This is a genomic window from Bartonella sp. AP19HLJMH, assembly GCF_042196245.1.
Classification (GTDB): Bacteria; Pseudomonadota; Alphaproteobacteria; order Rhizobiales; family Rhizobiaceae; genus Bartonella.
Genome location: NZ_JBHIPX010000001.1, coordinates 115,343 through 173,013, shown reverse-complemented (window position 1 = coordinate 173,013; position 57,671 = coordinate 115,343). Strand labels below are relative to the sequence as shown.

The window sequence follows — 57,671 nt, the reverse complement described above, 5'->3', positions numbered from 1 at the left end:
TCTTTGAGTTGGTTTATAATAAATGCCCATAGATTAAAATAAAAGCGATTTATTTTGTCTGTTTTTAAAAAATATTTTTGGTATTTGCTGTGGTAATCAATAAATTGGTCGTAAAATTCATTTGTTACTTCATAGTGATAGGGGCCAATACAAGGTCCAAGGACTGCTGTTATTGATTGTCTTTTGGCTCCTTGTTTTTCCATAACAGCAATTGTTTTCTCGATAATTCCATTTAAGCTTCCGCGCCAGCCGGCATGAGTTGCAGCGATGACTCTAGCTTGTGGATCAGCAAACAGAATGGGTCCGCAATCTGCTGTAAGAACCCCAATAACGAGTTCTGGGGTGGTTGTAACCAGAGCATCAGCTTGAGGAGGTGCACCGATAGCTGCTTGATGAGCTACGACAACGTTACAGGAGTGTATTTGATTAACTGTGACTAAATTTTGCGCTTCAATAGAAAAATAATTGGCAATCAAAAGACGATTCTGTACAACATATTCAAGTTGATCATTTGAACCTTTCCCAACATTAAGACTATGATAAAGATTTTTTGAAACACCACCTTGACGTGTAAAAAATCCATGTTTTATTCCATGGGGGTGTAAAGTAGAAAGATTTTTTGCAAGAATGGGATGAGGGATAGATTTCATAAAAGTTCCTTATGGAGATTATTTAAAGTGAGGATGGAGATGTTCATATTTGTCAATGAATATTTCAGATAATGATGTGCTTATTGACAAAAGCGCCGATCATTAAAATTGGGGAGGTATGGAGATATTTTTATCACTGAAATGTAAAACTTTAAATAATTTTCCCATCTGATCTGGACTAGCGAGCCGTTCGATGTCTTGGCGGATTTTGTCTTGCAAAGGAGCACTTTTGCCAACTCCAAGCTGGTTTGCGCGCTCCAGTAGCCCCATTTTAAAAAGAAATTCTCCTTGCTCTAAGATTTCAGCAAAACAGCCCTGTTCAAGAGCTATGTTTTTTAAAAAAGAAAAATCAACATGGGATGTTAAATCATGTTCACCAGGGGCATCAAAAACATCACGAAATCTATGTTTTGAGAGTGCTTGCAGGGTATCGCCAAAGGCAAGCTCACAAGCACCATAGTCGATAAGTAAAGCAGAACCTGTCACTTGCACTAAATGGTGGCTGATTTGTTGCATGAATTGATGCCGTAAGGGGGCATGTTCAAAAATTGTTCCGTCAGGCACTTTAGAACAATAGGTTTGTAGACAAGAAGAGGGAAGTTTATGCGGGGCAGCAATAAAGATGAAATCTCCATTTTGATTGACTGTAATGCGGCGCTCTTTCCATTCTCCATTGACTTTAATATATTGGTTGATAGGGAGTGTATCGAGAAATTCATTAGCAATGAGGAAGAGAGGTTTTGAAGGAATTTGATTAAAATTTTCAATGCTATGGATTTGTTTTTGATAAGAGAAAAGGCGTTTTTTTTGTTCTTTTGCAAGTTTTTTGCTTATTTCGATCAGAAAAATTTCAGCAGCATTAAATGCCGTTTGAGAGAGCTTTTGGATAGTTCGCAAAATGTCATCCATCAAAGTTCCTCGTCCTGGACCTATTTCAGCGAGAATAAAAGGGTGAGGGCACCCTTGAGCTTTCCAGCTTGCAAGAGTCCAAATGCCAATCATCTCTCCAAATAATTGGCTTATTTCAGGTGCTGTAATGAAATCACCAGCATGTCCAAAAGGGGTTTGTGTGTGATAATAACCAAATTGGGGATCGGTGAGTGCCAACGTCATATATTGGCTAACAGTGATTGGTCCATTAAGGACAATAATTTCTTTAATTTTTTCTTTGAGATTGGCCATTTTCTGTCGATTTATATTTAAAGGCGTGGAGAAGAAGATAAAACCCTACAAGAAGCATGGGAAGAGATAAAGCCATGCCATAGGTAAAACCAGTAGAATGGAAAAGAGTCGAAAACCATTCTGGATCTTCTTGAGGCGCACGGTAAATTTCAGAAATGCTGCGTGTTACTGCGTAGCCTATAATAAATGTTCCTGATACAGTACCGGGACGTTTTAATGCTTTGAACCCAAAAATAAGAAGACACAGGATGATGAAGAGAAGAAATCCTTCCATAAATGCTTCGTAAAGCTGGCTTGGATGGCGCGGTAAATAGTAAGGATCGAGAGGAAAACAAACAGCCCAAGGACGTGTAGTAATATTACCCCATAATTCTTGGTTAATGAAGTTGCAGATTCGTACAATGCCGATACCAATAGGAGCACCTGCAGCAATGATATCAAACATGGCTCGTATGTTAATATGATTTTTACGGGCAAACCAGATCATAGCAATGATAATACCAATAAGTCCGCCATGAAAGGACATTCCCCCATCCCATACGGCAATAATAGCACTTGGATGATTAAAATAGTAAATGGGATCCCATACAAGAACTTGTCCTAAACGCCCTCCGACAACAACACTTATGGCAGACCAGACAACAAAATCTCCGATCTTTTCTTTATCCATAGGAGGGTGGCCTCTATACCATAGAGATGTTTTTTTTAATAATTTTTGCGCATACCACCAAGCAAAAAGAATACCCAGCACGTAACCAAGTCCATACCAATGAAGTGTTACGGGACCTAGCTGGATAATAACAGGATCAAGAAAAGACGGAAAAGCAATGGCTGGACAGGCGAGATTGTTCATGAATTAAGCATTTTACATTATACGAGATGAATATGAAGTGACTCTAATGATCAGAAATGACAGATGAATACACAATGGTCAAGTCAGTAGGGAGGCTAGTCAGAAAGGGGGGGAGATTTCCACTGATTTATCGTGGTAAAAATATGGTGATAAAAGGAATATTAAAAAATCTTAAACAAAATCATTACGAAAAATCTGCACAATATGTAAAATATAGAGTAAAAGGAACAAATTACAGTATCTAAATGTTATGAGAATACGCTATAATGCGTGCGTCAATAATTAAAATTTAAGGAAAAAGGTTATGCGTAATGGATCAAATCGTATTCTTGATGAATTAGCAAAATTAGCAACGGATGCTGCTGACGTTGCGCAAGGCATACGACGTGAAGCTGGAACAGCTTTTCGTGTGCAGGCTGAAAAGATAGCAAACAAACTTGATCTTGTTTCTCGCGAAGAGTTTGAGACTTTTAAGGAGATGGTGCTGAAAATCCATGCTGATAACGCTGATTTGAAAAGACGCCTTGATGATTTAAAAAAAGATGATTAAAAAAAACGCAGACATAAAAAAGTAAAATAGTTTTAAAAAAAGAATCTTCAAAAAAATATCCCCAATTTTTCAATATGATGCGTGAAACTAAAAAATGCTTAATCTTGAGTCTGTTAGAGCGGAGCATTTGTTTATTTTTGATTTTTTTTGGGGGTAAAGTACATTTTTTTGAATCAGGGGGGCTGGCGCTATGAAATTGTATCAATACACTGAAAAGACTTGATGATTCGTTTTATGACTATCAGGTTGCCCTAAACAGCGCGATTGTGTTCTGGGTGTTTGTGTACTGTCGATGTTTTTATGTGTATTTGTTTGGTGTAAAGGTTCTGATTGTAGCAAAATATTGTTACAGTTTAGACGGTTTATATTCTGTTGACAATGTTTTAAGATGATTGAGGATTGTGATGAGGCTTGCATTTTGCGCCACAGAAAGAAAAGAGCACCCTGTTGACTTTATCGAACAGATTGCCTGTGAATATGATTGGTCGTTTGAGCGGGATGCACAAGATGAAATTAGCGTTTGTGTGGAAGGAAAACGCGCAAACTATCGTCTTGCTTTTTCATGGATGGAAGAGCATGAAGCACTTCATTTAGCTTGTTCGTTTGATCTCTCTATTAAAAATGCTCGAACAGCTGAAATACAGCGCTTATTGCTAGCAATTAATGAAAAGTTGTTGTTGGGACATTTTGATTACTGGCAAAGGAATAATTCAGTCATTTATCGACAAGGTCTTCTTTTGGCTGGTGGGATGCATCCATCTCATATACAGGTTGAAACATTGTTGATACATGCACTTAAAGCTTGTGAAAGCCATTATGTTGCATTTCAGATGGTTGCTTTGTCGGGAGAAAGTGCTTACAAGGCACTGCAATACACTTTGTTTGAAACTGTAGGGAATGCCTAAAATATGCAGTCTGTTATTTTTACAGATGGTTTGCGGAAATATTGCTCATAGGGGGACATCAAGAATAGCGCGCACTCCCCCGAGTGGGCTCTCATCTAATTGTATATTGCCACCATGGCTGCGTGCTATGTCTTGAGCAATAGAAAGACCAAGTCCTGTTCCACTTGCATCTTGATTTCGCGCTTTATCAAGTCGAAAGAATGGCTTAAAAACTTCTGTGCGCATATTTTTATGAATTCCAGGTCCATTATCATCGATTATTAATATAAAAGATTCTTGTTGAGAGTTAGCGGTTAGTTTAACAGTCGTGCCGTAACAAAATGCATTTGATACAAGATTGCTGACCAAGCGTGTAAAAGCACGGGGACGTACTTGTATTTCTGTAGGACCTTCAATAGTGTAAGAAAATTGACGTTTGTGAAGATGAGCATCGGCGGAGAATTTTTGCATAAGAGCATTTAAATCAAAAGTCTTGACACTTTCACTTCCTTCACCACGAGCAAAAGCAAGATAATCTTCTAACATATTTTGCATGTCACTTACATCTTGCTCAAGCGGTTTAATATCAAAGTCAGTATTTACTAATGCCAGCTGAAGTTTAAAGCGTGTAAGAATGGTTCTTAAATCATGACTTACTCCTGAGAGCATCATGGTACGTTGTTCAATTTGGCGTTCAATACGTTCACGCATGCGTAAAAAAGCGATGCCTGCACGACGGACTTCATCAGCTCCTTGTGGTTGAAATCCTTTTGGTAAAGGACGACCGCGTCCAAAGCTTTCTGCTGCTTCAGCCAATTGTTGAATCGGTTTGATTTGATTGCGTAAAAAGTAAATTGCTATCAGCAATAAAACAAGAGCTGTTCCTACCATCCAGCTTAAAAAAATAGCAGTATTGGAAGCATAGGCTTGGCTGCGTGGAGCAAAGACGCGTAAAATGTTGTGACCAAGGTGGATACGGATTTCAACAAGATCAGAATCTCCTACGGTATCGATCCAGAAGGGACGGTTAATTTGGCGGGTGATTTCTTCACTTAAAAAATAGTCAAGAATTGCAAAAAATGGCTTAGGTCCTGGAGGGGGTAAGGAGGTAGGAGATAGAATAGAAATATTTAATCCCATACGTTGTTGTGCAATACGCTTGATATCTTCATAGTTATCTTGTTGGGGATATGTTTCAAGAATATCAATAATGGCTGAAATATCATGCACGACAGCCGTTGAAAGACGCTCCGTTACCATTTGCCAATGGCGTTCCATAAAGACATAAGCAATGACCGTTTGCAGAAGCACCATGGGAGCAATGATAATGATCAAAGAGCGAGCATAAAGCCGTTTAGGCATTTTTTTCGTTAACCATCGAAGAAAAAATCTTAAAGGTTTGATCATTCTTGTGCCTATTCAATAGAGAGTTTATACCCTATTCCTCGCACGGTTTGGAGCCATATAGGCAGTGCTGGGTTTTTTTCGATCTTACGACGAAGGCGGTTGATCTGCACATCAATGGCACGTTCACTTATATTGCTGTCATCGGTCGCGAATTTATGGCGCGGAATTGTATCGCCTGCATTTTCGGCAAACATGACCATCATTTCTTGTTCTTTATCTGTTAATTTAATAATTTCTCCTCCTTTTTTGAGTTCGCGTCGTGAAATTGAAAATATATAAGGACCAAAAACTATTTGCTCAATTTTGGGTTGGTGAGGGGGAAAACCACGTCGTAAAATGGCGTTGATGCGAAGGAGAAGTTCACGAGGGTCAAACGGCTTAGCCAGATAATCATCTGCCCCTGCTTCTAATCCACGGATACGATTGTCTATTTCTGATAAAGCTGTTAACATAAAGATAGGGACATCTTTTGTTTGGCGGAGTGAATGAGTGAGATCAATACCGTTTTCGCCAGGCATCATGACATCAACAATAAGAAGATCAAAATCTAAACTTGCTAACAGTCGTCTTGCTTCATTCGCATTAGCTGAAACTGAAACACGAAATCCATTTTTAATGAGAAACTGAAATAAAAGATTGCGAATGCGTGTATCGTCATCAATCACAAGAAGGTGAGGGGCATCGTCACACAAAACTTGAACGTGATTGCTCATTCTTAAAAAACCTTGATAAAAATTTAGTTTACACAAAATGCAAGTTTACATAAGTTGTATAAAGCTGTCGAGCAGCACCTTTACCTTAAAGGAAAGAAAGTTTTATTTATAAATTTAAAAAAGTTATTTTTGAAAAGGATATTATGGGTAGTCTTAATATACATATTATTCCAGTTACGACATTCCAACAAAATTGCACTTTGCTTTTTGATAGTGAATGTAAAACGGGGGTTCTCGTTGATCCTGGTGGTGATTGGCCGCGGATTCAAGACGTAATCGAAAAGAATGGTGTTATCGTTGAGGCTATTTGGATAACACATGGTCATTTTGATCATGTAGGAGCAGCAATGCAAGTGAAAGAAGCGCTTAATGTAAAAATTATCGGTTCACATCGCGATGATAAGCCTGTGATGGATGCCGTGAGCGAAAGCGCAAAAAATTATGGCATCACTGATGCTTGCATTTGTATTCCTGACCAATGGTTAGAAGATGGTGAGTGCGTTCATTTTGCTGGACATGTGTTTAAGGTTTTTCACACCCCAGGACATTCCCCTGGTCATGTTATTTATTTCAATGAAAAACAGCGCTTAGCGCTCTTGGGTGATGTTCTCTTTCGTGGTTCTATTGGACGTACGGACTTCCCCTTCTGTTCTTATGAAAAATTGATGCAATCCCTTCGAGAAAAAGTTTTACCTTTAGGCGATGATGTTTGTTTTATCTGTGGGCATGGTCCCAAAAGTAGCATAGGCTATGAGCGACAAAATAATCCTTTTCTTCAAGATTTTAATATATGAGCAAATAAAAAAAACGCTTTGAAGCGTTTTTTTTGCCATTTAAGACTTTTTAGTAGAGCAGAACAGAAGTTAATTTATTGGGGCATAACAAACGTGTTCCAAACCATTACGGTCTCGGAAAGTTCCTGTTTTAGGGTTGAAAGAACGGTATTTTTTCTTGCAATATTGAAGCCAATCAGATTCTAATGATTGTTGTACTGGCTCATATTCCACCGTTTGCGGAGTTTCATAAATTATCTGTTCTTGTGGAACCTGTTGATATACAATTTGATGCTGTGGTGCGGTTTGATAAACAACTTGTGGCTGTTCTGATTTTTTAAAAATTTTGCCGAGAAGTGCACCTGCTGCAAGAGCAAGAATGCCCATTGCTAAAGCTTCTCCTGAGTTATTTATATTAATACTACTGTGTTTTGTCTTTTTGCGCTCGACATAATGATATGTCTTATGTTCAACATGATGGTGTTGTTGTGCTCCCCATTTATGGCTAACATAATGACGCGTGTGGGGGTTATCAAAAGAGTGATGTTCACTATGAGAAAAATGGGAGCTAAAATTGTGAGACGGTAAACCAGCCTCCCTTCTCATGTCATAGTTATGATACCATGCCATATCCGCAAGCGTTGGATCTAATGGCATCAAAACGGTTACAGTAGACATTGCTGATAATACCGCTAATCTGATCACTTTTTTCATAATGATGCTCCTTGTGTAAATTCGTATTTTTCACATCCTACACGTGTCAAACTGAATAGAGCCTGAACAATTTTGGATTTTATTGTGACAAAAAAATAAAAATTCATTTAGTTAAAACTATTATCAATACAGTAAAATAAAATCATGACAGAATTTTGATTTCAATTAATGTACTCTTCTTAAGGTTAATTAAGCAGCTTGTATTTAGAGCACCAGATTTTTTACTATTGGTTATAAATTATTCATTGATGAGTACTTTTTTATTGCTTGATACAATATGAATTGAACAATAGGTGTATGAACAAAAGTTATCGTTTTTTATTATAGGCTTATGGTGCTAAGATAGAACCTTATTTGTGTGATTGAATACAGTCCTGTTTGACTACTCTCTTGTGAGGCTAAATATTGAGTTCGATATCATATTATAACTGTATAAATATAATATATTGCGGGAACTTTTTTTGATATATGGGAAACATTCTTGTTGGGATATGGCTGTTAGTTTGACAGTATTGGCATGACAAAATGCATTTGACACAAGATTGCTGATGAGACGCGTGAAGGCACGTGGGCGTGCTTGTATTGGTGTAGGGCTTTCAATGGTGTAGGAAAATTGACGTTTGTGAAGATGCGCATCGGTAGAGAATTTTTGCATAAGAGCATTTAAATCAAAAGTTTTAACACACTCACTTTCTTCACTACGGGCAAAAGCAAGGTAATCTTCTAACATATTTTGCGTGTCGCTCACATCTTGTTCAAGCGGCTTGATATCAAAGTCAGTATTTGCTAACGCTTGCTGAAGTTTAAAACGGGTGAGAATGATTCTTAAATCATGGCTTACACCCGAAAGCATCGTGGTGCGTTGTTCGATATAGTTAGAAGATGGTGAGTGTGTGTATTTTGCTGGACATGAGTTTAGGGTTTTACATACACTGGGGCATTCCCCTGGTCATGTTATTTATTTCAATGAAAAAGAGCGCTTAGCCCTCTTGGGTGATGTTCTCTTTCGTGGTTCTATTGGACGTACGGACTTCCCCTTCTGTTCTTATGAAAAATTGATGCAATCCCTTCGAGAAAAAGTTTTACCCTTAGGCGATGATGTTTGTTTTATCTGTGGGCATGGTCCCAAAAGTAGCATAGGCTATGAGCGCCAAAATAATCCTTTTCTTCAAGATTTTAATATATGAGCAAATAAAAAACGCTTTGAAGCGTTTTTTTTTTGCCATTTAAGACTTTTTAGTAGGACGGAACAGAAGTTAATTTATTGGGGCATAACAAATGTGTTCCAAACCATTACGGTCTCGAAAGGTCCCTGTTTTAGGGTTAAAGGAACGGTATTTTTTCTTGCAATAGTTAAGCCAATCAGATTCTAATGATTGCTGGAGTGGCTCATATGCCACCGTTTGCTGCACTTGATAAACTCTTTGATTTTGCGGAACTTTTTGATAAATTACCTGATTTTGTGGTACTATTTGATAAACCACTTGTGGCTGTTCTGGTTTTTTTAAAATTGTACCAAGAATCGTACCTGTTGCAAGACCAAGAATACCCACCGCTAAAGCATCTCCTGAGTTATCTATATGAATATTACTGTGTTTTGTCTTTTTGCGCTCGACGTAATGATATGTTTTGTTTTCAACATGATGATAATGGTGGTGGTGGTGATGATGGTGTTGTTGTTGTTCCGTCTTACTATGTTTGGCTACAGACCTTTCATGTTTGGCTTTAAATCTTCTCTTGTCGTCATCAGAACTCTTGTGGAAATCATCAACAAACTTTTGGAAATCATCAGATAAAAAGCTACGTTTTTTATCAGAACAATGGGAGCGAGAAAAACCGCAAGGCAGAATATCAGCTTTCTTCCTCATTTCCTTTATCGCATCATCTGTTTCTTTACGCATCTTCCTCATCATATCATCTATTTCTCTCGAGATAGAGTCACTACGATTCCATGCCATATCCGCAAGCGTTGCATTTAGCGGCATCAAAACGGTCACAGTTGACATTGCTGATAATACCGCTAACCTGATCACTTTTTTCATAATGATGCTCCTTGTGTAAATTCGTATTTTTCACATCCTACACGTTTCAAACTGAATAGAGCCTGAACAATTTTGGACTTTATTGTGACAAAAAAATAAAAATTTATTTAGTTAAATCTATCGCGGAGACAGTAAAATGAAATCATAACAGAATTTTGATTTCAATTAATGTACTCTGCTTGAGGTTAATTAATAAGTTTGTATTGAGAGTCCACGATTTTTTACTATGGAATATAAACTCTTTATTTAGGGATAATTTTTTATTGTTTGGTACAATATGAATTGAACAATAGGGATATGAATAAAAGTTATCATTTTTTATCATAGGCTTATGGTGCTATGATAAAGTCTTATTTTACTTTATTTGTGTTATAGGACAGTGTCCTATTTGAATATTTTCTTGTAAGGATAAATAATATTGAGTTAGATATCAGAGTATAACTGTATAAAGATAATATATTTTAGAAATTTTTTATAAAATGTTCTCTCTCATGTTGTTTTAGACAAATTGAAGCACCGTTGATGTTGGAGGTTGTCTATTTTTCGGATAACGCTGTTTGCTTTTGAGCTTTCGTCTTTTTTTAGAAGAGCTGAAGATTATTTTATGCGGTTTGAAATTTTTTGCTCCTTCATTGATTGCGTTTTTTTCGTTTTATTGTTGCTTGATTAGGGGTGTTTTTACGAGATTTTCCTTTTTGATTTTCCAAAATACCAGTGTCCATGGTTGGTCCCATGTGTGCAAGGTCTGGTTTGGAGAAAAGACTTGGTTGTAATACGCGCTCATGGGTGGATTGTTCGCTATGATGTGTTAAGGGATTCTCCGCGAGTTCTAGTTCTATCTTTTGTAATTGTTTGATTTCATCGCGAAGACGTGCTGCTTCTTCAAAATTAAGATCAGCAGCTGCTTCATGCATTAATTTTTCGAGGTGTTTAATATGAGATGCTAAATTGTTGCCAACCATATTTTTTTTCTCGATGACATCAGGGATATTTGTACGAATATGGTTGTTTTCATAGCCTGAATTGAGAATATCTCCGATATTTTTTTTGATACTTTTCGGTGTGATATGGTGTTCTTCATTATAGGCTATTTGTTTTTGTCGACGTCTTTGTGTCTCCTGTAAGGCTCGTTTTATGGAACCAGTGATCGTATCTGCATAGAGGATAACACGGCCATCTACGTTACGTGCAGCACGTCCGATTGTTTGTATGAGGGAAGTTTCAGAGCGCAAAAAGCCCTCTTTATCGGCATCTAGAATGGCAACAAAACCACATTCTGGAATATCTAAGCCTTCTCGGAGCAAGTTAATACCGATGAGGACATCAAAGGTGCCAAGCCGAAGATCGCGTAGAATTTCAATGCGCTCTAATGTATCAATGTCAGAATGCATATAGCGTACACGAATACCTTGTTCGTGGAGATATTCAGTTAAGTCTTCGGCCATACGCTTTGTGAGAACTGTCACTAATGTACGGTAGCCTTTTTGAATTGTTTTACGAATTTCATTCACAACATCATCGACTTGATTTTTGGCTGGACGAACCTCTGTTGGTGGGTCAACAAGCCCTGTGGGGCGAATAACTTGTTCTGCAAAAGTGCCGTGAGATTGTTCTATTTCCCACCGTCCAGGTGTTGCGGAGACAGCAATCGTTTGTGGGCGCATAGCATCCCATTCTTCAAAGCGCAAAGGACGGTTATCCATACAAGAAGGGAGGCGAAAACCATATTCTGCTAAGGTTGCTTTTCTACGAAAGTCACCTCGGTACATGCCACCAATTTGGGGAATGGTTACGTGGCTTTCATCGATAAAAACAAGAGCATTATTTGGAATGTATTCGAACAAGGTTGGTGGTGGTTCTCCGGGTTTTCGTCCCGTTAAATAGCGTGAATAATTTTCAATTCCCGGACATGAACCGGTGGTTTCCAACATTTCCAAATCAAAAACTGTACGTTGTTCTAAACGTTGTGCTTCTAAAAGACGTCCAGCTTCGTTCAACTCATCGAGGCGTTGAACGAGTTCCATTTTGATAGATTTCATCGCTTGGTTAAGTGTTGGGCGTGGTATTACGTAGTGTGAGTTGGCATAAATTTTAATTGATTGAAGATCGCCTGTTTTTTGTCCGGTGAGAGGATCAAATTCCGTAATTGTTTCCACTTCATCGCCAAAGAGCGAAATACGCCAAGCACGATCTTCGAGGTGGGCAGGGAAAATTTCGATTGTATCCCCTCGAACACGAAAGGAACCACGAATGAAATTGATATCTTGTCGATAATACTGTTGAGAGACTAAATCAGCCAAGAGTTTTCGTTGATTGAGTTTGTCCCCTTTTGCTATTTGGAAGGTCATAGCAGTATAAGTTTCTACTGAACCAATTCCGTAGATACAGGATACAGATGCGACAATAATGACGTCATCACGCTCTAAGACAGCACGTGTTGCAGCATGGCGCATACGGTCGATTTGTTCATTAATTGAGGATTCCTTTTCAATATAAGTGTCTGAGCGTGCAACATAGGCTTCTGGTTGATAATAGTCATAATAGGAAACAAAATATTCGACGGCATTATGGGGAAAAAAACTTTTAAATTCCCCATAAAGCTGCGCTGCTAGAGTTTTATTGGGAGCTAATATTAAAGCTGGACGCTGTGTTTTTTCAATGATATTGGCCATTGTATAGGTTTTCCCTGAGCCGGTAACACCCAAAAGCACTTGTGTACGTTCATTTTTTTGAATTCCCTCGACCAGAGTTTTAATGGCTTGAGGTTGATCTCCCGCTGGTTTAAAAGATGTTTCGAGTTGAAATGGAATACCACCTTCAGATTTTTCAGGACGAATGGGGCGGTGAGGTGTCCATAATGCACCATTCTTAAAAAGAGGATTACCTGAAGCAATAAGAGCAGAAAGAGCTTCTACTGTTGCAGTAACACCATTTTTCATTGTTGTATCCTTTGATAGAAAAGTGCTGGTGATTTTAAAGAAAATACTAATTTTTACAAATTTATTACGACAACAGCAAAACGTTATTGAACAGATTTATTTTGGTTTATTAGAGCTTTCATTAGGATATTGATCAAGTTTTTATGAGACAAATTCTTCGAAGTATTTCTTTGGAAGGAGCATATTTGTGGTTGTTCGTGAACACTATTGCATTTTTGCCATGATGATATTCAAGAGGGCATAAGTTATTATGGCTGTTATGGAGAATAATCGGTACGTTTGGGCATTAAAGACATTGTATATGTGTGATAAAGATCATTTCCATCTTTAAATGAAAGATAACGAGATGACACCCAACCTATTTGAGTGTTATATCGGATATGGCACCAATTTCCTTCACAGTTTTTAACAAAAACTAATTCTCCAGCAGAGATTAAGCCGCAAAGTGCATATTGAGTGCTGGGACCTGTTCTAAAATTAAGATTTCTCGTAACAAAAGCATCTGCTGCCTCTGATATTGTTGTGGCTAAAAAGAAAGAGCCAAACATAAAAAAAATGACGATTTTTTTCATTTTTCTGTAAAGAATTTCTTTAGAGATTTTCTATCCTTCTCTCTTCATATTCTATATAATTTCTTTTACTAGATTATGATAAAACAGAAAAAAATACAATTCTTTCTTCTTTAGGACACTTTAAAGAGAAGAGTGAAGTTTAACGTTTTAAACACCAAAATGAGATGTTTTAATCACTATTTGTGCATGTTTTGTTTCCTTTATTTATTTTTATATGGAAAACAGCGATACTGTACTATATAATAAAAAAGATCGTAGTTTTCGGATTCCAAAAGTAATTTTGGAAGCCGTTTTTTGTATTTTTATTAAACCTTCCGTGTAATAGAAAGGGACGGATTATGGAAAAAGTTCCGATGACTACAGCTGGTTTTGAGAGTCTTAAAGAAGAGTTGCGTTGGCGTCAACAACAGGAGCGTCCGCGAATTATTGAAGCAATTTCTGAGGCGCGTGCGCATGGTGATTTATCTGAAAATGCTGAGTATCATGCAGCTAAAGAAGCGCAAAGTCATAATGAGGGGCGTATAAATGAGCTTGAAGATTATATCGCACGAGCAGAAGTTATAGATGTCTCGCGTCTTTCAGGTGACAAAATAAAATTTGGCGCAACCATTAAACTCTTGGATGAGGACACTGAAGAAAAAAAAGTGTATCAGATCGTAGGAGATCAAGAAGCTGATGTAAAGGTTGGTAAAATCTCTATTTCTTCGCCTATCGCACGTGCACTTATTGGCAAGCAAGAAGGTGATGTGATTGAGGTGAATGCACCAGGTGGTGCGCATAATTACGAGATCATTAAGGTTCAGTACATTTAAATAACATATGGATTATTATGCGTGTATCTTTGGACGAAACTGAAATTATTGCGCCTCACTTTAAAAGGCGTTTGTCGGGAGTAACATCTACGATTATTCAGCTTATTCCACTGCAACGCGAACAGGGTGTGCGTATATCCACTTTGGGGTTTGGTTTACCACGAACTTTACCGACACTTGCCTTTAAGGACCTTTTCGGACTTTGGAAAAGTCCGAAAGGGAAGCCATTTCGTATTTGGCATGCACGACGCAATATTGAGATGCTTTGCGGGGTGTTTTTACGCGATGTTTTGCGAATGAAGCTTAAACTCATCTTTACTTCGGCATCTCGACGCGAACACAAGCCTTTTACCAAATGGTTGCTTCGTCGTATGGATAAAGTTATCGCTACTAGTGTATGTACGGGAACCTATCTAGAAGTGCCTCATAAGGTTATTATGCATGGAGTGGATATTAGGCGTTTTTCACCCCCCAAAATTCCTGATGATTACTTTCCAGCAACTGGGGTGCCAGGAAAATATGCGGTAGGATGTTTTGGGCGCGTGCGCTATTTAAAGGGTACTGATTTGTTTGTGGACGCGATGATAGCATTATTGCCTGACTATCCCGAATGGACAGCACTTATCGCTGGTCGGACTACAGAACAGCATTATGGTTTTGAAAAGAAATTACGACAGAAGATTGCTGAAGCTGGTTTAAACGACCGCATTATTTTTCTTGGTGAAAGGCTTGATATACCTGTGTGGTATCGCCGTTTATCACTTTATGTAACTCCGTCTCGTTTGGAAGGTTTTGGTCTGACACCATTGGAGGCAATGGCATCACAGACGGCTGTAGTGGCGAGTGATGTAGGAATTTTTAAAGAATTGGTGGTCGAGGGAACAGGAACGGTTGTTCAAGCAGGAGATGGAGCGGCTTTAACAGCAGCAATTGAACCTTATTTTGCTGATGTAGAAAAAACATTGGCAGCCGGAAAGAAAGCTTTAACCCATGTTCGTACTCACTTTCCTTTGGAAAAAGAGGCAAGCAAGATTGGAAGTGTTTACAAAGAACTGTTTGCAGAAAAAACACTTTGATTATTATATCAAAAATCTTTTTGAGGAATGATAAAAAGTATTTTTCTTAAAGGTTTTTCATAGTCATTAAGAAAACAGCTCAATGATATAAATGTTATTTTACAAAATTTATATTGTCTTTAGTAGCACGCTATAAAAAGTTCTCAAAATTTTGGATAAAATATTAAAAATGTATACGCTTGAGAGCGATATGTAGTTTATGATAAAGCATACTAGGAGAGAAGAAAGCTACTTTTATTCATTGATATTTTAGAATAAGAAAATAATGCTTTAACTCAAGTCTGGGGATTTATGCACTATCTTATACGGTGTCGTGCTGATATTGTTCGTTTTGTAAGACTTAAATAGATAGCAAAAAAAACGTTTTCTTGTCTTAAAAAGATAATGATGGTATCTTCATGGATAAAATAGTCGTACATATTTTCAATAAATTCATAATAAGATGGATTTAAGATCAATATATATGATTTTTATAAATAAATTACCTTTTCAATTTAAATAAGAGCTTTGAGTACCGTAAGATTTTCTCATGTAAAATCTGTTGATATTAACAATGAGAGCTATCTTCTTGTACATCACAATTGGAAGAAGGCATGTGGTGGATAAAAACTATTGAAGACAGGGTGTAAAGAGATTTCTTATAAATTGTCTGAAATGCAGGCTGTTACGACATTAATAGAAAGAAAATAATATGGTGGTACTAATTTATATCTTATTTTTTTGTACCGACTTGCACCTTATTGTTATTTAAGTAAAAATGATGGTGCCCATTTTATATCTTTCATGAGGGCTGTCGTGAAATGGGGGTGATGAGTATTGTGAGATGTTTTTTATAAGCTTGTGAGTTCGTAATATAATAGCATTTTTTTTCTATAAGGAGGTAACTCTATTAAAGAGAAAAAACACTTTTATCAGCAAATATTCATATTTTTTGCATGAGAGATTATTCGTAAAAAAGAATGTTCTATGCGTCCACTTTATTTGATAAAGAAGATCAATAAAGTGAAGTTTTATATGTTATGGCTTTGAAAATATTGGTATTTGATTGTTTTTGTTGAATTATTTTTATATCATTGATATGATGATTTGTATGGAAATTTTAGAAAATCTTCAGTGGATTGAGTAAGGGGTGAATATTATGACGCATACTGTTCTCGCCTTTTTATCTTGTCAATTTTTTATCATGGTAGCATAAAATACTCTCTGCATTAGAATTGTTCACGCCAGAAAGCGGGAATAAAAAGGACGAATATTGTTATGATTTCAAGGCGTCCAGCTAACATTAGAAAACTTAAAATCCATAAAGCATGGTCGTTGATTGTAGAGAAATTACCAGTGGGGCCAATAATATCTCCAAAGCCTGGACCAACATTTGAAAGTGCGGTTAAGACCCCCGTAAAGGCAGAGGTAAAGTCAAGACCGGTTGTAAGCAAAAGTGCAGTGCCGATAACAAGGCAAAACATATAAAGACAGACAAAAAACAAAACGGCTTGAGCAACATCATTTGATATATTTGAGTGATCGTAGCGCGCTTTTACAACGACATTAGGAGAAAGAAGTTTTTCTATATTTGTTTGTGTAATACGCCAAAGAATAATGAGGCGATTGATTTTCATGCCACCAGAAGTAGAACCAGCACATCCGCCTGTAAAAGAAACAATGAAGAAAATTCCAAGCGCAAACGGTCCCCAAAGTTGATAATCTTCAGCGCTATAACCTGTGGTGCTAATAATGGATGAAAGGTGAAAAATGACATCAAGAAAAATTAAGTGGAACGCGCGATGATCATAAAACCGTAGCCATGCCGCTAAAGCAAAGCTGAAAAGGAGAACGATATGGAGAAAAACAATCACTTGTGGGTCAAGGAAGCGTTTGGAGTGTCCAGGAAGGACTAATTTAACATAAAGTACGAAAGGTAAAGCAGAAAGCAACATGAAGATTGTTGAAATAATTAAGATGGCTGGTGTATCAGAAAAATAGCCAAAAGAAGCATCATGCGTTGAAAAACCAGCTGTTGCTACTGTACTCATTGCATGGTTAATGGCATCAAATAAATTCATGCCTGCAGCAAAATAAGAAAGCATACAAGCCAATGTTAACCCAACATAAGCGATGATAATTCCGTTAGCAATTTGGTTGATGCGAGGCAATATTTTTTCAGATTTATCAGATGATTCCATATGAAAAAGTCGCACGCCACCCACACGCAGTGAAGGCAAAATTAAGAGGGCTAAACCGATAAAACCAATGCCCCCAATCCAGCATATAAGAGAACGCCATAATAAAATACTTCGCGATAAATTATCAAGATCAGAAAGGACTGTGGAGCCTGTTGTTGTAATTCCAGAAACAGATTCAAAAATGGCTCCTGCTAGAGAAATGGGAAGAGGAGAAAGATAAAGAGGTAAGGCACCTACGATGCTTCCTGTAAGCCAAAGACAAACAGTGAGCATAAAGCCAAGCCGTGCTGAAAAGCGACAAGTAGCTCCCTTAGTTGCTAAAAGAATCAGCGTTGCTAACATGGTGGTTATGGCACAAGAATAGAGAAAGCTTATCCAATTACGATTGTTGTCGTGCAAATCCACAAAAATTGGCAAAAGCATTGCTCCTCCCATGATTAAGGCAAAACGTGCACAGACATTGATAATAAATTGAAAAATGATCGTTCCCTATCTTTGTATCTCTTTTTATTATGGTTTTGTGCTCATAAGAAGTTACATTGTTCTCTTTATAGGATAAGGATTAATTCTTAACATTAGCGTGCCTTGATGAATTAGTAATCAGACCTTTTCATAAAACTTGAAAAGAAGTATACATAACATAATTAGGGCTCTTGAAAAATATTTTTTTAAAAGGCTGCATTCCGTTATCATTTATAGAATAATTAATTTATAATAAAGTGAAGGGGATTTAATGGTACAATCGCATATTCGTCTGCTGATTATTGGCTCAGGTCCGGCTGGTTATACAGCGGCGATCTATGCAGCAAGAGCAATGCTTAAGCCGGTTTTGGTGACGGGCTTGCAGCAGGGTGGACAATTAACAATTACAACTGATGTTGAGAATTATCCAGGTTTTGCAGATCCCATTCAAGGACCATGGTTGATGGAACAAATGGCAAAACAAGCTGAGAATATGGGGACAAAAATTGTCTATGATACAATTATAAAGGCTGATTTGTTGAAGTATCCTTTTGTCTTATATGGGGATTCAGGAACACAATATTCTTGTGATGCACTGATTATTGCAACAGGAGCTCAAGCGCGCTGGCTTGGTTTAGAAAGTGAACAGACCTTTATGGGCGGAGGTGTTTCCGCTTGTGCTACATGTGATGGCTTTTTTTATCGTGATAAGGACGTTATTGTCGTGGGAGGAGGAAATACGGCTGTTGAAGAAGCACTTTATTTATCGCATTTGGCTAAAAGTGTAAGCGTGGTTCACAGGCGGGGGCAGTTTCGGGCAGAAAAAATTTTACAAGATAGGTTGCTGGCTTGTAATAATGTGCGTGTTCTTTGGGATCATGTGGTTGAAGAAATTGTGGGGCTGCCAGCTCAAGATTCAAAGGGCGCTGTTGTAACAGGGGCACGTCTGAAAAATGTTAAGACAGGTCACGAGATGAAAGTGAATGCAGAGGGCATATTTATTGCCATTGGGCATGATCCTGCTGTTTCTCTGTTTGAAGGACAGCTGAAACAAAAACGAGGCGGCTATTTATGGACAGCACCCGACTCAACAGCAACAAGCATTGCTGGTGTTTTTGCTGCTGGGGATGTGACAGATGAAACATTCCGCCAAGCTGTAACAGCTGCGGGAAGAGGATGTATGGCAGCGTTGGAAGCAGAACGGTTTTTGGATATACCCAGGCGTTAGTCACTCATTGAGAACATAGAGAATATAGAGGTAGAATTAATTGTGGCGCCACCGTTGGATTGGGATAAGTTAAGGGTTTTTCACGCTGCAGCAGAAGCGGGATCTTTTACGCATGCTGCTCAAAAACTTCATTTATCTCAATCAGCCGTTTCACGACAGGTTTCGGCTTTAGAACAAGAGGTTGGGGTATCCTTATTTCAACGTCATGCGCGTGGTTTGATTCTTACAGAACAGGGAGAAACTCTTTATCGTACAGCTCATGATGTTTTGATGAAGCTTGAAAGTGTGCGTTTGCAATTAAGTGAAAGCTATGCAAAACCAACGGGGCACTTGCGTGTGACCTCGACCTTTGGAATGGGGGCAGGGTGGATTGCAGAGCGTATGCCAGAATTTCTTAGTCTTTATCCTGATATGCAGGTTCAGCTTTTGCTTTCCGATGAAGAGCTTGATTTGACAATGTGTCATGCGGATTGTGCTGTTCGCTTACATCAACCCAAACAACCTGATCTTATACAAAGAAAACTCTTTACAATTCATATGCATGTCTATGCTTCGGAAAAGTATATTGCAAATTATGGAAAGCCGGAAAAATTGTCTGATCTCGATGAGCATCGTATTATTTCGTTCGGTGAACCTGTTCCACCTTATTTGTCTGGTTTAAATTGGTTGGAAAAGGCTGGTAGAAGTGATGGATCATTGCGCGTTTCAGTTTTACAAATCAACAATATCATCTCAATAAAGAATGCGCTTATGCGTGATCTTGGGATTGCTGTGCTTCCTGATTATATCGTCAATAATGATGAGCATTTAGTGCGCCTTTTTCCTGATATGGTTGATATTCCTTCTTTTGATACTTTTTTTTGTTATCCTTATAATTTAAAGAATTTGGCAAGGTTAAATGCTTTTCGAGATTATATTTTTTTAAAAGCTCGCCAGTGGTCTTTTTAATATTAATATCTTAATTTATAAGGAATAATTAGCTGTTTTGCAACTTGAGACTCCCGTAATATTCTTTCGTTTCAAATTTGCCTATATTGAATCAATTAAAATTATTTGTTGCACATTAAAAGTGGAGGGAGTTCGTACGGGTAAATATTTTTGAAAAGAGGGATAAATGTTTTTTATGAATGCTAGCAACCGTGAGGGTTATTATATATTGAAAAATGGACAATCGTGTGATGGTGTAGTTAACATTTTTACTATTTAATTAAAGAGAGTGGTACATGATGGAGACAAATTTAAAGCTATGTGTTTATTGCATAGCAGATACGCTTAAGTCTTTATTGTGCTTTTCCTTATAAAATGACATAGAATACTATCTCTTGATTATGTTGCCTCCCAGTTTCGTTTTCTTGAGTGTTCCCTTACGAAGATCTATCAGATTGATTTTATCTCTGAGGATTTTCCAAATTTGCCGGACATATGTCCGGCTTTTTTTTTAATTTTTGAAAGAGTCCCTAGAAATTGCAATATATGGGAAGATGATAAAGAAAAAATTTCGAAACTGGTGGATATCCAACAATTTTTTTAAGAATACTAAAATTCAATGAGGAGTTTGAGAGGGGATATTCTATTGTACTGTAAAAGTCTGTCTTTTAGGGGTGTGATATAAAATATTTAAAACCTTATACATGAAGTGCTTTTTATTAGAATGTGAGGTGAATATTTAAGGCAGGTCTTGTTCATAAAGCCTATGAAGTAAATCAAGTAGTTATTAAATAGAACTTAAAGGAAACTGGATTGCTTACACAACGATGGGAGGTGGCTTCTTCTTCGTTTTAGGACGAAGAAGAAGCTGAGAAATAGAAGAGATTTTATTGTAAGGGCCTTTGATTATAAGGGCAATTGTGTTTAAAAGTGCTCGGTCTTTTTTAGAGTTATAAATTGAATGGAGAAAGTAGAATAGGCTTGTCATCTCTTATGATAATAGACCGATTCATTTATTTGATAGCTAAATTTTTTTGATCTTTATCTACAGCATCTATTTTTGTGTTTATTCATAGATATTTTTGCTGAATCGATAGATTTAGACCATGACACAGTTTCAGATATTTTCTCGGATATACTAACATTCGGCAAAAAACAATCACAAGAGATGATATTAAAAATTTTAAATTAAACTGTTGCAAAAACGCTGTATACGTATACAAGCTTTTTCAAGTAATTCTTCTGATGTTGCATAAGAAATACGAAAAGTTGATCCAAGTCCAAAAGCAGATCCTTGGACGACAGCAACAGCTTCTGTTTCTAGAAGCGCTATGGCAAAGTCTTCATCATTCGTAATACGTTGACCATTGGGTGTTTTCTTTCCAATAAGTCCGGTGCAAGAAGGATAAACATAAAAAGCACCCTCAGGCGTTGGACAGTGAATGCCAGGAGCTTGATTTAGCATGGAGACAACGAGATCACGGCGTGCTTGAAAAATACTTTTATTTTTAGCAATAAAGTCTTGTGGCCCGTTGAGTGCTTCAACCGCAGCCCATTGTGAAATGACACTTGTTCCAGATGTTTGCTGTCCTTGAATGGTATCCATGGCTTTAATTAATTCTTGTGGTCCGCCTGCATAACCGATTCTCCATCCCGTCATCGCATAGGCTTTAGAAACACCATTCATTGTGAGTGTACGCTCATAAAGCGCTGGTTCTACTTGAGCTGGAGTCACAAAGGTAAAACCCTCATACGTGAGATGTTCATATATATCATCGGAAAGGATATAAACATGAGGATATTTTACTAAAACATCTGTAAGTTTTTTCAATTCATTATGTGTATAAGCGGCACCTGATGGATTTGAAGGAGAGTTAAAGATGAACCATTTGGTTTTGGGGGTAATGGCAGCTTCTAGCTCTTGTGGTTGGAGTTTATAAGAAAATTCGGCTTTTGTTTCTAAAAAGACAGGCGTACCATCGTTGAGTGCGACCATTTCTGGATAACTAACCCAATAAGGGGATGGAATGATGACCTCATCTCCTTTATTCAAAGTTGCCATGAACGCATTAAAGAGAATTTGTTTTCCACCGGTACCAACAATAATTTGTTCTGGTTGGTAAAGAAGGTTATTTTCTCTTTTAAACTTTGCAGAAATTGCTTGGCGCAATTCTGGAATTCCTGATATGGGAGGGTATTTTGTTTCTCCCCTTCGAATAGCTTCAATAGCCGCGTTTTTGATGTTGTCTGGGGTATCAAAGTCTGGCTCTCCAGCACTTAAAGCAATAACATTGCGCCCTAATGCTTTTAAATGGCGGGCCTTTTGAGAAGCAGCAATTGTTGCAGAAGGTTTGATACGAGACAGTTTGTCGGCAATAAAAGCCATAATTTTAAATCCTTATATTATATCAACAAATGGTTATTGCTTTAAGGATATTCTATAAGAGATTATATTGTATGCAATAAAAAACTTCCAAAATACTCTTACACGGGCTCTATATTCTTCTTTTTTGAGATATTTTACAAGATAATCTCTTCGTAGATTTTATGAAAGTTTTTGAGGAAGTATAAGAGAGGTTTGATAAATTGTGCAAAGGAGATAAGCAGTCTTTTATTTTAACAAGGTAAAATAATGCTTTATACAAAATAAAAAAATCTTCGTCTTTACAGACGAAGATTTCTAAATAAAATATTGCAGAATTTAAACTTTAAAGTGCTGCAAGGTTACCAGCGGCAAATTTTCCTGAACGACGATCTTGAAGAACATCATAAGAGATTTTTTGCCCTTCATTAAGACTGTTTAGACCTGAACGCTCGACGGCAGAAATGTGTACAAATACATCTGCACTACCATCGCTAGGCTGAATGAATCCGAAACCTTTTGTTGTATTAAACCACTTAACTGTTCCTGTAGACATAGGAAACTCCTTAGAATATATAATTATATTGAGCATTGAAGCTTTCATTTCTTCAATACGGTTGTAGATCGAAATTAGGTGGGAGAAGTTTCGTCGAAAGTGCAGATTGCACAGGAAAGAAAGTCACGTAACCGAAAATTCGATGAAACCTCTATAAAAGTTTTTAGAACAAAAAGCAAGTCTTAATCAATTTTTATATAAAGAAAAAATAAGAAAACAGTGTATATTTTGCTAAGTAGAAAAAAATTCAACTAAAATAACTTTGTAGTGAACGTACCTCAAGGTGCCTTTTTTTGAGTGCTTTGATCGCTTCTACGACGGCTTCGGCTCCAGCTATTGTTGTATAATAGGGAACATTTTGCATGAGTGCTGCATAACGTAATGATTTTGAGTCTGAGATGGCACTGGCAGTGCTAGTTGTATTAAAAATCAATTGAATTTGGCGATTACGAATAGCGTCTTCAATATGGGGGTGTCCCTCTAGAACTTTGTTAATTTTTTTTGCTTCAACGTGGTGTTCGGTGAGAAATTTTTGTGTTCCACTTGTGGCGACAACAGAAAAGCCAAGCTCAGTTAAACGTTTTACAGGATTTAAGATGCGTTTTTTATCTTCATCCCTTACAGAAACGAACAAAGTTCCCTCTTTAGGGAGTTTTACACCAGCTCCAAGTTGGGCTTTAGCAAAAGCAAGCGAAAATTCATAGTCAAGTCCCATAACTTCACCGGTTGAGCGCATTTCTGGACCAAGAAGTGTATCAACACCTGAAAAACGAGCAAAAGGAAATACTGCTTCCTTGACGGCAATATGTTGTTTTTTTTGCAAAGAAGGTGATCCACCATAAGCTTGAAGAGCATCATGAAGCGTTTCTCCTGCCATAATACGTGCAGCCATTTTAGCAATAGGGCGACCAATCGTTTTTGCAACAAATGGGACAGTACGTGAAGCACGGGGATTGACTTCTAAGACATAAATGGTGTCATCTTTTATAGCATATTGTACATTCATTAAACCGCGAACATGAAGTGCTTGTGCTAATGCTTTGGTTTGGCGCTCTAATTCAGTAACTATTTTATTTGAGAGCGTATGGACTGGTAGAGAACATGCTGAATCACCAGAGTGGATACCAGCTTCTTCAATATGTTCCATAATACCAACGATTAGTGTTTCTTTGCCATCACATAGACAATCAACATCTACTTCAATTGCTTCTGTTAAATAGGTATCAAAGAGAAGCGGATTTTTACCAAGCAATATATTGATTTGTCCTGTTGTGTCGTTAGGATAACGGACTTTGATATCTTCTGAAATTAATTCAGGGACACTCTCAAGTAAATAATTTTGTAAGCTACGTTCATCACGGATAATTTGCATAGCACGTCCTCCTAAAACATAAGAGGGACGTACAACCAAGGGGAAGCCTAGTTCGTGGGCAATGAGGCGTGCTTGTTCAATGGAGTGGGCAATACCATTTTGAGGTTGTGTTAAATTAAGTTTAAATAACAGTTTTTGAAAGCGATCTCTATCTTCTGCTAAGTCGATAGCGTCAGGTGAAGTACCTAGAATGGGGATGTTGTGTTTTTCTAGAGCGCTTGCCAATTTCAAGGGTGTTTGTCCGCCAAATTGGACGATGACTCCAACCAAATCTCCTTTTTCCTGTTCTGCTTCTAAAATAGCGATAACGTCTTCTGTTGTTAAAGATTCAAAGTAAAGGCGATCAGAGGTATCATAGTCGGTTGAAACTGTTTCAGGATTACAGTTAATCATAATCGCTTCAAATCCTGCATCACGCAGTGCAAAAGCAGCGTGGCAGCAACAGTAATCAAATTCAATACCTTGCCCAATGCGGTTTGGTCCACCGCCTAAAATAGCAATTTTTTTGCGTTCAGAAACGTGTGCTTCCGAGTGCTCTACACCTGCAAAAGGAACTTCATATGTTGAATACATATAGGCTGTAGGAGAAGAAAATTCAGCGGCACAAGTATCAATCCGTTTGAAGACGTGTTTAACATTCAGTGATTTGCGTAAAGCTGCGATATAATCGGGTTCTTTCCCTGTAAGGGAGGCTAATCGCGCATCTGAAAAGCCCATAGCTTTTAACATACGTAAGTTATCTGCGTCTTGGGGTAATCCATGAATGCGGATACGCTGCTCCATTTCAATGATGGAGGCTATTTGTTTTAAAAACCACGGATCAATTTTGCTAATTTGGTGAATCTCATTTAAGGGTAAGCCTGTGCGCATGGCTTGAGCAATATAGCGTAGACGATCAGGGCTTGGTATGGCAATGGCGGAGCGTATAGAACTTTTTTCATCACCTTCAGCATGCTCTGGAATCACAATTTCATCAAGACCCGTAAGCCCTGTTTCAAGTCCACGGAGTGCTTTTTGTAACGATTCTTGAAAAGTGCGTCCAATTGCCATGACTTCTCCTACAGATTTCATCGCAGTTGTGAGGACAGGTGATGAACCGGGAAATTTTTCAAACGCAAAACGAGGAATTTTTGTCACAATATAGTCAATAGAAGGCTCAAATGATGCTGGTGTTGCACCACCCGTGATATCATTTTTTAATTCATCAAGTGTATAACCAACAGCCAGTTTAGCCGCTACTTTAGCAATGGGAAACCCCGTTGCTTTTGAGGCAAGCGCTGAAGAGCGAGAAACACGCGGATTCATTTCAATAACAATGAGGCGCCCATTTTCAGGATTGACAGCAAACTGTACATTGGATCCCCCCGTTTCAACACCAATTTCACGCAAAACAGCAATCGAGGCATTGCGCATACATTGATATTCTTTATCGGTTAAGGTGAGAGCAGGTGCTACAGTGATCGAATCACCGGTATGAATCCCCATCGGATCAATGTTTTCAATAGAACAAACGATGATACAATTGTCGTTCTTATCACGAACAACTTCCATCTCATATTCTTTCCACCCTAAAACACTTTCTTCAATTAATACTTCTGTTGTTGGTGAAGCTTCAAGCCCACGTTCAATAATTTCATAGAATTCAGAGCGGTTATAAGCGATTCCACCACCAGTTCCACCAAGGGTGAATGAAGGACGAATAATAGCTGGAAGCCCAACAACATCAAGAGCTTGAACTGCTTTTGCTGTTGCATGAGCGATATAATGTTGTTTGCGATCAGCTTCGGTATGTCGCCAGTTGCGCTCAAGTTCTTCGAGTGCTTTGTCAAGCGCAGCACCAGAAAGCTTTGCTTTAAGTTCAGCACACGTTTTTGCGTGTTGTTGGCGATTTTCTTCTTTCAGTTCTGTTGCATTGGCTAACATAGAGCGTGGCGTTTCCAAACCGATTTTTGCCATCGCTTGGCGGAATAAAGCACGATCTTCAGCTTTATCAATAGCATCAGCATTGGCTCCTATCATTTCAACATGATAGCGGTCTAAAATACCCATACGCTTTAATGATAAAGCAGTATTGAGGGCTGTTTGTCCTCCCATAGTGGGTAAAAGGGCATCGGGACGCTCGTGGGCAATAATTTTGGCAACTATTTCAGGAGTAATGGGCTCTATATAAGTTGCATCAGCTAGATCTGGATCTGTCATAATCGTGGCAGGATTAGAATTTACCAAAATAATTCGGTAACCTTCTTCTTTTAATGCTTTACAGGCTTGAGTGCCTGAATAATCAAATTCACATGCCTGACCAATGATAATAGGTCCTGCTCCGATGATAAGAATAGATTTTATATCTGTGCGTTTGGGCATGACTTTTTCCTATGACAAATATCTATGTGCGATTGTTGCGGGCAAAATATTTCAGTTCTGAGGCTACAATCATTTTATAAGTTAAGTGACAAAGAAAGTAAGCATTAAAATACCTTTTCCATGCTTTTTTTCATAAAATTGAAGATAAATTTCTTTTTTGAGTTGAGTCATCTCGTCAGTCTATCAAAAGTATGACCTTTGATAAAAAATAATAACAGTGCTCCAACAAATTAGAATATTCAAGCATACTGTGGAGCATAAAAAGCCGGAACATCTTTCCAATCCATTGCCGACATACTTTCTTTGTGTTTTATGACGTTTTTTGCTTAAGAGAGCACGCGCTTTTTCTGTTGCTTGTAAAACATAAGCTATTATTTATGGTTCAATGGGATTTCGTAAAATGAAGTGGGAAGCTTATCGTGTTGTTCCGTAAAATACTGCCGTTTAGAGCTGTGATATAAGGTATGAAAATTGACCACATTAAGGTATTTTTTGTTAGTATATGATAAAATTCAGGACAAGATTTGTCTGTAGAGAGCTTATGAAATAAACTATATCAAATGGTTTCAGTTGGAATCTGTTAGATAAATAGCAAGATTGTTGATAAATCAGCTCTGGTCGAAGTTTCTGTTTTAGGGTAGGGAACGTCAATCTATAGATGTGTCCGTTTCATAAAAGGATGAGAGTGTATTTTAATACAATGGCTAAGGAGATCATTTCAGAATGATTTTATTTGTTTTTAAAAGAGAGTGAATACTCTCCTTTTACTTTATTGATGATGTTCAAGACTTATTTAAAATATAAAGAAGGTTAAAATGCTGAACATTTCCCAAACGAGATTCTGTCTGAAAGATGTATCAATAGGAAAGCTTTTGGTGGCTAGGTCTCAAAGAGGGATTTGTCATATAGCGTTAGGAGACACTATAGAGCAATTATTACAGGAGTTTACGATACGCTTTGGTGATGCACAACAAGTTGTAGGTGACAATACATTTAAGAGAGAAGTTGCCCATATTATAGCCATGATAGAAACACCTAAGCTGGTAAAAAAATATAATTTTCCCTTAGATATAAATGGTACAGTTTTTCAACGACAAGTATGGGCAGTATTATGTGATATACCATGTGGTGAAACAATTTCCTATGAGATCTTAGCGTGCCGTATTGGTATGCCGAAAGCTTTTCGTGCCGTTGCTCATGCCTGTGCACGTAACGAATTGGCTGTTATCATTCCTTGTCATCGTGTTGTGCGTAAAAATGGTTTTATTTCAGGGTATCGTTGGGGGGAAAAACGGAAACAGATTTTACTACAACGGGAACAAAATGGAAAAATTTAACTTTGTGTGATGGGCATTATAATCGTTACAGTTGTTCCTTTCATTTCTTTTGAAGTAATTTCAAGTTTTCCTTTGTGGAGTTCTAGCAAGGAGCGTGAAATGGCTAATCCAAGACCTGAGCCCGTATGAGATTTAGTGAGCTGATTTTCGACTTGTTCAAAAGGTTGCCCAAGTTTTTTAATTGCTGATTGGGGAATACCAACGCCTGTATCTGTAATTTTAAAAATAAGGTTATTTTTTTTCTTGAAAGCGCAGACATCAATATTTCCGCCAGAAGGCGTAAATTTAACGGCATTAGAGATGAGATTAAGGAAAATCTGTTTCATTGCACGACCATCAACTTCAGCATGAAGTTCTGGGGTAATGTTTGTTGTAACAACAATATTTTTTTCTTGAGCTTGAGGTGTTAGTGTTCGTACTGCTTCACTAATGATGGGCTCAAGATCGGTATTTTTACAATCAAGCGTAAATCTTCCTGCTTCGATTTTTGACATATCAAGGATGTCATTGATAAGGGTTAGAAGATGGGTTCCTGAATTGTAAATATCATGCATATATTCCTTATAGCGTTGTGAACCAAGAGGACCAAAAGTCGATTGCAACATGATATCTGAAAAACCAAGAATAGCATTCAGAGGCGTGCGCAATTCATGAGACATATTGGCTAAAAATTCTGATTTAGCCTTATTAGCACTTTCGGCGCGTTCTTTTTCTGCTTTCAGACTTTTATTAAGTTTTTCAACTTCTGTTGCGCGTTGTTGAGCACTCCCTCGCGCGCGCTTGAGTTCTTGAATGAAAGAGAAAAGACGCCTTTCACTGTCTTCAAATTTTTCCTGTTGTTGTTTAAGCTCAGAAATGTCAGTACCAATACAAACCAATCCTCCATCTTGGGTTCGTCGTTCGTTAATTTTGAGCCAACAACCATCTGCCGTTTGGCGAATACTGGTTAAGTTACCAGTACCATCATCTTTAAGGGGATATTCACTGAGTGCAGGGCGTGCCATGGCTTCGACGGTTGCACGTTGGATACCTGATTGGAGAATTTGTTTAGGAATAGCGGCATATTCGCAAAATTTGCTGTTGGACATGACTAAACGTCCTTCAGCATCCCACAAGACGAAAGATTCTGAAATGTTTTCAATCGCATCACGGATACGAAGGTCGGCTTGCGCTGTTTGTTCAGCCAATTGTTGCTGTTCACTAATATCGAAGGAAATACCAACCAAATGGGGTTCTTCTTCTTCAGTAACTTCGGCACGAATGCGCATCCATACATAATGACCATCAGCATGACGCATAGGAACGTTAATATCGATATGCTTTTTTTTACCGCTCATTAATTCCTGAGCAAGGTCAAAAAAATTCGCATCATTTGGATTGATAATGGCGCTAATTTGGGAAATTGAGAGCAATGCATCTTGAGGGACATAGCCGAGCATTTCGTACATTGCTCGTGACCAGTAGACGCGTCCACTTGCCATATTCCAATCCCATAGTCCACAGCGTCCACGCATCATTGCCATATCAATACGGTTTTGAATTTTTTCTGAAACAAGATCTGTTTTGCGTGCTCGTACAATTTGGTTGTAATAAGCATAAAGAAGAGCAAGGATAACGCCACTAGTTCCAATGAACATGGTTATATTTAACGAGAGAGCTTTCCGCCATTCCATGTAAATATGTTGCATTTTTTCACTGATGAATACCCCATATTGTCCATTTTCTGTTTGCTGAAAGGAAGCGAGAGCAGGAATATCTTTTCCTATTGTAATTTTCATGATTCCAGCATGTTTTCCTAGAGCTTGTAAAGTAATGCTTTCAGAGGTAAAATTCTGTAAGGGTTTTCCTAAGACAATCTCGGAACTTGATGAAGCTAGGACATTGCCTTTTTGATCGACAATAGCAATAACAGCGCTGGTTTTTATAAAACCTTTGTTACGAAAATTAGTCAGGATATTTTGTAAATGATTATGAGAAAGAGCAGCAGCTTTTCCTTGTCGAGTGGCGGCAAGTAAGTCACGGTCGATTGTATTGGTAATATGAGAAGCTAAGAGAGCGATGGTAGAATGCGTGTTTTTATCAATTGTGTTGCGCCAATCATAGATTGATAGGAAACGGATTGCTGCTAGTATAACAAGAAATGCAAGAATTACAAATGGGAGTGAACGTCGCAGCCAAGGTTCAATAAAAAGAAGTTTTTTATAGGCAGAACCAGAAAACAGATTGGTACGCTCTGTCCGCTCCTTGCGACTTTGAGCGCTTGATTTTGAATCAGCATACACCTCCCTTGGCGCATTATATGCGTCCAATTTAGCCATCTCGCGTTCCTTTAATTCTGGAATAATGTGATTTAAAAACTGTTTCGATATTCATAGTAACCCCATCGAGTGCAATGAATCAAAACAGGAGTCTTCTGTCCAGTCTTTTTTAAAAAAAAATAATTTTACTTTTATGATTTTGGAATATGAAAAGAAAAAAGTACTTTAAACGTGATCTATAAACAGGCTTAGATTGCCTGTTTATAGATTTAATGATGATCGAATAGTTTATAGAATTTATTTTAAAAAATATTATAGCATATTGATTTAAAATAATTTTTTGTTTCAAGTAAGCAGACGGTTGATGATATCAGCAACATCGCTTGATAATTTTGGCGCAGCAGCAATCATTTTTAATTCAGTTTCAAGTTTTTGTTGTCGAATAGGTTCTAATTGTCGCCAAGAGCGCATCATTGTTAATAATCGTGAAGCAAGCTGTGGATTTTTTTTGTCAATTTCCAAAATAACTTGGCAAAGAAAATGATAAGATGCTCCATCCATCCTGTTAAAGCCCGTGAGATTGTTAGAGGCAAAAACACCGATTAGAGAACGTACACGATTAGGATTATCTTGTGAAAACAGCGGATGTTGCATGAGCTTTTGAACATTCTCGAGTGTTGATGTGCCAGCAACCATTGCTTGAATAGAAAACCATTTATCCATGACCAAAGGGTCATTCTGATAGCTGTTTTCAAAATCATTTAAGGCATTTTGTGCCTGCTCACTTTCATTAAAACGCTTCACGAGAACAGCGATACTCGCCATACGGTCAGTCATATTATCAGCTGTTGCATACTGTATAGCAGCTCGATTTGGATTGGCTTCAGCAATGGAAAGGTAATCCAGTATGATATTCTTTAATGCTCGCTTTCCAGCTTGTGCAGTGTTTGGTGAATAGGGCTCTTGGGTTTGCATTTGTCCATAGAATTTTGTTAAGAGCTCTTGATGAGTTTGTGCAAGTGAAACTAAAAACTGATTGCGGACATAATGAATACGATCTGGGTCAATATTTTTACCGATTGTATGAGCAAGCTCAACTTCACTAGGTAAATTTAAACAGAAGGCACGAAATTCAGGCTCTAAGGTTTCATCTGTTATAATCGTTTCAATCAGCTTTAGCAAAGCAGAAGGAAGTGTTGCTTTTTCTTGTGTTTTATCTTGAATGCTTTGAATCAAAGCTTGCGTCATTAAATGATTAAGAGATTGCCAGCGATTGATGTGATTGTCATCATGTTGTGCAAGAAAAATAAGTTCTCTTTCATTGAATGGAGTGTGTAGAATGATTGGTGCTGAAAAGTCTCGCAGCAGTGATAAAACGGGTTTTTCACGCAGTCCCTTTAATGTAAAGGTTTGGCTTTCCTTGGATAAAAGCATAACATCTGATTGAATATCTGTATCTGCTTCATAGGTGAGGTTTTCTCCATTAGGTCCTAGGAGTCCAAAAGCGATAGGGATAAACATGGGCTTTTTTGTTTTTTGTTGTGGGGTAACGGGAATATGTTGCTTTGCATGAATTGTTAAAACACCATCGCTATAATGACTATCGATTTCTACATTGGGTGTTCCTGCCTGTTCATACCATAGCATGAATTGGGAGAAGTCTTGACCAGACACTTCAGCAAAACAGGTAATAAAATCTTCAATTGTACAAGCTTGTCCATCATGACGTTGAAAATAAAGATCAGTGCCTTTACGAAAAAGAGTAGGACCTAAAATAGTTCGTATCATGCGAACAACTTCAGCACCTTTTTCATAAACAGTTGTGGTGTAAAAATTATTAATTTGGCTATATTGACGAGGACGTACAGGATGCGCAAGAGGTCCTGCGTCTTCTGCAAATTGCGTCGCTTTTAATGCTTTTACATTTTCAATTCGCTGTAGGCTGCGTACATTTTGATCTGATGAAAATTCCTGATCACGATAAACAGTGAATCCTTCTTTTAAACAGAGTTGAAACCAATCGCGACAGGTAATACGATTACCGCTCCAATTATGGAAATATTCATGTGCAATGACACGTTCAACATTTCTATAATCCTGATCGGTTGCTGTTTCAGGATCGACAAGAACATATTTATCATTAAAAACGTTAAGGCCTTTGTTTTCCATTGCTCCCATATTAAAGTCGGAAACAGCAACAATATTGAAAACATCAAGATCATATTCGCGCCCAAAACATTGTTCATCCCAACGCATGGAACGTTTAAGAGCATCCATTGCATAGGTTGCGCGTTCGGTTTTTCCTTTTTCTACATAGATACCAAGCTCGATACGTCGTCCAGATACAGTTGTAAAATGGTCTTCTAACTTATCAAGATCTCCACCTACTAAAGCAAAGAGATAAGATGGTTTGGGATAAGGATCTTCCCAAATGGCAAAATGGCGATTATTTTCTAAAGTTCCTGTTTCCACCAGATTACCATTTGAAAGCAAGATTGGGATTGTTTGGGTATCTGCTTCAATTTTCACTCTATAGGTAGAAAGAACATCTGGGCGGTCGTAAAAATAAGTAATACGACGAAAACCTTCCGATTCGCATTGTGAGCAATAAACACCATTTGAAAGATAAAGCCCCATAAGTTGGCGGTTGCTTTCAGGATTCAGTTCCGTAACCAATTTCAATGTAAAAGGAACCGTTGGTGGCGTTGTAATTTCTAAACGTGAAGGCGTCACTTTATAAGTGTTTGGGGCTAATATCTCATCATTAATAGAAACGGAAATTAAAGTAAGATCATCACCAGAAAGAACAAGAGGTGTTAATTCTTTTGTATCGTGACGGGATTCAATAGACAATATGGCTGTAACATAGGTTTTTGTCGGTGCTAATTGGAAAGAAAGTTGTGTTTTAGGGATAACGTAAGGGGTTGGTTGGTAGTCTTCCAAACGATAAATAGATGTTATTGGCTGTTTCATAGTTTTTTCCCATTTGTATTTTAAGAGTTAAAGAAGGGTGTGTTAATTTTAGAAGCAAGATAGGATTAAAGAATTACAAAAGGCTGTCGAGGCGATTTTTTACTTCTAAGAAGTCTATCCATGTAAGCTTCTTTTGACTAGGGGTTCTAAGAAGGTAAGCTGGGTGGAAAGTTGGCATAACAGGTATTTTTATATTATCCTCGCTTTCATAGATATGCCATTTCCCTCTTGTTCGGATAATCCCATTTTGAGATCCAGTAAGAAACTGTGCAGCAACACCTCCCAGTGCTATAAGAACACGAGGACGCGCTAAATAAATGTGCCGTTCAATAAAAGGGCGGCACAAGGCAACTTCTCTTGGTGTTGGTGTACGATTTCCTGGTGGACGCCAAGGAATAGTGTTGGCAATGTAAACATTATTTCTTGTTAAGCCAATTGATGCGAGGATTTTATTAAGCAACATCCCGGCTTTTCCCACAAAAGGAATTCCTTGTATATCCTCGTCTCGTCCTGGTGCTTCGCCTATAAGCATCAGGGGGCTTCCTGCTGTTCCATCTGAAAAACAGGTATTTTTTGCTGTCAATTTTAATGAACAGCCATTAAATGCAAGGAGAGCAGATTTTAATTCATCAAGTGTCTTGGCACTTTTTGCACTCTCTATAGCTGTGGATTCATTTTGTATAGTCCTAGAGTTATGCAGCTGATGATGATCTAATTTTACGGTTGGAGATGTTTTGGGAGATGCTTGTTGATTATGAGAAATGTTCACGACAGATATTAATTTTCTCTCTGAACAAGCAGACTGCTTAAAACGATCAATAGGGAAATCCGTCAGAACGGCATCCGCACCACTTTCTTTATAAAAGTTTAAGAGTTCTTCATAGGAAATTGAGCACGGCGTTTGATTTAACATTTTACTTTTTCTAATGATCTAGCGATTATAGATCAAACAAAATTATCCTTCAAGTTTTATTAAATGTATTCGCTAGCCATTAATGTATAAGAACGCTGATAGGATTCTCTCTTTTCACAAAAAAGGCAAATCGTAAAATGCGAGTGTTCGCGATTATATACATCTTTAAATGTACAATTTGTTTAAATTGCGCTATTTCAACTTTTTAAACAGACTAAACTCATTCATAATAAAAGATTTTTTTACTGAATGCAAGTGGTGTTATAATATTTGTTATCATTGTATTATATATTTAATACTTAATTAAAGTTACTTTTGTAGTATTTTATTTATAAAATAAAGTATAAATTTTTTTATTATTATATTTTTTAAATAATTTTTATTAAAAAATAAATATATTAATGAATATATAAATATTAATTTTATATGAAAAAAAATACTAAGACGTTATAAACTATTTTTACAATGGGTTAAAAGCAATGTGTGGATATATTCTTTTGCTTTTTTTACCGCTGAAATGAGAGGTTCATTTAATGCTAAATGCGCTGCAATAGCGCTTGAGAGAATGCAACCTGTTCCTCGCATTGTTCCTTTTAAACGTCGAGTAGAGATATTTATGACTTCAGTTTTGTCAATGAATCTATCAATTGCAAGAGGACCTTCTGCATGTCCCCCTTTTACTAAAATAGAGCGAGCTCCCAATGACAAAAGTTTTTTTGCTTGTTGTATTGCTTGCTTATCATGAGATGCCAATGGACTGTGGCTAAGAAGAGCGAGTTCTTCTCTATTCGGTGTTAAAAGATCAACATGAGGAAGCAGTTTATCGATCATCGTGTCGATGATTGTTTCCGTTATTAGTTTTCCTCCTGATGAAGCGACAAGTACAGGGTCCAAAATAACTGGAACATGGGGATAGTCTTTGAGTACGTTACAGATTGCTGCTATAATTGCTTTTGTCCCCGTCATACCGATTTTTATTGCGCTTATTGGATTTGCTTCTAGGGCAGCACGCATTTGCGCAGCGACGAGGTCTCCACGCATTGGAATGATTTCGACAACGCGATGATCATCTTGCACGTTAACACAAGTAATTGCTAAATTTGCTTTTATTTGAAAATGTGCAGAGGTTTCTATATCACGAACAATACCAGCACCTCCTGTTGGATCAGTGCCCGCAACAATAAGAATAGAAGGTATCAACGCCATGTTTGTGTCACTTTTATCCACTGCTGTACACGCTCTTCTGGTTTTTTATGGAGGATAATATCAGTCACAACAGCAGCACTATTTGCTCCTGCTTTTAAAACACTAACTGCGCGTTCTGGTGTTAAACCACCAATACCCACCAAAGGTAAAACACCAATCCGCTTTCTCCATTGTTTGATTTTTTCTAGTCCTTGCGGCATCCATTTCATTTTTTTTAAGATTGTCGGATAAATAGGACCAAGTGCAATATACTCAGGATTAGCAGAGAGTGCGATATCCAATTCATGTTCATCATGTGTACTAAGACCAACTTTTATACCACTTTTACGAATTGCGTGAAGATCAGCATTGCTTAGGTCTTCTTGTCCCAGATGAATAAAATTACACTTTTCATCAATTGCTATTTCCCAATGATCATTAATAATTAATTGTGCTCCCAATTTATTGCATATGTTTTTTGCACGCTTAATATGTTGACGGATTATTTGTTGATTTTCATGTTTCATACGCAATTGTACGAGCTTGATACCAAGAGGAAGCAAACGTTCAATCCAATCAGCGTTATCAACGATGAGGTAAAATGGATCCAGTTTCATGAAAATACCGCTTTTCCAATGATTGGTGTTGAAGGGACTGCTACATTGCGTGCTTCGATCATGCCAGCTTTATATCCCATACGTCCTGCTTGAACAGCTTTAGAAAATGCTTCAGCCATCAAAACAGGATCACCTGCTTTAGCAACTGCGGTATTAAGCAGTACTGCATCATAACCGAGTTCCATCGCAATGGCGGCATGTGATGGGCGTCCAATGCCGGCATCAATAATAAGAGTAGCATCAGGAAGGTAAGCACGGATAGAACGCAATCCATCAGTATTATGAGGTCCTTTGGCAGAACCAATAGGAGCACACCAAGGCATAATAACACGGCAACCAATGTCAAAAAGTTTTTCAGCAACAATGAGATCATCCGTTGTATAGGCAAAAATTTTGAAACCTTCATTGTTTAAAATTTGAGCAGCTTCGATTAAGGAAAAAATATTTGGCTGTAAGGTATCTGAATTACCGATAATTTCGAGTTTAATCCAAGCCGTTTTAAAAAGATCTCTTGCTAATTGGGCTGTGGTTACGGCCTCTTTAACAGTATAACAACCAGCAGTATTAGGAAGCACTGTTACCCCAAGTTCTTGAAGAAATTTCCAAAATTGTCCACCTTGTTTTCCACCTACAGTTTCACGGCGCAAGGAAACAGTTACAATTTCCGTATTCGATTTATGAATAGCATCACGAAGGATTGCTGGTGAAGGATATTGCGCTGTACCTAATAGAAGACGGGAAGAGAATTGTCGTCCATAAAGATTCAGCATAATTTTAGCCTCCTTGCATTGGGCTTAAAATTTCAATTTTATCTCCTTCATGCAAGACAAATTGGCTTCGTGCATCTATGGGAACAACTTCAGCGTTAACAGCAGTTGCAAGCCAATTTCCTTCATACCCCAATTCTTCAAGCAAGAGACCGAGAGTCATAACTTCTGTTTGGACTGTTTCACCATTAACAAATATTTGCATGTTTTATTCCAATGCCAATTCCATTGCTCGTTTTGCCATTTCTGGAGACAACAGAAAACCATGTCTATAAAATCCATTAATAGAAATAAAGTTACCATCTTTATGCACAGAAGGGAAGTTATTAGGATAACATGGACGAACACCAACGCCAGATTCAATAATTTCTGCTTCAGCAAAAGCAGGATGTAAAGTATAAGCCGCGTTGAGCAGTTCCATCATTGATCTTACAGAGATTGCACCATCAAAGTCACTTTCAATCATCGTTGCACCAATCATAAAAATATTATCTTGTCGAGGTACAATGTAGAGAGGAAACCGTGGGTGAAGAAGACGAATTGGACGCGAAATTTTAATATCGGTGCAGCGCACGAGAAGCATTTCGCCGCGTACGCCCCGTATATTTTTATCTTTTCCTAAACGTGCTATTCCTGTCGCATCAATAATAATATCAAAATTTTTTTCAGCTATTTCTACATCAACAAAACAGGCTCCATTGTTGAGAAGCTTTTCTTTTAAAGCCATAAGTGCTTTGCGAGGATCAATATGGGCTTCATTTTCATAAAAGAGTGCACAGTTAAAACGTTCCGCAAGATCTGGTTCAAGATGAGCTATTTCTGTATTATCTACGGTTTTGTGATTATGCGTACGCACAGAAAATCGTTCAAGCTCTCCTCTATCTCGTGTAGGTGCAACCACTAAAGTGCCTTTTTGTATGACAAGGTTGGGGAGCGTTTTACGCCACCATTGTATAGCTTGTACACCAAGATCTTCAACAATTTGTTCTGCACTTTCCCTTTCACAGTAAGGTGCAAGCATTCCTCCTGCATACCAACTAGCACTTCCTATAGGTGAATGAGGGGGGGCCGATACAGTAACAGAAGCACCTTTTTGCTGTAACATAAAGGCAACTGTTAAGCCGCCTACACCTGCACCTTTGATAAGAATGTTCTTCAACTATTTACTTTCTTTTTTTGAGGAGGAACAATTTCCATATAAAGGTCACCATTTTTCTGATATTTTTCGGCCATGGCGATCATACCTTCCCCTTTTGTTTTTCTTATTGCAGCTGCCTCACGAATATCATGGGAAATACGCATAGAACAGAATTTTGGTCCACACATGGAACAAAAATGCACTAATTTATGGGCTTCTTTAGGCATTGTCTCATCGTGAAAGGCACAGGCTGTTTCTGGATCAAGAGAAAGGTTAAATTGATCGTGCCATCTAAAATCAAATCGTGCACGCGAAAGAGCATTGTCGCGCAATTGTGCTCTAGGCAAACCTTTAGCAAGGTCAGCGGCATGAGCAGCAATTTTATAAGTGATCACACCAGTTTTTACATCATTCCTATCGGGGAGTCCTAGGTGTTCTTTAGGTGTTACATAACACAACATAGCAGTTCCAAACCATCCAATCATAGCGGCACCAATTGCTGATGTAATATGGTCATAACCAGGAGCAATGTCCGTTGTAAGAGGTCCCAAAGTATAAAAAGGCGCCTCATGACAAAGATCTAATTGTTGCTCCATATTTTCTTTAATTTTGTGCATTGGGACATGCCCAGGACCTTCAATCATAACCTGTACATCCTTTTTCCAAGCAATTTTTGTCAATTCTCCCAAGGTTTTAAGCTCTGCAAATTGGGCCTCATCATTGGCATCGGCAATAGAGCCAGGGCGTAACCCATCTCCTAATGAAAGAGAGATATCATATGTTTTTGCAATATCACAAATTTCATCAAAATGTTCATAGAGAAAGCTTTCTTTGTGATGATGGAGACACCATTTTGCCATAATAGAACCGCCTCGTGAAACAATACCTGTTACACGATCAATGGTCATAGGAATAAATGGTAATCTTAATCCTGCGTGAATGGTAAAATAATCAACCCCTTGCTCTGCTTGCTCAATAAGGGTATCACGGAAAATATCCCATGTTAAGTTTTCGGCAATACCCTGTACTTTTTCGAGTGCTTGATAAAGAGGAACTGTTCCGATGGGCACAGGAGAATTTCGGATAATCCATTCACGAATATTATGAATATTTCGACCTGTTGAGAGATCCATAACTGTATCTGCTCCCCAGCGAATGGCCCAAACCATTTTATCAACTTCTTCTTCCATAGATGACGTTACTGCTGAATTGCCAATATTGGCATTAATTTTAACACGGAAATTACGCCCAATAATCATGGGTTCGCACTCTGGATGATTAATGTTTTGTGGAATAATGGCGCGTCCACAAGCAATTTCATTGCGAACAAATTCGGCAGTATAAATTTCTGGTATTGATCCAGAAAATGTTTCATTTGATGGTACATTCTGCCGTTCTTTTACTGCTAATCCTTCATTTTCTCGTATAGCCACATATTCCATTTCTTCGGTAATAATGCCTGCGCGCGCATAAGCCATTTGTGTAATTGCTTTGCCATTTTTTGCTCGTAAAATAGGACGTTTTTGTTTAAAGGCTGGTGTAAGGTTTTTATCAGAAGTCAATCCATTATCTTCAGGTTTAACTAATCGTGCAGGATAAGTTTCAGTATCATCCCGCTTAGAGAGCCAAGGCAAGCTAATTGCCGGCAAACCTTTTGTAATATCAATGATCATATCTTTATCTGTGTAGGGGCCAGAAGTATCGTAGACGTTTAAAGGTTTTTCACCACTGCCATCAGTCAGTGAAATTTCACGCAATGGTACGCGCACATCAGAAAAGAGAAGGCTCTGTTGATAAATTTTGCGTGAAGCGGGAAAGGGGCTACAACTGATTGATGGAGTATTTTTCTGCACAAACTTTTTCCTTATAGACACAGAGTTCAAAAATAGGTTGCGATGTTAATGGAGTTACGATGTTAATGGAGATGTATTCAAATTATCAATCACGAGCATTCAGATGAATAGGGATAGTATTGCTTTGTAGCAAAGAAAACCCAATACAGCTCAAGAAAAGTTATTTTGAAAAAATAATACAATATCTATTCTAATATTTTTATACCTCCTCCCACTTGAAGTATTTTTGTTAATACGAATATGGTTGGCTTAAATATCTATATTGTCAATCATAAAAATATATTTTAAACGATTTTGGTGTGTTTTTAAGAGTGTAAATAGATATTATGAAGTGATAAACTATGATATTGAAGCTTTTATAAACCAGAATAAAGTTAAAAACGGATTATCAGGGAAAAATTAGATAGTTTATGGCTCTGATTGATATTTTTTTCATATTAAAATAATAACTCAGAATACCATAAGATTCTCTCATCATATATCTTTTCATATAAAATCACTTCCTTGCACGTCATAAGTGGGGGCGTATGGGGCAAAACACTTGAAGAAAGGAAGCCAAATGTCATTTAATGAACATTCTAAGAGTGAGGCTGTCAAAACGTGGGGGCCAACAAAATGTATGATGGGTTCCACTTGTATCTTCAAAAGCTTAAAGCTGATGATCTATAATGGCTTACTATTTTATTATTGACGTGCGCTGTCGTAAAATAAAAGGAGTATATTTTGAGCAATATTTCTTAAAAAGTGCGTAATATGCAATATCATTATATTTTGTTTGGGGTACTTTATTCTTGATGAGGGGGATGTTCCCATTAAGAATGCGATAAACAAAAGCGTGAAACAATACCTAATCTTTATTATAAAAATAATATTGCCTTGAATCTTTTGAAAATTGTGAAGATGAATAAAAAAATAACGATAAAAATGGACGTTGGCTTTTCATATGAAGATTTCATCAACACTTTTAAATAGTTGGAAGAGAAAGGAAAGCAAAAGGATGTATCTTAGCACAAAAGTATACGTAAATTCATTTAAGAGCCATATGATATCGTGCAACAATATTTACAGATAAAAAATAACTAATTATGTGTTATATGCAAGAAAAACTTACTACTTATAATGTAATTATCTTATTATTATTATAAAACAAGATAAAAATTGAATAAATTTGCGGAAAAACAATTTTTGAATAAGTAGGGAATTATGAGGAAGAGTAACCAAATTCCCACTAATATTACTGTTATTAACAGTGTTATAAATGGTAGCCATATAAAAGCTGCAGCTATACAGCCAGTGATGATTGGTACACTCCATAGATAGGCAAATGCGCCAATAAGGTCTTCATCGATAAATGCATCAGAGAATTCTTTATTTGGAGTACCATAGCATTTTATAATCGCTTTGCATTGTCCCACTCACATCATAAAACTCGTTATGCACATTATGAAGGATATAAAAACAGCTTGTTTTTTAGGTCTTGTTCAAAAAAACATATTTAAGTAGTGCGACTGCGCTAAATAACGAAGAAAATGCTGGAAGGAATAGAAAAGAACACCTAAAATATTCTTTTTTCCATTCTACTGTAACGATTTTAAGCATCCCGCCCCAATGAAAAGATTGTAAACAAAAATCCTAATATACTACATACGATAAGATCTCCAAAACTCATATTTCCATCTTTCTTTTTGTGTGTTTATTTTGTGGATTCATCAATATATTCATATCAATACGTATTATATCTTTTGTAAAGTAGATCACATTTCATTCATGTATGGTAAGATTATGTATAGCGTTATACATCTATAACGTCTGAAATTACTGGTTTTTTTATTACCTAAAGAAAATATTTCTTACATTAGAAAATATAGCAATAGCTTCAAAAACAGTAAAGAATAATCCCATCTAGAGCTGGTAAAGGCGTGTAAAGGGTGTAGCTAATAAATGATGTGTATTTTAAAGGGAAGATAGAAGTTAAAGGTGCAGAGAACACTGAAAATAAAGTCGGTAATGAGTGGAGGGGATATTCTATTTGGAAAAAACAAGCCATGGATAGTCCAATTGTCTGGCTACTTATGCAAGATTTTGTAAGGTGTTTTCTTTGATAGTTAAGGGTATAGCAAGTGTAAAATTGATGGAGCGTATTTTTTTGTTTGGATTGATGAAGCAGATGAGTTAGCAAAACAGTTTAGAGAATGCTTTTTAATATTGCCTTGAATTAAGAAGAACACCAATAATTGCAAGATGTTGTTTAGAATGATTTATTGTTCTTGCAAAAAAAATATACATATAATAATATATAGAGGGGGATGTGCTAAGTGTGGGAGGGGAAAAGTTGGTTATGGGGCGTTTAATAAACAAGGATATTGTTCATAAAAATTGGGGGAGGGGCTGGGTTATGCTTTTTAATTTTTTCCGGATCGGATACAACCTTCAAATTTTGTGAAGGTGTGTGATATTTAATATTTCAAAGTATTTTATTTCCAGTTTAATGAAAGTGTGGAGCAAATGTCCATATTGAATATATTCTCTGTGATACATTTAGATTGAACAAAAGCTTATTCAAAAAAACATTGGTGCTAATCTTGTGACACAATTTCAGAAATCAATTGAATAAAATAGAACAAAGTATCTGCATGTGAATAAAAACATAATGAAGCATGCAAAAAATTTGAAGCTAATTTTTAAAGTTTTAATACAAATGATAGCCAAAAGATAGAATTTCTTTGTTTAAAATATATGGTATAAAATATCGACGAGATAGATTTAAACTATTGAAAAAAATAAAAAAAGATAATGTTTAAGTCAGAAACTTTCTATGTGGATGATAAGTTATTACATTCAGTAATGGTTATATGAAATCCATAATAAGAAAAATTTTGGAAGTATTTATAAATTTTGCAACAAGATGCAAGATTGAAAAAATAATTATATAACAACAGCAAAGCAACAAAACAAGATATTAAGTAACATCAGATGAGGTGGTTACATTATACATTAGAAGAGAAAGCATTAATACTAATGTTATGAAAAGCGTCTGGTGAATTTAGGTTATAAAATTGGAAGGAGTGAAGAGAGATAAAATGCGTAAATAAGGATGGTGCAGTGGTTATGATGTACCAATAAACAGCGGCAGCACATTTTAGTGCACAGAACGAGAAGTTGTTAGAAAAACTATGAAAATAATGGGGGATTTAAAATGTCTAATATCTATGATTGGTCTCTAAAGGCTGATGAAAATGCTTATTCAGATAGTATCATTAATTGGGCAGAAGGACAGCCGCCTAGTTCTGTTAATGATAGTGCAAGGGCGATGATGCAGCGCGTGCGCGAATATCTTGCAGATAATGGTGGATCTATTAATTCAAGCTTTATAGTAAATTTGGAAGATAAAACAACATTAATTACCTTAAAGACAGTTTCGCCTATAAAGAAATACAACAATGATATCGTCATACGTTTTAAAGCTTGTGGTGTAAATATTGGCGTGACAACAATAACTGTTAATAATATAGGAGAAAAGCTTATCTATAAAGCCACTGATGCGGGGATTATACCATTAGAAGGTGGAGAATTTCAAACAGATGGCATTTATGAAATGGTATACAATAATGGTGTTTTAATAAAAGAGCATGAGGGTTGGTATTTATTAAACCCTACACCACCAAAGATAGAAAGTTTCCCCTCTGGATTCATTGCAACATTTGCTATGCAAAATGTGCCAAATGGTTGGCTTTTATGTGATGGTAAGGCCTATAAGCGTGAAGATTATCCGCAGTTATTCGAGGCAATAGGTGATAAATGGGGAAAAGACAGCAATAAAACTTTTAAAGTTCCTGATTTTAGAGGCATGTTTTTACGCGGCTTTGATAATGGTCGGGGTTTAGATGGTGGTAGAAAGTTTGCAGATGAACAACAAGATAGCATAAAATCACATACGCATATTGGAAGTATTGAAAACGCAGGCGAGCATGCGCATAATTTTGAGTATCAAGGGGTAGGATGGCCCGTTGGTGATATTGGGAGACTCCCGAATCATTATACTTATAATACGACCCTGAAAGGGAGAACAGCTTCTGCTGGTGCACATACACACAAGGTAACTCTTTCCCATACGGGTGAGGCAGAAACGCGCCCTGTTAATACAACCGTTGTCTATGCTATAAAATCATGAGTATGTTTAAGTAATAATAATCTATACACCTTGATAATTTTGTTAACGCGGAGCAATTCCGCGTTATTTTTTACATATGAAAAGGAAATCTATATTGTTAATAGGATACTTGAGAGAGTCAAAAAACAATTTTAAAATGATTGAAAGAAAGAGTTAAGGATATAATTTATTTTATAATTATATGATAACATAGGGAAAATGTGTAAAAATCATTTAAACTGTGCCGTGAAGAGATCTGGAGATATATTTTTTCATAAGGTGTTTTGATAGGGGAAGGTAATAAAATTATTCAACCTGAGGCATAAAAAAGTACAATATTTTTAGCGTTTTTTGTGCAAAAATAGCATACCCCTGTATGAGTTAATTCATCTTATAAAGATATTTCTCACCTTGTTGTCGATTTCATTTCTTTGCATTGCCATGGTAGGAGGCTTTATCTGTAAATGATAGTTCCCCTTTGAGTGGAATCATCATTATGCTTATGAAGCAGAAGACAAACGCTATTTCTATACTCTCTCCTCATCCCTATATTCCGCATTGTTTTTGCATTAGGGGGCTTACAAAAAGCGTTATTGAGTTTATTTTAAAGTTTTTATTCAATAGGTTAATTCTTTGTGATATGCCAATAAACAATTTTTTAATAGAGAGAGAAAAGTAAAAATATCATTGTAAATCAATATTTATTTATACAAATAAGCTAAAGTATATGTATTATAAAGAAAACATTACCATTAAAGCTACAAATAAATCTTTTATGCAGGGGAGAAAGGTACTTGATTTCTATATGGTCCTTAGAAGATATAATAATACACCCGTTATTATAACAAAGGCATTTATACGCATTTCTTGAATCATTTTTATAAAGATAAAAGTGATAGAAAGAGTGGGAAAACGCATGTTTATGTTGTATAAATTTGTATGATATAACAGTTTGATAGCAAATAAAATTTCACATGTTTTTAGTTACGTAAAATCTTAAAAGATTTTAAACTGGTATTTTTTTCCAAAAATATCTTTAGGGTAATTGATCTTCTTTTTTAATGACAGATGACAAAAAGGAGTTCATATGAAAATAAAAAAGATTCTTGAATATTTGCGTGTTTTATTTTGCTATGGACTTTAGTTTTTAGATTGAAGCCGATAGCCTAGAGATCTAATTTCATAGGAGGATGTCGTTTGAGGGAGTATAAAAGGGATATCTTCTTTAGGTAATTCAGAAACGTTTAAAGAACAATGATAAACATCGCGGAGATTTTGTGTTGTCAACACATTAGTTGCATTTCCTTCGCAATAAATCTCACCTTCCTTGAGCAAGATCATGTTATCTGCATAATGTGCCGCGAGATTGAGGTCATGAAGAACAGCAAGAACGCCGCCACCAGAATGAGCAAATTGTTTAGCAATATCCATAACGATGATTTGATGTTGAATATCGAGGCTAGCAATAGGTTCATCTAATATCATCCAGCGAGGAATCCCATTATGAACAGGTTTCCAGACTTGGCAAAGTACACGGGCAAGTTGTACTCTAGCTTGTTCTCCACCTGATAATTGGTGATAATACAGGTTGCCATAATCAGAAAGGTCAACGCACTCTAAAGCTTTCTGGATAAGATTTTGCAATTCGGCTTTGGCAATGCTAAATTGGTTTACAGAAAGGCCAAGCCCTACAACTTCATGGACTAAGAATGGAAATACGAGCGTTGTTGATTGTGGTAGTACAGCGCGCATTTTTGCCATTACATGAGTTTTTGTTTGGCATACATTATAACCATTTAAGGTTATTTTTCCACTGTAAGGAATTTCACCACTCAGAGCTTTGATAAAAGTACTTTTTCCTGATCCATTAGGACCAATAATAATGGTAAAAGCACCACTTTTAGCTTGAAGATTAATGTGTTTAAGAATCTGCTTCTTTCCGCGCTGAACACAAATATTTGTCGCTTCAATCATGAAAAGTCTGTTCCTCGTTTGCATATAAGGATCCATAGAAAGAAAGGTGCACCAAAAAGTGCTGTTACAATCCCAATCGGCAATTCTGCGGGGGCAACAATTAAGCGTGCAAACATATCAGCAAAAATAAGTAATGCTGCTCCCAAGAGAGCAGAGCAAGGAATGAGATAGCGATGATCAGGACCTATGAGCTGACGTAAAATATGAGGAACAATAATACCAATAAAACCAATACCACCACTGACAGCAACAGCACTACCGCACATAAGAGCAACAAGGGGAATAGCAATATTTTTGACGCGTTGAATATGGAAACCAATATGGCCAGCAACAGCTTCTCCAAGAGCAAGGGCATTAAGTGCTCGTGATAAAAAGGGAGAGAAAAGAAGACCAATAACGATAAAAGGGAGAACGAGCCATACTTTCAACCATGTAGCGCCCGCAAGAGAGCCCAGACTCCAAAAAGTGATATCACGCAGTTGTTGGTCATTTGCGACAAAAATCAATGTTCCGACAACAGCACTGCTTAATGCACCAAGAGCAATACCAGCAAGCAGCATGGTTGCAATAGAGGTAAAGCTGTTATGCGTTGCTATTATGTAGAGAATAATCGTTGATAAAAGTCCACCAAAAAAAGCACCTATGATAACTTTATAAGGCTCTAGAAAAGGTGCAAAAGAAACAGGAAAAGCAATGCCGACAACAATTGCTAAGACTGCTCCAAGTCCAGCACCTGCTGATACACCTACAATTCCGGGATCTGCAAGAGGATTACGAAAAAGCCCTTGCATAAGAACACCGGAGACAGCTAAGGCTGCTCCAATCAATAATCCCAAGATAACACGGGGAAGCCTTATGTCGATGAGCACGAGGTAATCACGCGTTTTACTACTTACCGAAAAATCTTGTGTAAGCATCACATGGAGGAGATCAACGAAAGAAACCTTTGCTGCACCATTCAAGAGCCCACCAAAAATACTGAAAATAAGGAATATTATTAAGCTTAATAATAAAATCTTCCCCTGTTTTGAACGGTTTATTTTTTTACCTTCTTTTTCTTTAGGTAAATGCATCCTGGATGTACCGTCTGCCATTTTTATCAGCTCTTACCGTTTTGATGTGCACCATAAAGTATCTCAATAAGCTCTCTTGATGCGTCTGCAGTACGTGGACCAAATCCCAAAAAATACATAGCATCCATCTGTTTTATGGCATGATTTTTCGCTGCAGTTGTTGCTTGAACTGCCGGTATGGCTAAAATCTTATCAATGCTGGTTGATCTTGCACCATGTTTTACAAGCAAAATAACATCAGGATCTGATTTCAATAATGCTTCGCCGTTGAGAAGTTTATATCCTTTATAATCGGTGATAGCATTGATAGCGCCTGAAAGTTTGATCATACTATCAGCTGCAGTACCTGTTCCAGATGCCATGACGCGTCCATTTTGCACAGAGAAAACAAAAAGAACACGCTTTGGTGTTGTTACTTTCGCCAAACGCGCATCGTTGTCTAAAAAATTACGCTTCAATTTCTCAATTAACGCCGCGGCTTGCACTTCCCGATGAATGGCTTGACCAACGAGGCGAATCTTTTCTATCACATTTTCACGGGAGTAGTCTTCTGGTATGATCACCAGAGGTATTGATGTTTTTTTGAGAATATCAATTGTTGAAGCGGGACCACTTCCTTCAACAAGCAATATACCCTCTGGAGCAAGTGATAAAACCCCCTCAGGTGAAAGAGCACGCATATATCCAAGCACAGGAAGCTTGAGCGCTTCTTGTGGGTAGACGCTTGTACTATCACGGGCGACAAGTTGATCTTGGGCTCCCAATGCATAGACAATTTCTGTAAGTGCTCCGCCGATAGAAACAATTCGAGCATTTTCAGGAAAACGCGTTGCAGGTTCAGCAATTACTTGTTTAGAAAAACAAGTAAGAGAGAGCAGTAAACACGTAAGAAAAAGGTTTGATAACCTATGTAAAAGAGATATGAACATGTCTAACCTTATCTTATCTTAGTTACTGCTGTTTTCTTGGCATGATGGCAAACTATTCAATAAAGAACGCCAATCTTCACGTTCTTTTTGACCCTCCTTGCGTACGCCAAAAAATTGAATAACCATCTCATCATCTTTATCGAAAACTTCAAGTGAACTGACATAACCATCACGGGTAGGTTTGCGAACATGCCATACTCTAGCAATCCCGGACGTGAGTAAATGAAGGTCAAATCTTGGATCAAGAACATTAAGCCAAGGTCCCATTTGCTTAATATTTTTTACAGTCCCACTAAAAATTTGAATACACCCTTTATTCCCAACAAAACACATGATTGGCAGTTCTTGTTGTGCGACTTGGTTAAGCATTATTTCAACAGCATTTACCTGTAATTCATCGGCAAATTCATTACCAACATATTTTACAGCATGATGTCGATTAATTTTAAATTCGGAAATAATTTTGTGAAGTTGGTGTACATCTGTCATTTTCCGCCAACGATCCCGAAAACTCTCAATATCCAATTCTGTTATGTCACATTGGGCTGGGAGAGAAACGGGAAGAATGTTAAGAACAGGAGACTGATCTTCAAGAAGGAGCTTTTCAACAAGTTTATTCCACTCGTCCATATTTGTCATATCTTTAGAATAGACCTTTAAAATAGCAACGCCATGTTGATCAAAGAATTGCAGACTTTTTGTAGGTTTTCCAAGAATAACGACATCATATTCAAAACCGAACTTCCATTGTTTTGTAAAAATACGCAAATCAATTTCACCAAGTGTGATAGGAATATGTTCGTTTTGAACAATTTTTTCAAAGCGTCCCGTTATTTCGTGAACAGCATATTCATTGCGAGTTAAGACCATGACGGTTCCAAGTCGAGGTGCATTTTCCAAGAGAGTAGCAACATCGGTTTGTAGCCTTTTTGCTTTTCCAATGGTACAATAAGCCGCAATAAGCTCCGCTTCAGATATACCAATCGAAACCGCAAAATCGCGGTTTCGCATTTCTTTTTTTTCTTCACGCAAACGAAGAATCATTTCAGCTGTATGTGCCATGAATTTACCTTATGTTACTTAACTCAAAAACTAACTTTCAAATTTTACAATTCCAAGGCAATAAATTAAATTCTTTTAAGAGTTCAATCTATCACAAAATAACACTCTATCGCCAACAGCTGAGCAATCAAAAAACGATAAAACAGAAAGAATTAAAACTTTTCTACCAAATCTTTGTAATTTTAAAGATGTTGAAAATAGAAACACAATAATTAATCCTTTTATCAATACGATTTTATTGACCGAATAATTAACAGAAGTGACTAAAACTTTTGTACAAACGACACCTTAAAGTTACGACCAGGCTGGCTATAATAATCTTTTGGTGTTGAACTTTTACCTGAAGGAAGTTCAGATACATTCCAATATTTTGTATTGAAAAGATTATAAACACCGGCTCTTAGAATAGGTCCCGTTTCACCGAATGGTTTCCACCACCCTGTCATATCAACGACATGATATCCTGGAATTTTTTGGTAATCAGATTCTCCGGCTACTTTGTCACGTTTAGCTGCCAAAGTAAGGATAATATCGCTTCCCCAAACCTCTTTTGCATATCCTAATCCGATAACTGCTTTCAAAGGAGGAATTGAGTTAAGATACTCCTTTTTATCAAGATCTTTTCCTTGTGAATAAGCAAGAGCAACATTGCTATGAAAACCATTTTTAAGAACTAAATGAGCTTTTGTCTCAACACCAAAAATTTGCACGTGAAAACGATTCATGTAATGCCGACGCGCAAATCTAAATTCCTCTGATGGCCCTCTATCCTCAGTATCTATGAAATTCTTATATTGATTGAAAAAGGCATTGAAGGAACCACCGAAATTTACATTTCCATACCGTAGACCAACATCATACCCATTGCTTGTTTCTGGTTGAAGATCAGGATTCCCTTTCACGTAATAAGCAGAAGGTTTGATATAAGAGACGTAAAGTTCTGAAATACGTGGTGCACGAAAAGCCTGTGCCCACTGAGCATAGAGCGTTACTTGATTACGAACATCCCACTCCACGCGTAATTTAGGAGAAAAGCGTGAACCACTTCTTTCTGGAGGGAATTTATCAGAAATCAGTGCTTTCTCATAAGAAGGTGTTTTCTGAGGAACATATTTGTACCAATCATACCGGATTCCCGGTGTTACACGAAAACGATCATCAGCCAACCCAATTTCATCTTCAAAAACAAAACCTAAATTGTAACCATTTGTGTCTGGTGAATCTGATCGATTAGCAGGAACAAAAAGACATCCCCGAGCGTATTCTTTTATATGACAATTGTCTTTACCTAACAAATAGTGATGAAATTTAGATGACGAAACATTCATTACAAACTTTAACGTATGGTTTATAGTGCCAAAATCCACTTTTTTAAGGGCATCAGCATTGAAACCATAATTGATATTACGCAAGAAATTATCTCTCAAATAATCCCCTTTGGGAGCTGAAACACGAACACCTGTCATAACGTAACGACTTGATTGCCTTTGCCAATAAAGCTGCCCATTAAACGCATCAAGAACTGCATCACCATTACCATTATAATTATAAGAAAGAGAAAAGCGCTCACGAAGTTTATTATCCTGCTCATAAACGGAACCTGGAGCGTATCTTTTAGACGAATTTAATTCATGTGTGTTACTATTATGACCAAAACGCTCTGCGGTAAAACCAAGGCGGTGATTATCACTCAAATATTGATGAATTTTAAAAAGCAAGTTATTTTTATCAAAGTGAGAAGGGTTTTTGCGCGTGCGTTCCTCATACCCTTCTACTGTTCCCATATTTTTGCGCTCATGACCTTCTACATAAGATCCTTGAAAAAGTAAAAATGTCCGGTAATTACGCACAGCAAAAGCTTGATCGATGCGCCAGCTGTTATCAACAGAATTATAACCACCTTTTATAAGGCTTCCCCAATTCTTTTCTTCCACGATCAGGTCTTCAGGATCAAGGGTACGCAACGCAATGATTCCCCCTAAGGCACCAGAACCATAAAGACTAGAATCTGATCCCTGAATAGTATCAAACGTAGAAAGAGCATTGAAATCAAAAGTTGTGTTTCCACCTCCACCACGGAATATATCATTAAACCATGGAAGAGAAATACCATCCATTGTCGTAAGAACACGGTTTGCATCTAAACCCCGAATAACGAAACTGTTATTTTCTGAGTTATAGGATACGGAAGGATTAAGACGACTCACATCATAAACATCAGTTATTTGTCTTTCATCAATATTCTTGTTGGTCTTACGATCAGTCAGAATGGTTATTGAATTTGAAGCATCTTCTATTTTTTTTCCTTTAATAAGGATTGGTTTGAGTTCAGTGACAGCACTTCCATCTTTATTTTGTGCAAAAACAAATGAAGGTATACAGACCGATAATGCACTTAAAATTACACAGCTTTTATAGATATTTTTTCGTCTTATTTGCATAACACATCATAACCCTTTTAAACATCCCCTCTCTGTTTTGAAATTTTTTAATACAAAAAGGCTGGACTCACTGATTAAAACTTGCCAGCCAAGTAGGAATGATTTTGACAACGGCACAAAATCATTAGAAGACCATATTAAACATGACAAAATCAGTCAAGAAAAAAGTTGCAATTTCAAAATAGCCTGTTTTAATGAGATTGAACACCAATATTAAGCTTAAAATAGTGGCAGAAGAAACGATGAATTTTGCAAATACGAAACAATTATTAACTCTTTGGATTGGTGCATTTATTGGGGCTTTCTTTTTGCATGTATTATTGGCAGCACAGTTTTATTTTCAAAGTACTGGTATAAGTAATGGTTTGCTCTCGTCGGAGATTATGCTGACTTTTATGCAAGAAACTGTATATCCGGATGTTGATACAGACTTGCCAGATATTCATAGAGAGTCGGATATTAATACAGAGCAAGAAGTATTACAGTCTGATCTCCTAGAGCAGGAGTCAGAAGGATTGGAATCCGTGGATGAAATTCAATCGGAAGAACCTCAGCATATAGTAGAACAAGATGACTTAAAGCCTTTGGAAGAACCCCTACCTCAAAAAGTGGAGCATAAAGCGTTTATCAAAAAAACAATACCGATGCCAAAGGCTGTAGTAAAGCGCTCCAATGCAAAGGCGGTACGTTCTTCTTCCATCAACAAGGGCGGCGGGACAGCAGGGCTTGAAGATATGTTGTTAATGGAGTGGTTAGCAAAGGTACAGTCACAATTAGAAAGGCAAAAAAATTATATTGTGGGACAGCGCACCAATCGTACAAAAGGAACGGTGAAGTTAGAATTTATGGTGCATGAGCAGGGGAGTATTTTTTCTAGTCGTGTAGCAGTCTCTGCTGGTGACCCGGAACTTGATCGATTAGCGATGGCAGCCCTTCGACGCGTTGGTTCTTTTCCACCACCACCACCATCAAAAGTGAATAAAACAATTAGAGTATCCCTAATATTTAGCTGATTTTTTATGCGGGGCGCTTTTCTTATAATATATTGATTTATAATTTTAATGAAAGTTCAAATATAATTTATTCGAATTTTTTTGATGTTGAATCAATCAAAACCATCCGCTTACTTATGATACAAGTTGAGGAGGAGCATGGATAAAAAACTTCTAAAAAGCAGTGAATATACTTCTTATGAGTGCTCTAAATGAAAGGGCTTTTGCAACATTGGGAGTTAAGGGATGATAGAGCTATAGCTTTTATTAATTAAAGGTCTAATCGATTTTTATACCATTCATGAGAGGATTTTCGTAAGTACTTTTCAGATACACCGTTGTGAAATGGACTTAGAAACATTAAAATAAAACAATAATATAAATAAGAAAAACATACTATTTTGGGATGCTCTGTTTTGTGTGAAGGATGTGAGCTTATATGTAAAAATAAGAAAAAAAAGCAAAGCTTCATCTTCATCATTAAAAGATATTGACATATTTAAAAGTCGTAGAACCGAATGAAAAGGGAAGGGGCAGAAGAGAATTGTTTGTCTTTAAGGCTTTCTAACTCAATGAGTCTGTCTTTCTGTTATCAGAGATAATCCAAACGATATATATAATAACGTGCTCTTATTTGGTATAGAAATGTTATAAGCAGGAAAAATAGTCTTAAAAGATGCTGTTTCACAAGATTTGAATATTGACTAATAAGCAACAGTAAAAGGATGAGCTATTTGTTTCACTCTTCTCTTATATTTGTAATCTCTATGATATTGTCGTCTATGTTGAGAAGAAAGGAATTATTTGTACTACCTGTTGATTTATAATGATAATTCATCATTTTGTATTTAAAATAAAAGACCCAAATAGCGTAGGGTTTTCTCATTTCGAATTTATTAATACTGAATCAATTAAAATTACTTTCTTATACGTCCTAAGAAAGTGGGTATGGTACTATTTAAAAAGGAATAAAAACACTTCTTATCAACGCTTTCAAATGCTATTTGGGAAGTTAAGGCATATTATTTCCGTCGACCAGAAAGCAAGTCGGTTTTTATATCTATTTTCCCAGTGAGTCTTGCTTTGTAGACACCATAATTTTCCATGACACGCATCACGTAATTACGTGTTTCTGTATAAGGAATACGTTCAATCCAATCAATGACGTTATCGAGAGATTGACCTCGAGGATCGCCATAACGTTTTATCCATTCATTGACTCGACGGGGACCCGCATTATAGCCAATAAGAGTTAGTATATAGGATCCATTAAAACGTTCTAATTGTTCATTGAGAAAATGAGCACCTAATGTTGCATTATAATGAGCATCACTGCTAAATTTTTTAGGAGACCATGCGATTGAGTATTTTTTTGCCAGTGCTTTTGCTGTTGTAGGAAGCAATTGGAGTATACCTTGTGCACCTGCTTTTGATATGGCTGTTGGATTAAATTCGCTTTCTTGGCGTGCAATGGCATAGATAAGCGATTTTTCTTCTACAGAAATATGAGCAGAAGCTGGTATAGCTCCCAGAGGATGAGAGAGTGCACCGACATTTTTCCCCTGAAAAACAGCCATTTTTCCAATTTTGAGGCTGGTATAATAGTCTCCATTTTTTTCTGCCATAACAGCCAGAAGAGCTAATTCACCGGGGCTTTCTATTTTTTTTCCGAGCTCTCTATAAAAAATTTTAGCAAAATCAGCATAGCCGGCTGCTTCAAGACGTTGAATTGCTTTGATCGCTTTTCGTGCACTAAAATGTTGTCGCTCAGCGGTTGTTGGTTTGGGAAAGAAAACTTTAAGCTTTTTTTGGTTGAGTCGTGCAGCGGCTAATTGACCATAGTAAGTTGCACCAAAATGAGCTGCGCGATGAAAGTATTGCTGGGCATTTTGATGTTCTTCTAGCGTTTCTGCTGTTCGTCCCATCCAGTAATATCCACGTGATGCATAAAAAGGTAAAGAAGAGAGTTGAGGAATACGTGAAAAATGCTGCATTGCCAATTTAGGGTTATGAAGAAACCGTAGTGCATACCACCCTGCATGAAACTCAGCATCGACGGCTAATGCAGATGTTATACCAGTGTGCATTGCAACAAGTTGATAAGCAATTTTTGGTTTGTTTAAATCGAGCATTTCACGAGAAAGGGCGCGTTGTTCTTTCCACAATGAATGAGGGTTCATAAGGCGAAATGCATCTTTTGATGTTTTCATCATGAGTGCTGCTGCTGCATCATATTGCTCTGTTCGTCGAAGATGGCGTATTCGAGCAAACTGAAAAAGAGGATCTTTTTGCCATGATCTCTCTACAGCTTTTAATTTTTGTGTAGCTCTAGGATCATTTTTTTCAACGGCCACAAAAGCATTAAAAAGAGATTGAGCATGGGCTAATTTTGCAACGCGTGCTGCTGAATCAAAACGATGTGCATAGAGCATAAACTGCATGCGTCTCAAATGATCAATAGGTTTTAATGCAGCGTTTGCATTTTTAAGAACAAATACTTCTTCTTTTGCATTAAGCTGTGTTTTATGCCACCATGGCGCAATAACGTGTTGAGCACGAGTGGTTTGTCCCGTTGCGATAAGTGCTTTAGCGAAGAGAGCCATCCCTTGTGCTGTTTGGGGCGGGTGATGAGAAAATTTTTGGATGATTGCGCGTGTGACGTTGGTTTCGTTAAGAAAAGCACGTTCAGCATTGCGTTGCATCGTTTCTATACCTGGCCATCCTTTTAGCATGTTGATTGCATTAAATATTTCAGAACTGGGTATATTAGCTTGGTTTGACACCCCCAGCGCCCATGTCAAAATATGACGATCAAGGCTATGTTTTTCCATTGAATTACGAAGATTTATTGTTTTTGCAATATTGTTGTTTGCTAGTGCATCTAGCCCAGTTTTCAGTTGCTGAAGTGTAGCAGTATTGTGTGATGTCGTGTGTATCTGTTGAAGAGATTCTTGAGCTTCTTTTGCGGTAAAGGGAGTAGGGCGAACCAAAGGGATTGGTACTTTCCCTTGCAAAAGGGGTGTTTGCGCGTATGCACTTGAAAATAAAATTCTTATTGCCAGTATAAGTGTAGTAAAGGTTGATACGAAAAGAGAGGTGGAAAATACACGCATAGAGAAAAGACCTTGAGACCTTGCTTTTTGTAAAAACTTAAGGATTTATAGAACACAAGCATGAAAAACGCGTTAATATAGACGGCTTATTTTAAAGAAATGTTCAACATTTAAGGAGGGACATTTTCATCTTATGGGGGCTTTTTTTGAAATTCATCTTGCTTCAATGATAGAGCAAGATTATGCTCTATTTAAAATTTATAAAAGGCGATTATAAAAAAATAAAAGCAAACATTATAGGGAGTTTATCATGCTCAAGGGAGCTATAACTGCGCTTATCACACCGTTTGATAACAAGGGCGCGATTGATGAGAAGGCGTTTTGTGATTTTGTTGAATGGCAGATCACACAAGGGATTAACGGTGTAAGCCCTGTTGGGACAACAGGTGAATCAGCAACGTTAAGTCATGAAGAACATAAGCGGATTATAGAATTGTGTGTTGAGCAGGTTGCAAAGCGTGTTCCTGTTGTTGCTGGAGCGGGATCAAATAGCACAAGCGAGGCTGTAGAGCTTGCACAATACGCGCAAAAAGCTGGTGCAGATGCAGTTTTGGTTGTCACTCCCTATTATAATAGACCAAATCAATCTGGTTTATACAAGCATTTTTCTTCCATTGCCAAAGCTGTTTCTATTCCGATTATAATTTATAATATTCCTGGTCGTTCTATTATCGATATGGCTGTAGAAACGATGAAAGACCTTTATCAAGATTTTAACAATATCATTGGTGTTAAGGATGCAACGAGCAGAATTGAGCGCGTTAGTGAACAAGGTGAAAAGTGTGGAAAAGATTTTGTGCAGCTTTCCGGTGATGATTGTACGGCGTTAGGTTTTAATGCACATGGAGGTATGGGGTGTATTTCAGTTTCCTCTAATGTTGCTCCAAAGCTTTGTGCAGAGCTTCAAGCCGCTTGTTTTCGTGGTGATTATAAAACAGCACGAGAATTAAATGATCGCTTGATGCCTCTTAATCGTGCTGTGTTTATTGAACCTAGTCCAGCAGGTATTAAATATGCTGCTGCAAAATTAGGATTTTGTGGTGATACTGTGCGTTCTCCTATTGTTCCATTAACAGAAAGAACAAAGAAGATTATTGATGCAGCCCTCAGTCATGCTGGTCTTTTAAAAGCATAAAATGATATTGACAAAGCCATGAATAAAAAAAAGAACGCGCCCGTACGGAAAATAATTGCTGACAATCGTAAAGCACGTTTTAATTTTGAAATCCTTAATAATCTCGAGGCTGGTCTTGTCCTTCAGGGAGCGGAAGTGAAGTCCTTACGTTCTAATCATGCCAATATTGCTGAAAGCTATGCGAGTTTTGAGAATGGGGAATTATGGTTAGTAAACAGCTATATTCCTGAATATACGCAGGCTAATCGTTTTAATCATGAACCACGACGTTTGCGCAAATTATTACTTTCAAAACGTGAGATGGCACGTTTTTTTAATGCAACGTCTCGTGAAGGAATGACACTTGTTCCTCTCAAACTTTATTTTAATGAACGAGGGCGCGTTAAGTTGGAGATCGCTCTAGCGCGGGGGAAAAAGCTTCATGATAAGCGTGAAACGGAAAAAAAACGTGATTGGGGACGTGAGAAAGCAAGACTTTTAAAAAGGTATGGCTAATGGATGCGATCTAGATATTCTTTATTCATAGCGCTGTTTAAAACAGTTTTAGCATTGATCTAAGTATGTTTTTGCTGCTTGAAAGATTTGATGAAACATGGCGTCTGTCAAACGTCCAGTATTTGTATTATAACGAGAACAGTGATAGCTCGAAAAGATGCGTAATCTGCCGATGTTATTGATTTCGCCGTGTCCAAAAGGGTGAGCTAAAACTTTTGCATTAAGGGCACGTATCGTTGAATGGTGCGCAATGGTGCCTAAGGTAATAACGGCTTTAAGTTTGGGAAGATTTGTTAAAAGAGGTGAGAAGAAATAGCGGCACGTGTTAATTTCTGCACCGGTGGGTTTATTTTCTGGTGGAACACAACGAACAGAGTTAACAATTGCTGCATCAATAAGTTCAAGAGTATCGTCTGCTCTTTCTTCAAAGGTTCCTTGGGCAAAACCAAACTTTTTTAAAGTTGAATAAAGTAAGTGCCCAGCATAATCACCAGTAAATGGACGTCCAGTTCGATTTGCTCCGCGTAATCCAGGAGCAAGCCCAACAATAAGAAGGCGTGTTGTATCTGGCCCTTTATAAGGAAAGAATGGGCGCACCGGTGCGTTATACCAACTTGGTTCTTTTACACGCCAGCCAGCGATAAATTGATG

The 57,671-nt window shown here is 37.3% G+C and carries 41 protein-coding genes and 2 pseudogenes (2 of these 43 running past the window's edge); 13 read left to right on the top strand and 30 right to left on the bottom strand.

The window, feature by feature from the left end:
* The 3 genes from pgeF to lgt form a co-directional block, all read right to left on the bottom strand.
* A protein-coding gene (pgeF, locus tag ACFINR_RS00710; protein WP_375652301.1) for a peptidoglycan editing factor PgeF crosses the window boundary here: on the bottom strand, window positions 1–650 show its 5' portion. 142 nt of this gene lie to the left of the window's left edge; the window shows 650 of its 792 coding nt (coding positions 1–650); the start codon lies at window positions 648–650; the stop codon falls past the left edge of the window.
* 102 nt (window positions 651–752) lie between these two features.
* Window positions 753–1,832, bottom strand: coding sequence for a class I SAM-dependent methyltransferase (locus ACFINR_RS00705; protein ID WP_375652300.1), 1,080 nt, complete (start codon window positions 1,830–1,832; stop codon window positions 753–755).
* Window positions 1,807–2,685: a prolipoprotein diacylglyceryl transferase gene (lgt, locus tag ACFINR_RS00700; protein WP_375652299.1), complete on the bottom strand. Its 879-nt coding sequence runs from the start codon at window positions 2,683–2,685 to the stop codon at window positions 1,807–1,809. The genes ACFINR_RS00705 and lgt overlap by 26 nt, the downstream gene beginning before the upstream one ends.
* Window positions 2,686–2,989: 304 nt before the next feature.
* Between lgt and ACFINR_RS00695 the strand changes: the two genes are divergently transcribed.
* Window positions 2,990–3,235, top strand: coding sequence for an accessory factor UbiK family protein (locus ACFINR_RS00695; protein WP_273791228.1), 246 nt, complete (start codon window positions 2,990–2,992; stop codon window positions 3,233–3,235).
* 404 nt (window positions 3,236–3,639) lie between these two features.
* Window positions 3,640–4,140, top strand: coding sequence for a YbjN domain-containing protein (locus tag ACFINR_RS00690; protein ID WP_273724125.1), 501 nt, complete (start codon window positions 3,640–3,642; stop codon window positions 4,138–4,140).
* Between the two features lie 45 nt (window positions 4,141–4,185).
* Here ACFINR_RS00690 and ACFINR_RS00685 read toward each other — a convergent pair whose 3' ends face one another.
* The gene (locus ACFINR_RS00685) at window positions 4,186–5,526 is read right to left on the bottom strand and encodes an ATP-binding protein (protein WP_375631648.1); all 1,341 of its coding nucleotides are present in this window, start codon (window positions 5,524–5,526) and stop codon (window positions 4,186–4,188) included.
* Between the two features lie 8 nt (window positions 5,527–5,534).
* On the bottom strand, window positions 5,535–6,239 hold the full coding sequence (locus tag ACFINR_RS00680; protein ID WP_375612976.1) for a response regulator: 705 nt from the start codon (window positions 6,237–6,239) through the stop codon (window positions 5,535–5,537).
* A gap of 143 nt (window positions 6,240–6,382) precedes the next feature.
* On the opposite strand from ACFINR_RS00680, the gene ACFINR_RS00675 reads away from it, so the two are divergent.
* Window positions 6,383–7,033, top strand: coding sequence for an MBL fold metallo-hydrolase (locus tag ACFINR_RS00675; protein WP_375631652.1), 651 nt, complete (start codon window positions 6,383–6,385; stop codon window positions 7,031–7,033).
* 69 nt (window positions 7,034–7,102) lie between these two features.
* Here the strand turns inward: ACFINR_RS00675 and ACFINR_RS00670 are convergent, their stop codons facing one another.
* Window positions 7,103–7,726, bottom strand: a complete 624-nt coding sequence (locus tag ACFINR_RS00670; RefSeq protein ID WP_375620700.1) for a BA14K family protein — start codon at window positions 7,724–7,726, stop codon at window positions 7,103–7,105.
* Between the two features lie 472 nt (window positions 7,727–8,198).
* Window positions 8,199–8,597, bottom strand: a pseudogene (locus ACFINR_RS00665) (sensor histidine kinase); the annotation flags it as partial.
* A gap of 4 nt (window positions 8,598–8,601) precedes the next feature.
* Here ACFINR_RS00665 and ACFINR_RS00660 point away from each other — a divergent pair.
* Window positions 8,602–8,913: pseudogene (locus tag ACFINR_RS00660) on the top strand (MBL fold metallo-hydrolase); the annotation flags it as partial.
* Window positions 8,914–8,982: 69 nt separating this feature from the next.
* Here the strand turns inward: ACFINR_RS00660 and ACFINR_RS00655 are convergent.
* The 3 genes from ACFINR_RS00655 to ACFINR_RS00645 form a co-directional block, all read right to left on the bottom strand.
* Window positions 8,983–9,768, bottom strand: coding sequence for a BA14K family protein (locus ACFINR_RS00655; RefSeq protein WP_375631656.1), 786 nt, complete (start codon window positions 9,766–9,768; stop codon window positions 8,983–8,985).
* 629 nt (window positions 9,769–10,397) lie between these two features.
* On the bottom strand, window positions 10,398–12,707 hold the full coding sequence (gene uvrB, locus ACFINR_RS00650) for an excinuclease ABC subunit UvrB (protein ID WP_375652298.1): 2,310 nt from the start codon (window positions 12,705–12,707) through the stop codon (window positions 10,398–10,400).
* 257 nt (window positions 12,708–12,964) lie between these two features.
* Window positions 12,965–13,279 (bottom strand): SH3 domain-containing protein, encoded by a 315-nt coding sequence (locus ACFINR_RS00645; protein WP_375612971.1) that lies wholly within the window; start codon window positions 13,277–13,279, stop codon window positions 12,965–12,967.
* Window positions 13,280–13,617: 338 nt separating this feature from the next.
* On the opposite strand from ACFINR_RS00645, the gene greA reads away from it, so the two are divergent.
* Both greA and ACFINR_RS00635 read left to right on the top strand, forming a co-directional pair.
* Window positions 13,618–14,091 carry a transcription elongation factor GreA gene (gene greA, locus ACFINR_RS00640; protein WP_007347010.1) on the top strand — a complete coding sequence of 158 codons (474 nt, stop codon included), beginning with the start codon at window positions 13,618–13,620 and terminating at the stop codon, window positions 14,089–14,091.
* Window positions 14,092–14,108: 17 nt separating this feature from the next.
* Window positions 14,109–15,167 (top strand): glycosyltransferase family 4 protein, encoded by a 1,059-nt coding sequence (locus tag ACFINR_RS00635; RefSeq protein ID WP_375652297.1) that lies wholly within the window; start codon window positions 14,109–14,111, stop codon window positions 15,165–15,167.
* Window positions 15,168–16,375: 1,208 nt separating this feature from the next.
* Here ACFINR_RS00635 and ACFINR_RS00630 read toward each other — a convergent pair.
* Window positions 16,376–17,770, bottom strand: coding sequence for a TrkH family potassium uptake protein (locus ACFINR_RS00630; RefSeq protein ID WP_375631664.1), 1,395 nt, complete (start codon window positions 17,768–17,770; stop codon window positions 16,376–16,378).
* Between the two features lie 310 nt (window positions 17,771–18,080).
* Between ACFINR_RS00630 and trxB the strand changes: the two genes are divergently transcribed.
* On the top strand, window positions 18,081–19,037 hold the full coding sequence (gene trxB / locus ACFINR_RS00625) for a thioredoxin-disulfide reductase (RefSeq protein ID WP_375631666.1): 957 nt from the start codon (window positions 18,081–18,083) through the stop codon (window positions 19,035–19,037).
* Window positions 19,038–19,079: 42 nt separating this feature from the next.
* Complete coding sequence (locus ACFINR_RS00620) at window positions 19,080–19,985, top strand: LysR family transcriptional regulator (RefSeq protein WP_273791217.1); 906 nt, start codon at window positions 19,080–19,082, stop codon at window positions 19,983–19,985.
* Between the two features lie 1,162 nt (window positions 19,986–21,147).
* On the opposite strand, the gene ACFINR_RS00615 is transcribed toward ACFINR_RS00620, so the two are convergent.
* From ACFINR_RS00615 to carB, 3 genes are all read right to left on the bottom strand, one after another.
* A complete protein-coding gene (locus ACFINR_RS00615) occupies window positions 21,148–22,350 on the bottom strand; it encodes a pyridoxal phosphate-dependent aminotransferase (RefSeq protein ID WP_375612967.1) in 1,203 nt (400 codons plus the stop codon).
* Window positions 22,351–22,672: 322 nt separating this feature from the next.
* Entirely contained in the window at window positions 22,673–22,882 is a 210-nt protein-coding gene (locus tag ACFINR_RS00610; protein ID WP_012754908.1) for a cold-shock protein, read from the bottom strand.
* Between the two features lie 247 nt (window positions 22,883–23,129).
* A complete protein-coding gene (gene carB, locus ACFINR_RS00605; protein ID WP_375652296.1) occupies window positions 23,130–26,615 on the bottom strand; it encodes a carbamoyl-phosphate synthase large subunit in 3,486 nt (1,161 codons plus the stop codon).
* A gap of 815 nt (window positions 26,616–27,430) precedes the next feature.
* On the opposite strand from carB, the gene ACFINR_RS00600 reads away from it, so the two are divergent.
* Window positions 27,431–27,952 carry a methylated-DNA--[protein]-cysteine S-methyltransferase gene (locus tag ACFINR_RS00600; RefSeq protein ID WP_375652295.1) on the top strand — a complete coding sequence of 174 codons (522 nt, stop codon included), beginning with the start codon at window positions 27,431–27,433 and terminating at the stop codon, window positions 27,950–27,952.
* Here the strand turns inward: ACFINR_RS00600 and ACFINR_RS00595 are convergent.
* From ACFINR_RS00595 to thiC, 9 genes are all read right to left on the bottom strand, one after another.
* Window positions 27,949–30,270 carry an ATP-binding protein gene (locus ACFINR_RS00595; RefSeq protein WP_375620708.1) on the bottom strand — a complete coding sequence of 774 codons (2,322 nt, stop codon included), beginning with the start codon at window positions 30,268–30,270 and terminating at the stop codon, window positions 27,949–27,951. The genes ACFINR_RS00600 and ACFINR_RS00595 overlap by 4 nt on opposite strands.
* Before the next feature lie 285 nt (window positions 30,271–30,555).
* Window positions 30,556–33,183, bottom strand: a complete 2,628-nt coding sequence (gene pepN, locus ACFINR_RS00590; protein ID WP_375652294.1) for an aminopeptidase N — start codon at window positions 33,181–33,183, stop codon at window positions 30,556–30,558.
* Window positions 33,184–33,256: 73 nt separating this feature from the next.
* Window positions 33,257–34,096, bottom strand: coding sequence for a uracil-DNA glycosylase family protein (locus ACFINR_RS00585; protein ID WP_273791211.1), 840 nt, complete (start codon window positions 34,094–34,096; stop codon window positions 33,257–33,259).
* Window positions 34,097–34,543: 447 nt separating this feature from the next.
* Window positions 34,544–35,302 (bottom strand): hydroxymethylpyrimidine/phosphomethylpyrimidine kinase, encoded by a 759-nt coding sequence (locus tag ACFINR_RS00580; RefSeq protein ID WP_375631679.1) that lies wholly within the window; start codon window positions 35,300–35,302, stop codon window positions 34,544–34,546.
* Window positions 35,293–35,898, bottom strand: coding sequence for a thiamine phosphate synthase (locus ACFINR_RS00575; RefSeq protein ID WP_375652293.1), 606 nt, complete (start codon window positions 35,896–35,898; stop codon window positions 35,293–35,295). The genes ACFINR_RS00580 and ACFINR_RS00575 overlap by 10 nt, the downstream gene beginning before the upstream one ends.
* Window positions 35,895–36,668 carry a thiazole synthase gene (locus tag ACFINR_RS00570; RefSeq protein WP_375652292.1) on the bottom strand — a complete coding sequence of 258 codons (774 nt, stop codon included), beginning with the start codon at window positions 36,666–36,668 and terminating at the stop codon, window positions 35,895–35,897. The genes ACFINR_RS00575 and ACFINR_RS00570 overlap by 4 nt, the downstream gene beginning before the upstream one ends.
* Window positions 36,669–36,672: 4 nt before the next feature.
* Window positions 36,673–36,870, bottom strand: a complete 198-nt coding sequence (thiS, locus tag ACFINR_RS00565; protein WP_273791115.1) for a sulfur carrier protein ThiS — start codon at window positions 36,868–36,870, stop codon at window positions 36,673–36,675.
* Between the two features lie 3 nt (window positions 36,871–36,873).
* On the bottom strand, window positions 36,874–37,824 hold the full coding sequence (locus ACFINR_RS00560; protein WP_375652291.1) for an FAD-dependent oxidoreductase: 951 nt from the start codon (window positions 37,822–37,824) through the stop codon (window positions 36,874–36,876).
* Entirely contained in the window at window positions 37,821–39,656 is a 1,836-nt protein-coding gene (thiC, locus tag ACFINR_RS00555) for a phosphomethylpyrimidine synthase ThiC (RefSeq protein ID WP_375631687.1), read from the bottom strand. Before thiC ends, ACFINR_RS00560 begins: the two co-directional genes overlap by 4 nt.
* Before the next feature lie 3,196 nt (window positions 39,657–42,852).
* Between thiC and ACFINR_RS00550 the strand changes: the two genes are divergently transcribed.
* On the top strand, window positions 42,853–43,827 hold the full coding sequence (locus tag ACFINR_RS00550) for a tail fiber protein (RefSeq protein ID WP_375612960.1): 975 nt from the start codon (window positions 42,853–42,855) through the stop codon (window positions 43,825–43,827).
* 1,119 nt (window positions 43,828–44,946) lie between these two features.
* Here the strand turns inward: ACFINR_RS00550 and ACFINR_RS00545 are convergent.
* The 5 genes from ACFINR_RS00545 to ACFINR_RS00525 all read right to left on the bottom strand — a co-directional run bounded on the left by ACFINR_RS00545 (window position 44,947) and on the right by ACFINR_RS00525 (window position 51,285).
* Entirely contained in the window at window positions 44,947–45,780 is an 834-nt protein-coding gene (locus ACFINR_RS00545; protein ID WP_375611204.1) for a heme ABC transporter ATP-binding protein, read from the bottom strand.
* Window positions 45,777–46,874, bottom strand: a complete 1,098-nt coding sequence (locus tag ACFINR_RS00540; protein ID WP_375652290.1) for a FecCD family ABC transporter permease — start codon at window positions 46,872–46,874, stop codon at window positions 45,777–45,779. The genes ACFINR_RS00545 and ACFINR_RS00540 overlap by 4 nt, the downstream gene beginning before the upstream one ends.
* A gap of 5 nt (window positions 46,875–46,879) precedes the next feature.
* A complete protein-coding gene (locus tag ACFINR_RS00535; RefSeq protein ID WP_375649502.1) occupies window positions 46,880–47,782 on the bottom strand; it encodes a hemin ABC transporter substrate-binding protein in 903 nt (300 codons plus the stop codon).
* An 18-nt stretch (window positions 47,783–47,800) separates the two neighbouring features.
* On the bottom strand, window positions 47,801–48,844 hold the full coding sequence (locus ACFINR_RS00530; RefSeq protein WP_375631693.1) for a hemin-degrading factor: 1,044 nt from the start codon (window positions 48,842–48,844) through the stop codon (window positions 47,801–47,803).
* 263 nt (window positions 48,845–49,107) lie between these two features.
* Window positions 49,108–51,285 carry a TonB-dependent hemoglobin/transferrin/lactoferrin family receptor gene (locus ACFINR_RS00525; protein ID WP_375631695.1) on the bottom strand — a complete coding sequence of 726 codons (2,178 nt, stop codon included), beginning with the start codon at window positions 51,283–51,285 and terminating at the stop codon, window positions 49,108–49,110.
* Window positions 51,286–51,527: 242 nt separating this feature from the next.
* Between ACFINR_RS00525 and ACFINR_RS00520 the strand changes: the two genes are divergently transcribed.
* The gene (locus tag ACFINR_RS00520) at window positions 51,528–52,298 is read left to right on the top strand and encodes an energy transducer TonB (RefSeq protein WP_375631808.1); all 771 of its coding nucleotides are present in this window, start codon (window positions 51,528–51,530) and stop codon (window positions 52,296–52,298) included.
* 1,001 nt (window positions 52,299–53,299) lie between these two features.
* Here ACFINR_RS00520 and ACFINR_RS00515 read toward each other — a convergent pair.
* Window positions 53,300–55,390, bottom strand: coding sequence for a lytic transglycosylase domain-containing protein (locus ACFINR_RS00515; protein ID WP_375652289.1), 2,091 nt, complete (start codon window positions 55,388–55,390; stop codon window positions 53,300–53,302).
* Between the two features lie 250 nt (window positions 55,391–55,640).
* Here ACFINR_RS00515 and dapA point away from each other — a divergent pair, with 250 nt between their 5' ends.
* A complete protein-coding gene (gene dapA, locus ACFINR_RS00510; RefSeq protein ID WP_375612952.1) occupies window positions 55,641–56,525 on the top strand; it encodes a 4-hydroxy-tetrahydrodipicolinate synthase in 885 nt (294 codons plus the stop codon).
* Window positions 56,526–56,543: 18 nt separating this feature from the next.
* Complete coding sequence (gene smpB, locus ACFINR_RS00505; protein WP_012231306.1) at window positions 56,544–57,020, top strand: SsrA-binding protein SmpB; 477 nt, start codon at window positions 56,544–56,546, stop codon at window positions 57,018–57,020.
* A gap of 48 nt (window positions 57,021–57,068) precedes the next feature.
* Here the strand turns inward: smpB and ACFINR_RS00500 are convergent, their stop codons facing one another.
* A protein-coding gene (locus ACFINR_RS00500; RefSeq protein ID WP_375620809.1) for a uracil-DNA glycosylase crosses the window boundary here: on the bottom strand, window positions 57,069–57,671 show its 3' portion. Its footprint extends 66 nt past the window's final position; only the last 603 of its 669 coding nucleotides appear in the window; its start codon lies beyond the right edge, outside the window — the gene reads right to left on this strand; its stop codon occupies window positions 57,069–57,071.

Excerpts from the sequence above, each read along its gene's own strand:
- ACFINR_RS00705 (WP_375652300.1), bottom strand. The coding sequence starts at position 1,832 with ATGGCCAATCTCAAAGAAAAAATTAAAGAAATTATTGTCCTTAATGGA.
- lgt (WP_375652299.1), bottom strand. The coding sequence starts at position 2,685 with ATGAACAATCTCGCCTGTCCAGCCATTGCTTTTCCGTCTTTTCTTGAT.
- ACFINR_RS00695 (WP_273791228.1), top strand. The coding sequence starts at position 2,990 with ATGCGTAATGGATCAAATCGTATTCTTGATGAATTAGCAAAATTAGCA.
- ACFINR_RS00690 (WP_273724125.1), top strand. The coding sequence starts at position 3,640 with ATGAGGCTTGCATTTTGCGCCACAGAAAGAAAAGAGCACCCTGTTGAC.
- ACFINR_RS00685 (WP_375631648.1), bottom strand. The coding sequence starts at position 5,526 with ATGATCAAACCTTTAAGATTTTTTCTTCGATGGTTAACGAAAAAAATG.
- ACFINR_RS00680 (WP_375612976.1), bottom strand. The coding sequence starts at position 6,239 with ATGAGCAATCACGTTCAAGTTTTGTGTGACGATGCCCCTCACCTTCTT.
- ACFINR_RS00675 (WP_375631652.1), top strand. The coding sequence starts at position 6,383 with ATGGGTAGTCTTAATATACATATTATTCCAGTTACGACATTCCAACAA.
- ACFINR_RS00670 (WP_375620700.1), bottom strand. The coding sequence starts at position 7,726 with ATGAAAAAAGTGATCAGATTAGCGGTATTATCAGCAATGTCTACTGTA.
- ACFINR_RS00655 (WP_375631656.1), bottom strand. The coding sequence starts at position 9,768 with ATGAAAAAAGTGATCAGGTTAGCGGTATTATCAGCAATGTCAACTGTG.
- uvrB (WP_375652298.1), bottom strand. The coding sequence starts at position 12,707 with ATGAAAAATGGTGTTACTGCAACAGTAGAAGCTCTTTCTGCTCTTATT.
- ACFINR_RS00645 (WP_375612971.1), bottom strand. The coding sequence starts at position 13,279 with ATGAAAAAAATCGTCATTTTTTTTATGTTTGGCTCTTTCTTTTTAGCC.
- greA (WP_007347010.1), top strand. The coding sequence starts at position 13,618 with ATGGAAAAAGTTCCGATGACTACAGCTGGTTTTGAGAGTCTTAAAGAA.
- ACFINR_RS00635 (WP_375652297.1), top strand. The coding sequence starts at position 14,109 with ATGCGTGTATCTTTGGACGAAACTGAAATTATTGCGCCTCACTTTAAA.
- ACFINR_RS00630 (WP_375631664.1), bottom strand. The coding sequence starts at position 17,770 with ATGCTTTTGCCAATTTTTGTGGATTTGCACGACAACAATCGTAATTGG.
- trxB (WP_375631666.1), top strand. The coding sequence starts at position 18,081 with ATGGTACAATCGCATATTCGTCTGCTGATTATTGGCTCAGGTCCGGCT.
- ACFINR_RS00615 (WP_375612967.1), bottom strand. The coding sequence starts at position 22,350 with ATGGCTTTTATTGCCGACAAACTGTCTCGTATCAAACCTTCTGCAACA.
- ACFINR_RS00610 (WP_012754908.1), bottom strand. The coding sequence starts at position 22,882 with ATGTCTACAGGAACAGTTAAGTGGTTTAATACAACAAAAGGTTTCGGA.
- carB (WP_375652296.1), bottom strand. The coding sequence starts at position 26,615 with ATGCCCAAACGCACAGATATAAAATCTATTCTTATCATCGGAGCAGGA.
- ACFINR_RS00600 (WP_375652295.1), top strand. The coding sequence starts at position 27,431 with ATGCTGAACATTTCCCAAACGAGATTCTGTCTGAAAGATGTATCAATA.
- ACFINR_RS00595 (WP_375620708.1), bottom strand. The coding sequence starts at position 30,270 with ATGGCTAAATTGGACGCATATAATGCGCCAAGGGAGGTGTATGCTGAT.
- pepN (WP_375652294.1), bottom strand. The coding sequence starts at position 33,183 with ATGAAACAGCCAATAACATCTATTTATCGTTTGGAAGACTACCAACCA.
- ACFINR_RS00585 (WP_273791211.1), bottom strand. The coding sequence starts at position 34,096 with ATGTTAAATCAAACGCCGTGCTCAATTTCCTATGAAGAACTCTTAAAC.
- ACFINR_RS00580 (WP_375631679.1), bottom strand. The coding sequence starts at position 35,302 with ATGGCGTTGATACCTTCTATTCTTATTGTTGCGGGCACTGATCCAACA.
- ACFINR_RS00575 (WP_375652293.1), bottom strand. The coding sequence starts at position 35,898 with ATGAAACTGGATCCATTTTACCTCATCGTTGATAACGCTGATTGGATT.
- ACFINR_RS00570 (WP_375652292.1), bottom strand. The coding sequence starts at position 36,668 with ATGCTGAATCTTTATGGACGACAATTCTCTTCCCGTCTTCTATTAGGT.
- thiS (WP_273791115.1), bottom strand. The coding sequence starts at position 36,870 with ATGCAAATATTTGTTAATGGTGAAACAGTCCAAACAGAAGTTATGACT.
- ACFINR_RS00550 (WP_375612960.1), top strand. The coding sequence starts at position 42,853 with ATGTCTAATATCTATGATTGGTCTCTAAAGGCTGATGAAAATGCTTAT.
- ACFINR_RS00545 (WP_375611204.1), bottom strand. The coding sequence starts at position 45,780 with ATGATTGAAGCGACAAATATTTGTGTTCAGCGCGGAAAGAAGCAGATT.
- ACFINR_RS00540 (WP_375652290.1), bottom strand. The coding sequence starts at position 46,874 with ATGGCAGACGGTACATCCAGGATGCATTTACCTAAAGAAAAAGAAGGT.
- ACFINR_RS00535 (WP_375649502.1), bottom strand. The coding sequence starts at position 47,782 with ATGTTCATATCTCTTTTACATAGGTTATCAAACCTTTTTCTTACGTGT.
- ACFINR_RS00530 (WP_375631693.1), bottom strand. The coding sequence starts at position 48,844 with ATGGCACATACAGCTGAAATGATTCTTCGTTTGCGTGAAGAAAAAAAA.
- ACFINR_RS00525 (WP_375631695.1), bottom strand. The coding sequence starts at position 51,285 with ATGCAAATAAGACGAAAAAATATCTATAAAAGCTGTGTAATTTTAAGT.
- ACFINR_RS00520 (WP_375631808.1), top strand. The coding sequence starts at position 51,528 with ATGAATTTTGCAAATACGAAACAATTATTAACTCTTTGGATTGGTGCA.
- ACFINR_RS00515 (WP_375652289.1), bottom strand. The coding sequence starts at position 55,390 with ATGCGTGTATTTTCCACCTCTCTTTTCGTATCAACCTTTACTACACTT.
- dapA (WP_375612952.1), top strand. The coding sequence starts at position 55,641 with ATGCTCAAGGGAGCTATAACTGCGCTTATCACACCGTTTGATAACAAG.
- smpB (WP_012231306.1), top strand. The coding sequence starts at position 56,544 with ATGAATAAAAAAAAGAACGCGCCCGTACGGAAAATAATTGCTGACAAT.